Below are 57,671 nucleotides of genomic sequence, written 5' to 3' on the forward strand. Positions count from 1 at the left end.
CCCCTATCATTTTTGTGGTTATTAATGATAGGTTACATAATATGTTGGAGTTTTTCATTCGTAGATTTTTGGTAATTCAAAGCTAGCACAACGAGTTAACTTAATGTGAGTAAGATACCTTGAATTTATTAGAATGTTAATAAAATAATATTAATTTTTTATTATGTAATTGGAGAAAACCCGTAATAATAGCCGTAAAAACTTACTCCTAAACTTTATGAAATAATACAACTTGCTCTCAAACTTTATGAAATTCATTCTCAAACTTTATGAAAAAAACTAGCACAAATATTGAAGATTATTAAACTCATTCCCAAACTTTATGAAAACCCACAGTTTAATCAAGAACCCCGTAACAGATGGAAGAGAAATCTTCATTTGTTGCGGGATTTGCTTTTTTAAGTGTGGTTTGAAACGCCATTATAATAAACCTTTGATTTGGTTACCTTTGACAGTATAGGTAATGCACATAATAGGTTGACAAGATATAGAATTTATCAATTTAACATTCAAACAAAGCTCTAGTATAATTAATTAAGTTATTAAGAGCAGGAGGTTGGATTATGAAAAGCAATAATAGAATACTTATATTTTCAGCTTTAGGTATCGCTATTAATATAGTTCTTGGGACAGTATCAGGGATGTTAAGCATTCCGTTATTGTTTTTGGATACCATAGGAACAATATTTGTTGCAGTAGTATATGGACCTTTTTATGGTGTCTTAACAGGAGGACTTACAAATGTAGCCTTGGGAGTTATACAGAATCCAAAGAACATACCTTTTGCATTAGTAAATATTGCAGTTGGTATTGTAGTTGGGTTAATTGCAAGAAAGTGGAAGTTTGATTTGAAGACCGCAATTATTACAGGAGCAATACTGGCTATAGTATGTCCACTTATAGGAACACCTATATCAGTATATGTATATGGAGGACTTACTGGAGACTTTAACGATGTGTTCTTCACCTGGTTAGTGCAGACTGGACAAAAAGTTTTTACAGCTGCATTCATACCTAGGATAACAAGCAATATTGTAGATAAGATTATAAGCTGTGTAATAGTTTCATGGCTTGTTGCCAGAATTCCTAAAAGCTATATACAAAACTATACACAAGGAGCTAATTGATGGAGAGAAGCAAAAAGGTAATTTTTACATCTCATTGTATTTTAAATCAAAATACTGTGGTACCTCCTTTGGCAAGGGCAAAGGGACCTTATAGGGATATTATAGAGGTTATTCTTGACAATGGAATAGGTATACATCAACTACCATGTCCGGAATACAGATACTTAGGATTAAAAAGAAAGCCTATGACCAAGGAAGAGTATGATACTAAGGAATTCAGAAAGTTATGTAAAGATATATCAAAAGATACTATAGCTATTATGAAAGAGTATTTAGATAATGGCTATAATATAGTTGGTTTAGTAGGTATAAATAGCAGCCCAAACTGTAGCATAATAGGTGAAAAAGGAATACTTATGGAGGAATTATTAGCTTTATGCCAGGAGGCAAATGTTGAACTCAATATAATAGATGTACCTACAGATTATCATGATGGGGAAAAGGGCGAAGAGTTTATAAACAGGTTTAAAGAATTTATAAGCAATTTATAAAGGTTATTGAGAGAAGTTTTGATTATTATATTATAATATTGAAAATACATAAATCCCGCAGTAGATGGAAGAGAAATCTTCATTTGTTGCGGGATTTTGTTTTTTACGGGGAATGGTTAAGGTATATTATGTTAAGGATAAGTATTTAATTTTAAAGGGAATGAGAAGAGCATTGAATATAGTATGGATAATAAATATACTGATATTAACTCAATTCTATTGATAAATGGGCAAATCATCATACTCCTTCTAAAATTGATGGAATTGATTTTCAAATACTATGGGAAGCAGATTTATTAGAGAATCTAACCGTAATGGATAAACAAAAACAACAGCAGGAAATTAAAAAATGTATTGAAGAGAATTTTAAAACAGATACAGGAAGAAAAATTGCATATAAACGCTTTATATTATCTTAAAGTAGATTATTGATATGGGTGATTATAATGAAGCAAATCAAATACGATGATGCTATATTTTTCAATAAATATAGCAATATGAGCCGTTCAAAAAATGGTCTCGAAGGTGCAGGGGAATGGCATGAACTAAAAAATATGTTACCTGACTTTAGAGATAAGAACTGATATTCAGAATAAAATGAAGACTGAGGTGAGTGCTAAGATGGTAGAAAATATTTTGAATGAAATTAGTAGAGAATTGAAAAGCGTACCGGGCATTATAGGAATCGTTTTGGGTGGTTCAAGAGCAAGAGGGACTAATCATCCAAACTCCGATATTGATATAGGAATATATTATGATGGGTCAGAAGGAGTTGACATTGCTCAAATTAATGCAATTGCAACAAAGTTAGATGATGAACATAGAGAAGGTTTAGTTACAGCTTTAGGGGAATGGGGTCCTTGGGTTAACGGTGGAGGTTGGCTTGTAGTTCAAGGGTATCATGTGGATTTTATATTTCGTGACATAAAAAGAGTGTCACAGGTTATGGATGATTGTTTGGAAGGTAAAGTAACCACTCATTACCAAACTGGTCATCCCCATACCTATCTGAATGTAATGTATATGGGCGAAATTTCTGTCTGCAAAATACTAGTTGACCCTAAGGGTAAAATTTCAGAATTGAAATCTAAGACCATTCCATATCCTAGAACTTTAAAAGATGCAATAGTGCAATATTTTATGTTTGAAGCCTCCTTTTCATTAATGTTTGCTGAGGATAATGTTGATAAGGATGACATTTATTATGTATGTGGACATTGTTTCAGGAGTATTTCTTGTTTAAATCAAGTTTTATTCGCTTTGAATGAGGAATACTGCATTAATGAGAAAAAGGCTGTCAGAATGATTGATGGCTTTAGTATAAAGCCCAAGAATTACAAAAATAGAATAGATAAGATTATCACATTGATTTCTGCTGATAGAGATACTACAAGAGAAGGGATAAATATACTTAAAGAACTTGTTTCTGAAACGGAAGTGCTTCTAAGGAATACTCTAGTTTTAGAGACTAGTGACTAGTGTTTGTGGAGAATAAAATGGCGAAGTTTAGGTCAATCGGAGAAAAAATAAACTTCGCTATTTTTTATGCTTAAAACAGAAAGAGAAGATAAATAGTGCAACAACAGATGTATGAAAATTATGATGGGGTGAGATGGATAGTACTTGAGTTACTTAAAAATTTTTAAATTTTAATATTGACATTGGAAATGAATAGTGGCATTCTAATATTGAACAGCGTTAAATAATAGAACGATGTTAAATGAAATGAGGGATAATCAAATGACTATAGAAAAAAGAAGGCAAAGAGAAATTGAAGAAATGAGGGAGCTTATACTTTCAGCTGCATCTAGCATCATATCTGATGAAGGGATTGACAAATTATCAATAAGGAAAATAGCTAAAAAAATTGAGTACTCTCCATCTATTATTTATCATTATTTCAATGATAAGGAGGAAATATTGAACAATATAATGCAAAGAGGATACAAGAAGATAGTATCAGCTGTATCTTCTGTCGAGTTAAAAAACTCTTCACCAGAAGAAAGATTGGTAAAAATGACTAAAAACTATATAATGACAGCACTAAAAATGCCTGACAAATTTATGGCTGCTCAGTTAAGTAAGTCAGAAGAAGCTTTGAAGCATACTTCTTCGCTTTTTAAGGGGGCTGCAAAAGAAAAGCCAGCTTTATCTTCACTATTTCAATGCTTAAAAGACATATACAAAAATAAAGAAATAGATGATGATACTATAGAACTTACTGCTCAGGTGATTGCAGTATCAACCTTAGGTCTTATTATGAAGATAATTGTAGAAAAAGATATTGGTAAAGAACAAAGAAAAAGATTAATTGATTATTATTCAGAAGATATAGTGTTAAGGATAGTTAATGGCAGCAAAACTAGAGAGGGGAGAAAAGAAATTTAATAAAGTTATAGAAGCACAAAATACTATAGTGGATGCAGTCTCTGGAGCAACGGTGACAACAAAAGCTTATCTTAAAGCCATAGAGAGTGCATTGAATAATCAGCAGGGAGGAACCAAATTAATATTGCTATTTAGATAGGGGGAGGGATTTTGGATGAAGTATAAAAAATCAATTAGCATGCTTATAGGATGTATTGTGGTATTATCGGTATTTGCCTCGTTGGTAGGAATTTTTTCCAGTTCTGGTCCAGGAGTATATGAAATTGAATCATTTAGGGGTGAAACAATTAAAATTCATGGAAAAGGTTTATATAGCTATGATTCTGTATCTGTAGCAGCACAGGGTATAGCACAAGATATAGTAACAATTGTATTAGGGGTTCCTCTATTAGTTATATCACTATTTCTAGCATTAAGAGGCTCTTTAAAAGGTAGATTGCTACTTACGGGAACTTTAGGTTATTTCTTATACACATATATTTCTTATGTTTTTTTGTGGATGTACAATCCAATGTTTATTGTGTATGTGATACTTATGTCAGCAAGCTTCTTTTCATTTATATTATTAATGATGTCATTTGATATTAGTACTTTAGCTTCTGCTTTTAATGAAAAGCTGCCGGTAAGATTTCTGGGTGGATTCCAAATATTCTTTGCTATAGCATTATGTTTACTTTGGATGAAAAAGATAATTCCCACAATAACAAATGGGACTATACCCTTAGGTTTAGAACATTACACAACTCTTGTTATTCAAGGATTAGACTTGGGATTTATAGTACCTATAGCACTATTATCCGGAGTGATGATAATCAAAAGAAAACCTTTTGGATATCTTCTTTCTTCAATAATAATTATGAAAGGTTTTACTATGGGGGCTGCTCTGACAGCTATGATAATCAGCCAATACCTTGCTGGTGTTTCAATGAGTATTATTGAGATAATTATGTTTCCTATGCTTAGTTTGCTTATATGCTACTGCTTGATTTTACTGTTAAAGAATATTAACAGTAAGGATATGGGTACTGAGACAGGAAGGATAAATTTGTAAATGAGGTAGGAAGGTTTCATATTTACTCAAAAGATATTGACAGATAGCCAAGGCAGATATCTCATAGATGTGTTCTATGAGATTTTGTGTTATATACAAAGAAGGAATTTTTATAATCTATGTAGAATGTTAAAATATTACAATACGATTTTAGGGTGGATGAAAAAGTTGATCAGCATAGATACTAATATTCTATTTGATATCATAGCAAAAAATATAGATGTGGGGATAGCCATAATAGATAAGGATGGATATTTGATATATTATAACAAAGCAATGGGTGAAATAGAGGGATTTGACAGCGATGAGGTATTAAATAAGCATATATTTGACCTATTCCCATCGGTTGATATAAAAAATAGCTCTCTTTTCCGCTGTTTGGAAACAGGTAAGCCTATTTATAACGATTTGCAGAGTTATATTAATAAAAAAGGGAAAAAGATATTTTCAATAATAACAAATATACCTATTATAGAGAATGGCAAAATACAAGGCGTTGTAGAATTTGCTGAGAATATAAATAAAATTGATAAGCTATATAAATCTGTTAATAACTGGCTCAACTATCCTAAACTCAATAATTTGGACAGTAATATCAATATGATAAACTATTATAATTTTGATGATTTCAAAACCTGTGACAAGTCGCTTTTGAATCTAATAGAAAAAGTAAAAAGGATAGTTTCTTATGGGTCAAATGTATTGATATATGGTGAAACTGGCACAGGGAAGGAGATAATTGCACAGAGTATACATAATGCAAGCAATAGAAAGAATAAGCCCTTTATTGCGCAAAACTGTGCTGCAATTCCTGAAAACCTATTAGAGTCTATTCTTTTCGGAACTGAAAAGGGAAGCTTTACTGGAGCCATAACTAAAGAAGGACTTTTTGAACAGGCAAATGGGGGAACTTTGCTTTTAGATGAGTTGAATACTCTTCCTGCCTATCTCCAGGCAAAACTATTGAGAGTGCTTCAGGAGGGATATATAAGAAGAGTTGGAGGTAATGAGGTCAGAAAGGTTGATGTCAGAATCATCGCAACAGTCAATGAAGATCCTTTAGAACTTATTAAGTCTCAAAGACTCAGGCAGGACTTATTCTTTAGGTTAAGTACTTTATACATTAGAATACCACCTTTAAGAGAAAGGAAGGATGATATATTTTTCCTTACGAATTATTTTATCAATAAATATAGTTCTCAATTTAGTATACCCCCTAAAAAATTGTCAAAAGAGTTGCAGGACTTTTTTGAGTCTTATGAATGGAAAGGCAATGTTCGAGAGTTAATCAATGTTATAGAATATATAATGATGACAGTAGAAGGTGACGAGGAAATAAGAATAAAGCATCTTCCTGCATATTTATTGGACTATCTGAATAGACAAGATATATATGAAAAAGATACAAACCACGACTCTTATTCTGAATTAATAGATGAATATGAGAAAGGATTAATATTAGATGCACTAAATAAAAATAGATGGAATGTAACTAAAACTGCTAAAGACCTTAAAATAAAAAGGCAAACCCTTCAAAATAAAATTAAGAAGCTGAATATAGATAAGTAGTATTAATAAAACTGCCTACATTATATAAAAATTGCCTATATATGGGCAATTTTTATATTTTGTAATTTTGAACTTATGAGATAAAATCTGATTTTCTAGCTTGGCACGGTTATTGCGACATAGTTATTGCAATATATAATTACTAAAAATAGATAAGGGGGAATTTTAATGAAATATTTAGTATTAGGTAGTGGCCTCCAGGGAAGAGTTGTAGCGTATGATATATTGCAGTTTGAAAAGGGTTCTCAAGTTATACTGGCAGATAATGATGATAAGAATTTAGAGATTGCAGAAAATCTTATTAAAAACGATAATCTTACTGTAGAAAAATTTGATATTTATAATGAAGAAGAGACAGTTGCTTTAATGTCAAAAGCGGATGTAATCATTAATAGCTTACCTCATACATGGGAAATCACAGAAAGATTCTACAAAACATTGGCAAAGACAAGAGATAAAAAGGCTGTCTTAACAGATTACTGGTTATGGGAGAAGCATTATGAATTTGACGAAGCATTGAAAAAAGCAAATGCTTTAGTAGTTCCTGGACTAGGAATCGTACCTGGGTTTGGAAATATATGTGTAGGCCAATTAGCTCATGAATTTGATCAACTAGAAGAAACAGCTATCTATTGTGGCGGGCTTCCAACTAAAAGAGGTGTAGCACCCCTGGACTATATGGTATTGTTCAATGTTGAAGCATTATTAGATTTATATCTGACTCCTCCAACTGTTATACAGGATGGCAGATTAGAAGAGGAAGAAGCTCTTGCTAATTTTGAAACATTTTTGATTCCTGGTTATGGTGAGGTTGATGCTTTAAAAACAGATGGACTTTATAGCTTAAATAAAACCCTAGTGGAAAAGGGTGTTAAAAAGGCAGCAGAATACACATTGCGTTATCCAGGACATTATCAAACAATGCAGATATTTAATGATGCAGGATTTTTCGATAAAGAACCTATAAATGTAAACGGAGTAGAAGTAATTCCCAGGGATGTTTCAGAGGCTGTTCTCAATAAATTAATGGCAAAAATACCTGGAGTAAGAGATTTCACTTATTTATATGTAGTTGGAAAAGGTTTAAAAGATGGAAAATATGTTCAAAAAGCATATGAACTATTGGATTATAGCGATGAAAATATAGGAATTACTTCCATGGAAAGAACAACAGCCTACCCATCATCCATAGCAGCTATGATTATAGCTCATGATGATGGTGGAATGAGGGGAGTTATTGAACCAGAGAATATATTTGTTGGTAAACGCTTTGAAAAAATGGTTGCAGAGCTGGCTAAAAGAGGCGTAATAGTATACCAGAAATAGATGTTCCAGTACCTCTTTCTTCCCACAGCAAATCCAGTATAATTACTGGTTTGCTGTGGGTTTTACTTTCTGGTAGAGAGATAAGGTATAAGGATTAAGATTCTTAATATTATATGTTATTCTAAGTAGAGGACATAAAAATAGAATATGTGAAGTAAATGTCAACTTTATTTTGTGGTGATGAATTTGATATCTGGAATCAGCCATATAACTTTTATTGTTGAAGATTTAGAAAAAGCAACAACATTTTTTCAAGAGATATTCAGGGCTAAAGAAGTGTATTATAGTGGAGAAAAGAAATTTTCCATATCAAGAGAGAAGTTCTTTCTGATAAATGATTTCTGGATTGCGGTTATGGAAGGCAAACTGATTGAAAAGTGATATAGATATTCTGGTGGTAGTAGAAGATGCAATAACAGAGTTGCAAAAGAAGATGTTTATTGATGGTATTATGGCTTTAAATGATGATTTGCCAGCCAAAGGTTTAGAGTTAAGCATAGTTAGAAGTGAGTATTGCAAGAATTTTGTTACCCAACACCCTTTGATTTCCACTTTTCAAATATGCATCTCTCTTGGTATAAGAGTAACCCTGCTGAATATATAAGAAAAATGAATGGTACTGACCATGATTTAGCAGCACATTTCGTTATTACTAAGAAAAGAGGCATTGTATTATATGGAAAAGAAATTGATAATGTTTTTGGAGAGATACCATCTGAAGCATATCTAGATAGCATTAAGAGAAATATTATAGATTCAGAAAATGAAGTGATAGAGAATCCTATTTATACTATATTGAATCTATGCAGAGTCTTGGCATATGTACAGAATGGCCTGGTGCTTTCCAAGAAAGAAGGCGGCGAATGGGGGTTAAAAAATATTTATAGTAATTACCATAGATTAATAAAAGACGTGCTAATATGCTATGCATCAGACCAGAAAATGATTTTTAATGATTCTCTTACAGTGGAGTTTTGTAAATATATGAAAAACAAGATAGGATTATAATGAGTTGATACATATCATATGTGCCTGATGAAAGGGGAATTGAACCGTGTTTACGGATGTAGAAATCAAATTAAAGAAAAGAAATAAAGTGCTGTTTTCACGTGATAGCAAGTGCCTGCAAGATTTGATAGGATTAATCCAGTTACAAAATCACCGGACTCTTGTAATGTGGGCGCTGGATTGTGCAAAAGTGCCTTTAGAGCAATTTGAAGCAAAGTATCCTGATGAATCCAGGCCAAGAACCTGTTTAGAGCTTTGCGAGGATTGGGCAAGAGGTAAAATTAAAATGCCCATTGCAAAAAGAGCCATTTTAGATTCACATGCTGTGGCAAAAGAAATTAACGACAGCGAATATGGTGCTTTATGTCACGCAATCGGTCATGCTGGAGCTACAGTTCATGTAGAAACACATGCTTTAGGTTTACCTTTTTACGAATTGACAGCAATAGTATTGAAATACGGAAAAAATAGCTTTCAGAAGCCAATTAGCGAAAAGATAAATTATTACCTGAGTCGTCTGATGTATTGGCAAGAAAATACCGATAAACTCGGACTTGGTTGGGCAGACTTTTTAATGGATGATACTAGACCTAATAAGGAAAAATTATTGAGCGATAAACGAAAATTGATGAGTTCTAATAATAGTAGGAGGGAAGGAGATAAAAAATGAACAAAAAATATACAGAAGTAAACTCCAAGGTTATTGATAAATGGGTAGAAGAAGGCTGGGAGTGGGGACAACCTATAAGTCACGAGGTATTTGAAAAAGCAAGGAATAATGAATGGTATGTGGTATTAACACCAACTAAACCAGTGCCAAAGGATTGGTTTTGCGAAATGAAGGATGCTCAAGTATTAGGCTTGGCATCTGGCGGTGGTCAGCAGATGCCTATATTTGCAGCACTAGGTGCAAAGTGTACGGTATTGGATTATTCAGAAAAGCAATTGCTTAAAGAAAAAGAGGTTGCGGAAAGAGAAAACTATGAGATTAAACTGGTAAAGGCAGACATGACAAATCCTTTGCCTTTTGAAGATGAATCCTTCGACTTGATTTTTCATCCGGTTTCTAATTGCTATATCGAGGATGTTCTATCTGTTTGGAAAGAATGCTATAGGGTTTTGAAAAAAGGGGGGATTTTACTGGCAGGATTGGATAACGGCATTAACTATGTTTTTGATGATGAAGAGAAAATGCTAGTCCACAAACTGCCGTTTAATCCATTGAAAGATAAACAACTATACGAAGAATCAATGAAAAATGATTGGGGAATTCAGTTTTCACATACCATTGAAGAACAAATAGGAGGACAATTAAAAGCAGGCTTTGTCCTTACAGATATATATCAAGATACAAATGGTGAAGGCAGACTTCATGAATTCAATGTGCCAACTTTTTATGCCACAAGGGCAGTTAAAAAGTAAGATTACCAATGGCAAATTTATAAGTATTATTGTTTGTGTATTGAGGAGGCGTACATGAATAACAATAGAAACATTGATCGCTATAAAAGATTTTATGTAGATATGAATTTTGACAGGGCAGGATTGTTTGAAATATTAAAAGAGGAATATGCCTGTAGTACGGTTTTATATCCAGGCTGTTCTATACATATAACCCCTTCCTTTTATTTTCAGCATGTAGTGTATGTGGATATCAGTGAGACTGCAAAGAAGTTCTTTGATGATATTAACAATGTTTTAGATTATATAAACAGCAATAAAAAATATAAGCAGTCTGCCTATGTACAGTTTATTCATGGTGATTATACAAAGCCGCTTCCTGTAAGAGAGGGTAATTATGATCTGCTTATCGCATTATATGCTGGAGAAATCACTCAATCATGCAAGAAGTACGTTAAACCTGGTGGAATCATACTAACCAATAATCATCAAAAGGATGCAGAAAAGTTATTGGCAGATCCTTCAATAACTTTAGATAGTCTGATTTACAAAAAAGGAAAGAAGTATGTGATAGAGAAAGATATCAATGATGATTTTGAAGTTGTTCTTAAAAAATATTGTGGTAAGAAAAACGGTATGAAAAATACCAATAAAGGTCTGGAATATGTAGATAATCAATGCTATTTTGTGTTTAAGAAGAATAAGTAGGAATGAGAAATTATATAGGATTTGAAATAACAAGGGTTGTTGAGTCTGAACCTGAAGAAAATATGCTTAACACAGTACCTGCAAAGTTGGATGAATTGCGCTGGCTAATGATGCTGCTTTATGGGGCAAAAGGTGGTTACACCATATCTTGTATTCAATGGTAATTGTAAAGAAGCTTTAGATTTTTATCAAAAAGTGTTTGGATGTGAAGAGGCAAGGTTAATGCCATACGGCGAGTATGTTCCTGATGGGATTGAAACGCCCACCATCGGATTTAAGCAACTGGATTTTACATGCTGAAATGCAAATCTACGGGACAAAATTCTGGTTTGCTGATGAAGTTGGTGCTACGGAGAAGGGGAATATAGTCAGACTGACTGCCACAGTACCTACTTCTATAGAAGCACAGAAAATATTTGATAGATTGAAAGAAAACGCTGAGATTACACTTCCACCTACTGAAACATTTTATAGTACATTTCATGCCGCATTGACTGATAAATTTGGCGTTGGTTGGAATATAGTAGCAGAAGAAGTACCAAACCAGATAAAATAGAAACTTACATTGACATTGGATGTGGATTTAGATGTTTCTATAAACTATAGTGTAAAATAAAGGTATAGTTAGATAACTATATAAAATAATTATTACCGCCTTTTTGTTAATTGAAAGGAGGAAAATCATGAAAGTAGAAGTAGTAGAATACAATAGAGAATGGCCATCACTATTTGAAGAAGAAGCTCAAAAGATTAAAAATATCCTTGGAGACGAGTTAATTGAGATTCATCATATTGGAAGTACTTCGGTTGAAAACCTAAAAGCCAAACCAATTATTGATATTATGCCTGTTGTGAGAGATATTAATAAAGTTGACAATTACAATGAAGAATTTATTAAGCTGGGTTATGAGCCAAAAGGGGAATATGGCATAGCTAGAAGAAGATTTTTCAGAAAGGGATCTATAATAAGGACTCACCATGTCCATATATTCGATATAAGTAATACCTATGAGATTGAAAGGCATTTGGCAGTGCGGGATTATTTAAGAACACATCCGCAGGATGCATTTGAATATGGAGAGTTGAAGAGTAAATTAGCAGCTATGTATCCCTCAGATATTGAAGCTTATTGCGATGGTAAAGATGCCTTTGTTAAAGAGTTGGAAAGAAAAGCGTTAAAATGGTATTTGGGTGAAATGTAAGTGGGGGAATGGGCACGCTAAAGAAGTCTGGGAAAGACACGGTAAGCATGATACATATATGACCATGGATGAAATAAGGGCATTAGCAAAAAAACATATACCCACAGCAAAAATAAAGAGAAAGCTTTTTTGGAGATATTTATTAGTATGGCAAAAGTAATCTGTATACTTATTTAGCTTCATATAGGGGTGAGAATATTGGTTGAAGAAAGAAAGAAGATAAGGTTGCTTTTATACGGAAGTATGTTTTTGGCTATTATATTTGGAGTGTATGCTCAAGATATTGCTTATTTATTGTATTATAATTTATCTATACCTTTACTGGCGGGTTTGAGCATTGTAACTATATTTAGCATACTTTTCTTTTTGATTCCACCTATATTGATATCCAAGGTTAATAAACAAAATAAATTTGGAAAGAAAGAAATTAAAATATATTTAGGTGTTAATGCTTTAATAGGTATAGTTATATCTTTATTTTCATTAATTGTTTTGGCAGCATGGTGGGGTTAATATAAAGAATTATAACATTCCATGCAGCTCTGACTGATAAATTTGGTGTTGCTTGGAACATCGTAGCGGAAGAAGCACCAAATCATAAATAACAGCCGAATTCTTTTATCGTGAGAGCATAAGAAACAAGGGTTTTTGATAGAGTATGCTTTTATATAAATGATTTATATTAGGGGGAATAGTGATGGTCATTTATACTATTGGATTTACAAGAAAATCCGCTGAAGAGTTTTTCGGGTTACTAAAAAAGAATGATGTTAAGCATCTAATAGATATTAGATTAAATAACTCCAGTCAACTAGCAGGATTTACGAAAGGAAGCGATCTCAAATACTTTTTAAGGGAGTTGTTAGGTATTGGATATATACATGATACAAAGTTTAGCCCGACTAAAGAAATTATTGATAGCTACAAGAAGAAGTCAATTTCATGGAGTGAGTATGAAGAAAAATTTATACAGTTGCTTGATGAAAGAGACATTAGAAAACATGTAATCGAAAATCTTTATGATGTTTTGGACGGTTGCTGCCTTTTATGCAGTGAAGAAACAGCAGAGAAGTGTCACAGAAGATTAGTTGCTGAATATATACAGAGAGCATTTCCAGATAAAGAAATAAGGATTGTACATATATAATACAGAAATAGATATATGGAGAGACATAAAAAAATCAGCGAAGTAGTAGGAAGAATTCCTATAGCTTAGCTGTTTTTTTATGCAAAAATTTTTTGTACAAGTGTTAACATTTTTGTACATGCCTAAATATATTGTACTGAGGGATAAAGCAGGAGCTTTATTTTCTATAAAAAACATGCTTTGAAAGGAGGGATATTATGGCACCGAAAGACAATGCTATAGACAAGAATCTGCAGCCTTTATATGATAATGAATATGAAGAAGAAGAGCAGACTAATTTTCAAAAACAGATAAATAAGCAAATTAACTACAATCCTTTTGTTCAAAAATTAATTATAAAGCAGGGACAGGGACAAAAAGCAGAAAACGAAGCAGAGAGTGAAGCGGAGGCTAAGGCAATAGCAGAGGCTGAAGTTGAAAATGAATCTGAAGAAAAACCATACGGAAGGTCATATAGATAAAGCAATTAATGAATGAATAATATAGAAATTTTATATAATGAAAGGGGGGCCAATTAATGGTAGACATCAAAGACAATAAGTTTAATGTGGATTTGGCTAAGCATATTGAGAAGGATATAGATGTTGAAAAAGAGTTTGAGAAGGACAGCCAGTTCAGCAAACAGAAGCAATTCAATAAACAATACAACTATAACTGGTTTGACCAAAAAGTTATAGTAAAGCAGGCACAGGGACAAAGAGCAGATAATGACGCAGACAGTATCTCAGGTGCTGAAGCTACATCTGTAGCAGGCGCCGAAGGTAAAAGATAAAATCAGGTAAATATTTTCTCCTAACCTCACAAAGGAGATGAGTAATGCTATGAAGGATAATAATGAGACACTTCTACTTGAAGATAATGATATTGATAAGAAAAAAGTGAGTACTGGAACCAATAAGAAGCTACAGCATCAGCAAAGCTTACAAAGCAACAAACAGGATTTGGATCAGGCGGTAGAACTTGATGTAAAACCTTCACAGCTCAATCTCCAGAGAATAGACGTAACAATAAACAATAAAATTGAGAATTATTTGGGAAGAATTATTGGTTCCGTATTAAGGGAAACAGATGGAGAACAGGTGGCCAATGCGGTGATTCTACTATACTTTGGATCAAGAACAGAATTTCCTGTTTATAGAACTGCTTCTGATGAAAATGGGAATTTCGCTATAGATAATTTACCACCTGGGTTCTATACAATTGTTGCAACGTTTAATGATATGCAGTGCATGGCGCGCAATATAAAAGTCCTTCCAAGCGAAATTTGTGAGCAATCCTTATCATTAGTACAAAGAGTGAACTATGGTTTTAACCAGAATACTTGGTAGGTTACAGGCTTAAAAACATCTCCTTTCTTGTGATAATAGAAGCAGGAAAGGAGATGTTTGCTTATGCTAATGTATGATTATCAAAATAGAAGTCAGATAATTTAGTAAGTTAGAAAGCAAAACAACAGAGTGTGGACGAAATCCTGATAAATGAGAATATAGAGCTGGATGTTGTTCATAATATATTATTGGTACCATTAAGGTTTCATGCAAGGAATGAGATAAGTTGAAAAACAATATGGAAATACTTGACATAGGCTATTATAAATTATATAATTTGGATAACAGTTATTAATTGAAAATAATTAACATTTAAACATTTTGCATAGACTATGTTAAACTCATTGACATTGAATGGATGCGAACACAAGGGACTTTTTATTATTACTATAAAATAATAAATAGGAGGATGAAAATATGCCTAACTTTGCTAATCCGTTTCAAGGAAATGTAGATCGTAAGCTGACAAAAGAGGAATTGATTCAGGCGATACGTCTGAATATTGCAGGCGAACTTGAAGCTATCTATGTTTATGACGCCCATGTCCAAGCGACAGATAATGAAATAGCTAAAAAGGTTATTGCAGATATTCGTGATGAGGAAAAAGCTCATGTGGGAGAATTGATGGAACTCCTTAGAATTCTTGATCCTCAGGAAGCAGAATGGTTTGCTTCCGGTCAGGAGGAAGTCAGAGAAATGCTAGAAGATTTAGGGATCAATGTACCCAAGGAAGAAAAGAAGAATAATTCAAATTCTCCTACCGTTGGTAGTCTATTAGACAAGTAGAGATGTTTTGGATATTAATAAGGAGGTTAAATTATGAGTTATTTATCAAGAGAAGCTTCTACCTTTTCTGATAAGCTTTGGGAAGATATAGATGCGGCAGTTATTGAAGCGGCTCGCAGAGCTCTTGTTGGCAGAAGATTTTTGCATATATTCGGCCCCCTTGGAATTGGAGTCAACTACATAGCCATTGACGATGTGGATGAGGTTGATGAAGTATCAGAAAAAGGTATCATTACTACTAAGGGAAGAAAATATGTTGAAATACCTACCATATATGACGATTTCACGTTGCTTGCAAAAGATTTGGAGAATAGCGAAAAAATGGGTTTTCCTGTTGATCTTTCAAAAGCCATGGCTTCGGCGGAAGCCTGTGCATTAAAAGAAGATAGATTAATATTCTATGGTGATAGTGAGCTTGGGTATGAGGGATTGCTAACTGCAGAAGGTATCAATAAAGTTGCAAAAAAAGATTGGTCTGAAGGAGAAAATGCTTTTATAGATGTGGCTTCTGCCATTGAACTTTTGACGGAAAATGGCATTTACGGGCCCTATGCCCTTGTATTAAGCCTGGATCTTTACATGCAATTGCAGAGGTTGCAACCTGGAACCGGATTGTTGGAGATAGACAGGATTAGCAAGCTGGTGGACGGAAGAATATACAAATCACCTGTATTAGGAAAAGGCAAGGCTGTGCTTGTATCTCCTGAGTCAAGGAATATGGATCTTGTCATAGGGCAGGATATGGCAGCTGCTTATTTGGAGCAGAAAGATCTGAACCATGTTCTAAGGGTACTAGAAACTGTTTTGCTACGCATTAAACGAAGAAAAGCCATTGTGGTTTTTGAATAAGAACATGGAATGCCGTTGACATTAGAAATTGCATATAATATAATTTACTTGTAAATTTTGAAAGGAAGGTACTAAAGGAGCAATGAGAAACTAATCCATTCTTAGCTTGAATCATATACAAACATGGTGTTTTGCATTAAGCTGGAGTGGATAAGTGCGCCCTTTTTTAACTACTTTCTTTTCTATAGTGATGTTGTTTGTTTTTTATTGATAATATTCTATTGTCAATGATTATAGCATTTGAAAGTATGTATAGGGATAAAGTATATCCTCTCCAGCAATTATGGAGGGGATTTTTCTATGTTGATAGCGGAAATGAATGGAGTAAAAAAATATTATAATGACAGATTGATATTGAAGGTTGATGATTTCAAGATATATAGAAATGACAGGATAGGAATAATTGGTTTAAATGGTTGTGGGAAAACCACTTTCCTAAACATTCTAACAGGAAGAATAGAGCCTGATGAGGGCATGTCTCGGATATATGGAACCTATTCTTATATAGAGCAGTTGGAAAATGATAATATAGTGGCTGTTGAAAATATAGCTTCCAGCAAATTTGGGGTAAGCGGATTAAATAATCAAGGGTTAAGCGGGGGTGAAGTAACCCGGCTCAAGATAGCTAAGGCTTTGGGGAGAGACAATGCTCTTATCATCGGGGATGAACCCACAAGCAATCTTGACAGAGAAGGCATAGAGCTTCTTCAAAAGGAACTGGAGGCATTTGATGGTGCAATTTTGGTAGTTTCCCATGACAGAGATTTTTTGGATGCAGTATGCAATGCCATACTTGAAATAGAAAATGGAGAGGTATGTCTTTATAGGGGCAATTATACCAAATATAAAGAATTAAAGGAGAAAAAAAGGAAAAGAGCTGCCTTTGAGTATGAACAGTATGTTTCAGAGAAGAAAAGGTTGGAGGAAGCTTTGCTAGAAAAGAAAAGCAAAGTAAAATCCATGAGAAAAACTCCTAAGAGGATGGGAAACTCAGAGGCCAGGCTTCATAAAATGGGAGCCCAGATAGCAAAAGCAAAACTGGAAAGACAGGTTAATGCTATTAGAACCAGAATCGAAAAGCTTGAGGTTAAGGAAAAACCAAAGGAATTGCCGGATATAAATGTAGATATACAAAAGACCACACAGCTTCATTGCAAGGTGGTATTAAGCTCTGATAAGCTAAACAAGAGCTTTGGGGACAAAGTTATATTTGAAGAAGCCCAATTCAGGGTATTCAACAACAGTAAGACTGCAGTAGTAGGACCTAATGGGAGCGGAAAGACTACTCTTATTAAAATGATTATTGATGGAGACCCGGCAATATATAGAGCTATAGGAGTCAAAATAGGCTATTTCAGTCAAGACATAAGCACTTTAGATGGAAGAAAGACATTGCTGCAAAATGTTATGGAAAGCAGTGTTTATGACGAGACTTTTGTAAGAACCCTTCTGGCAAGGCTTTTATTTAAGAGAGAAGATGTCATGAAAAGAACATCTTTGTTAAGCGGCGGTGAGAAGGTAAAAGCTGCATTAGCTAAAATAATTACCAGTGACTTTAATGTTTTGGTTTTAGATGAACCCACTAATTATTTAGATATATATTCTATGGAAGCTGTAGAAGAGGCATTATTAGAGTATATAGGAACTGTGATTTTTATCTCCCATGATAGAAGATTTGTAAGTAATGTGGCGGATCATATAATATCCATAGAGAATCAAAAGACTATATGTTTTGATGGGACATATGAAGAGTATATGAAAAAGAAAGAAGAGTTATCAATCAAAGATGATAAATCTGAGAAAATAATGATTCTTAAGCATCGCATGGCAGAAATATTAAGCAAATTGAGCATGCCATCTAAAAATGATGATATCGAAGCCCTCGATAAGGAGTATCATGAAATTCTGGAGAAATTAAAGCAATGCAGATAACATCTAAAAATGCGAATAAAACATTGTAGAAATTAAAGGAAAATAGTAGAATTAATAATAAGATTATCAAAGCATAAGGATCATGATAAGTTCCAGAGCTCTAGAAATTCAAATTACTTACAGTAAGAAACGGGGGGTGAGAATCGTATGAACAAAATAAAGTTTTTTGAAAATGTAATAGAGACACTACCAGATCCAGTATTCGCCATTGATAGAGATGGGAAGATTATTCTGTGGAATAGTGCTATAGAGAAGCTCACAAAGGTAAATAAAGAAGATGTATTGGGAAAAGGCGATTATACCTACTCTCAAATATTCTACGGATATAAAAGACCTACCCTCATAGACTTGGTATTACATCCTGATGAGGAAATTGAAAAAAAGTATTATAAAGGTTTCAAAAGAAACGAAGATGGTTCTGTAGAAGGAGAGACATACAGTTCGAAATTGGATTATTACGACTGGGGAAAAGCAGTACCCATAGTCAATAATGAAGGAAAGATAGAAGCAGTAGTATCTATATCAAGAGATACAAGTGAGAGTATAAAGTTCCGAAAGCAACAAGATATCCTTTTAAACAGATATGAAACCCTTTTTATTAACAGCCCTGATGCTATAGCCTGTTTCGATAACAATCATACGGTTTTTGATGTTAATGAAAGTTTTCTCAAGGTTTTTGGCTATACAAGGGAGGAGTGTATAGGCAAGAACCTGGATGACCTGGTGGTTCCAAAGGAGCTAAAGAAGGAAGCAGTGGGGAAAACTAATGAACTGTTTGAAAAAGGTATAGTAGATGTAGAAGCTATCAGATATAAGAAAACGGGAGAACCTATTGTAGTAAATATAAGAGCAATACTTATGAAGATGAAAAATGAAATTCTTGGAGGCTATGGTATATATACAGATGTGACTGAAAAGGTTAAATACAAGGAAGAGTTGGAATCTACAAATATTGAGCTTGAAGCCACCATTGAGCAATTGATGTCCAATGAGGAGGAGCTAAGGTTTCAATATGATGAAATACAAAAGTATTCGGATAAGAATGAGGAGCTTAGACAGAAATATGAAATTGCTATAGAAGCTACTGATAGTTATATATGGGAGATAAATACGGACAAAGGAACAATAAATTTCTCAAAGAATTTTGTAGATCTTGTAGGGCTTGAGGCAGTACAAAAGGAAAGCATTTATGAGATTATTGATGAAGTAGTTCATGAAGAGGATAGAAGTATACTCATAGATGAAATTAACAAATATAATGCTAAGCTAAGTGGAGATATTGATATACAAATTCGAATTATAGACAAAGATCAGAGGATCCATTGGTATTTGGTAAGAGGTAAAGGAATAACGGATAGAGAAGGAAATGTTAATACTATTCATGGGGTATTGATTGAGATTACAGAATTAAAGCAACAGGAAGGTTACATTAAATATTTAGCGGATCATGATCCTTTGACCGGACTTTATAATAGAAGAAAGTTGACAGAAATTTTAACGAAGGAACTGAAGCATAATAAAAATGGAGCCATTTTTTTACTAGACATAGATGATTTCAAGAACATTAATGACATTTTGGGCCATGTCTATGGAGATGAGTTATTAAGGCGCATTGCCAATCTGATTATGGATTCTGTATCTGAAAACATAATTGCTTTTAGATTTGGCGGAGATGAATTCCTGATTCTTTTGAGAGAGGAAGAAAACCATAAGATAGTTGAGTATGCAGAAAAGCTGCTAAACATTTTTAAAGAAAGAGTGTTTATAGATGAAATAGAAAACAACATAACTGTAAGCCTGGGTATTGTGAAATATCCTCAAGATGGCAAGACCATTGATGACCTTCTTATAAAAGCAGATATAGCTATGTATAGTGTAAAAAGATCCGGTAAGAACAGATACTTGTTCTTTGATGAAAAGATGAAGGAAAAGTTTAATAAAAAGATAAAGATAGAAAACATGTTGAGAAGAGCTATTAAAAATGAAGATTTTCTATTGCTTTATCAACCTATAATAGAGACAAGCACGGGAGAAACATCCTCATTTGAAGCACTTCTTAGAATAAAAGGACATGATATATCTCCCCAGAGTTTTATACCTGTAGCAGAAGAAACAGGTCTAATATTGCCAATAGGGAAATGGGTAATAAAAGAAGCGGTAAAACAAATAAGCATATGGAAAGAGAAGGGTTATAAGCCTTTGCCAGTATCTATTAACTTATCGCCAAGACAATTTTATGATTTGAGTCTGATTGACTATATCAAGAAGACCCTTGAAGAATACCATGTAGAACCTAGCTTATTGGAATTAGAAATAACGGAGAATATTTTTGCAGAAAAAAGGCACGAAACCATAAATATACTGAATAGGTTGAAATCCCTTGGAGTCATCATTTCTTTGGATGATTTTGGGACAGGCTACTCCTCTTTGAACTATCTTACTTTTATGCCTATAGACAAAGTAAAGCTGGATAAAAGCCTTAAAGATAAATTCATTGAGCTAGAAAGCATAAAAATTATGGACTCCTTGATTGCTCTTGTACACGGATTGAACCTGAAAGTCGTAACAGAAGGGGTGGAGGAAATAGAAGAGTTTAAGAGGATGAAAAGAGCCGGAAGCGACTTTCTACAAGGATACTTATTTAGCAAACCTTTAGCAAAAGCAGATGTGGAGAAGATATTTTATAGAAACTACAAGGAATTGTTGAAAAAATAGTATGGATATGCACCTGAAAACACCTGTCAAAAGACAAGGTGTTTTTTTCATGCCTTTATCTAAGACATCAAGGACTATCCAAATATCTAATACTGTATAAGAAAAGGTGTTCATCGGCGAAAGATTGTTTGTTATATAATAAACACAATCAACAATGTAAAAAAATATGCAAGAAAGGGGATCATAAATGGAGTCAACTGGGAGAATCAATAAAGTTCAATTATTTGTTGCTTTAGGAATTATAGTTCTGATTGGAATCTTTGGCTTCTATTTAGGTCAGACCAACAGTAAATTGACACTTAATATCATTACCGGAGTAGCATTAGGGTATATACTTACAAGATCTAGATTTGGTTTTGCTGGTGGCATCAAAAGGATCTATATTACAGGTGAAGGAAGCCTTACAAAAGCACTTCTTATAATGTTCGCTATATCACTGATAGCAACTGCAGGAATTCATTGGGCTGCAGCAGCTAATGGTGCTGTACCATCTTATATGGCATCAGAAGGAGCTGCAGTTATACCCGGATCCAGTTCGGTAGGAGCGTTTAACATTTCAACAATTTTAGGTGGATTTATATTCGGTATAGGTATGATGATTGCCGGAGGATGTGCATCAGGAACCCTAAGCGATTTGGGTGAAGGAGCAATACGGGCAGCCATCGCTCTATTATTCTTCGTATTGGGGGCTGTTCCAGGCCATGCTCTAAGATATAGAATCGCTGAAACAGCAATAGGCAAAATAAAAGCCACCGTTTATTTACCCCATGTATTTGGTTATGTCGGTGCAGTGATAGTTTCCCTATTAATATTGTTAGCACTGTATGTAGTAACAAGGAAATATGAAGACTTCAGAAAGAAAGAAGGCTATTATCAAAAGAATGTTTATGAACCTGATGAACTACCATTGCCCGAGAATAAGGATTTTAAACTGTTCAGCTATAGAACATATCACAAGTTTTTTATAGAAAGATGGAGCTTTTTAAAAGGTGGAATATTACTATCAATAATGTTTGTTTTCATAATCAATACAACTGGTTCAAGCTGGGGAGTAACATCTGCATTTACAAAATGGGGAGTGGCATTGCTTCAAGGTATAGGAATGGAGTTTACATCACCGGAATTTGCCAGTATTGTGGAAAGCGTAAACAAAGGTCTTCTATACGATGGTGGAACCCTAAGAAACATTGGAATTATAGTGGGGGCAGCATTAGCTTTATTGCTGGCAGGTAAATTCAAGTTTGATTATGATTTCAATCTAAAAGATGTACTGATTTATATTTCCGGGGGATTCATGATGGGTTTTGGTGCAAGATTAGCCGGAGGATGCAATATAGGAGCGCTCTATTCCTCAATTTGCAATTTTTCACTATCCGGATGGATATTCCTCGTAGCCCTTTCTCTTGGAGGAATAGCAGGATTAAAGCTATTTGAAGGCAGGGTCAATATCATTCCTGCTAATAGATACCTTAGAGAAAAGAAGATAGAGGAAAACAAAGTTGTGGAGTTGAAAGCGCAATAATGTTTTGCATGTCTGATTTTGATGTAACAAATCTAATAAAAAAGGAGGACTCAATTATGAGCAAAAGAGTACTGATAGTTGGAGGAGTTGCAGGTGGAGCTTCTGCCGCTGCAAGAGTGAGAAGATTGGATGAATCTGCAGAAGTTATCATGTTTGAGAAAGGACCTCACGTATCCTTTTCAAACTGCTGTTTGCCGAATCACCTTAGCGGTATGATAGAAAACAGCGATGATTTGGTATTGATGTGTCCTGATGGATTCCAGAAGCAGTATAACATAGAAGCAAGAGTTAACAGTGAAGTTGTGAAAATAAACAGGGAAAAGAAAACAATTACTGTTAAGGATCTAGTGACAGGCAATGAATATGAAGAAGCCTATGATAAGCTGGTATTGTCTCCAGGAGCCAATCCTATAGTGCCGAGAATAGAAGGATATGATAAATCTCATGTGTTTACAGTTAGAAATGTGGTAGATATTGATAAGCTTAACAGATATATCAAGGATAATAATATAAAGGATATAGCGGTAATAGGCGGAGGGTTCATAGGAGTAGAAGTGGCAGAGAATCTTCAATTGGCAAATGCAGGCTATAATGTAACTTTGGTAGAAGCAGCGGATCAGATTATGGCGCCTTTCGACTATGATATGGTTCAGATATTGCACAAGGAAATGATGGATAAAGGAGTAAACCTCATTGTAGGAGACGGAATAGCAAAGGTTGCAGATGAACATATAGAATTGGCTTCTGGGAAAAAAGTACCAGCTCAGGCTGTAATCATGGCAATAGGTGTAAGACCTGAAACAACATTGGCAAAAGAAGCCGGCCTTGAAATAGGTGAAACAGGTGGAATAAAGGTAGATCATAACTATCTGACCAGTGATAAGGACATATATGCAGTTGGAGATGCCATAGAAGTATACAATAAATTGACTCACAGCAAATCAAGGCTGGCATTGGCGGGACCAGCTCAAAGACAGGCTAGAGCGGCTGCAGACCATATGTACGGTATACCCCACAGAAATACTGGAGTAATTGGTTCTTCATGCGTAAAAATATTTGATATGAATGCGGCTTCAACAGGATTAACCGAAAAGGCTTGTCAGAAAGCAGGTATACAGTACGACTTTGTATATATCATTCCTGGAGACAAAGTAGGATTAATGCCTGACAATAGCCCCTTCCATTTCAAATTGGTTTATGAAGTACCAACAGGCAAGATATTAGGAGCTCAAGCCATTGGAAAAGGCAACGCTACCAAGAGAATTGATGTAATCGCAGCCATGATAATGATGGGAGGTACCTTAGAAGATCTCAAGGAATTAGAATTATGCTATGCTCCTGCCTTCAGTACTGCTAAAGATCCGGTAAACCATGCAGCATTGGTAGCTCTCAATATATTAAACGGCAGATTCAGACAAGTGCCGGTTTATAAGGTTAGAGAGTTGGTGGAAAGCAATGCAGTAATTATTGATGTGAGAGAAAAAGATGAATACGAAGCGGGACATATTAAAAATGCAATCAACATTCCATTGAGCGAGTTGAGGCAAAGGACCTCAGAAATACCGAAGGATGTTCCCGTATACCTCCACTGCCGCTCAAGCCAGAGAAGCTACAACGCTATAATGGCATTGCAGCATATGGGCTTTGACAATCTATACAACATCTCAGGATCCTTCTTGGGCATCAGCTACTATGAATACTACAACGATCAAGTGACAGGGAGAGAGAGAATACTAACTGAATACAACTTCAATTAAAATAAATGCCGACAGAAACCTTGTAGGCCAAAAATGACTTACAGGGTTTTTGTTTAGACATAAGTGGAGAGGAGGACAGAATTGAAGAGAGTAAAAAAACTTACCATTGGTACATGGATTGTAATTTTTGGAGCTTGGTATTTGACTACTAAATTTGGAATAATTGAATCAGTTTTGGTACCATCACCATATGAGGTAGGAGCTGCATTTATAGAAATACTTGTAGATGGATACAATGGCATATCATTGATAGCCCACCTGGGAATCAGTTTCAAGAGATTGCTTATTGCTTCATTCTTTGCTGTAGTAACCGCAATACCTCTTGGATTGTTAAGCGGCTATTATGATAAGATCAGGGCAGTGGTGGATTCTGTGATTCAATTTTATCGTCCTCTCCCACCCCTCGCCTATTATACACTTCTCATATTATGGTTCGGTATTGATGATTTATCAAAAATAACACTGCTGTTTCTGGCAGCCTTTGCACCCATATATATAGCATGCATATCTGCTGTTACTAAGATAAATGAAGATTATATATTGAGTGCTGAGTCATTGGGAGCGGATCAAAGAAGTGTTTTCTTTCATGTAGTTTTGCCTGCCTGTATGCCTGAGATATTTACTGGGCTAAGAACTGCTGTGGGGGTGGCTTATACCACCTTAGTGGCTGCAGAGATGGTAGCTGCAACCTCAGGTGTAGGATGGATGGTGATAGATGCTTCCAAATACCTGAAAAGCGATGTAATGTTTGTAGGCATAATTATAATGGGAATAACAGGCATATTAATCGATGGCGGATTAAGATTTTTAGAGAAAAAATTAGTCTTCTGGAAGGGACGGGTTTAAATTGAGAAAGGAGAGACATTTATAATGATAAAGCTTAGGAACATTTTGACTCTCATTATTGTTTTAGCTCTTACTGTATTTTCGCTAAGTGGCTGTGTCAGCAAAGTGGATGCCTTCGCTCATGATAACGTATCACAGGAATCGCTGCCAAAAGAAATAAATATAGGGATTTTGAGAGTACCCAACGATGAAAACATTGCAATCAGACAGAGTATATTTGATAAGTATTTTACTGAGAGTGGGATCAAGTGCAACTTCATAGTTTTTGACTCTGGAGTAGATGCCAATAAGGCCTTTGCCTCAGAGAGTATTGATTTTGCAACCATGGGTAACACCAATGCCATAGTTGCTTTGTCAAGGGGCCTTGATGTAGAGCTGATTTGGATTCATGAAGTCCTTGGAGATATAGAAGCTCTGGCAGTTAAAAATGGTTCAAATATTAATAAAGTAGAGGATCTTGCAGGCAAGAAAATCGCTACACCCTTTGCTTCCACATCACACTACAGCTTGCTAAATGCTCTAAAAATAGCAGGCATTGAAGATAAGGTGCAGCTATTGGATATGCAGACGGCAGATATTGTTGCCGCATGGGAAAGAGGAGATATTGAAGCTGCTTATACCTGGCAGCCTTCCCTTGGAGAGTTATTGAAAACAGGTAAAACCATTATCACCAGTGAAGACATGGCAAACCAAGGCTATGTTACCGCCAACGTGGAATTGGTGAGAAAGGAATTTGCAAGGAAATATCCTGATATGGTTGCTACTTTCATTGCATGCCTGGCTGAAGGGGGAGAAATATACAGACAAAACCCTGAGGAAGGTGCCAAGATTGTAGCTGAAGAGCTTCAAATAGCACCTGAGGATGCTTTGGAGCAGATGAAAGGAGCAATATGGCTTTCGCCAGAAGAACAATTAAAGCAGGATTATTTGGGAACAAGTGATTCAGTAGGCAACTTTGCTACAATTATGAAGGATACTGCCGATTTTCTGGAAATGCAGAGATTTATAAATGAAGCACCTGCACAAGAAGCTTTTAATGAGTTTTTAAATTCTGAGTATATTGAAAAGGCAATAAATATATTGAATAAATAATCTAATTGAATATCCCTGGGGGTGTATAAAATGCTGATAGACATTAAGAATGTGAGTTATACCTATGAGACTAATACGAGACCCATCAAAGCATTGGATAATATTGATTTACAAATAAATAAGGGAGAATTTATATGTGTTTTGGGACCCTCAGGATGTGGTAAAAGCACATTGTTGAAGGTTATTGCCGGCTATATAAAGCCAACCACGGGAAGCTGTCTGATGCATGGAGAGACCATTACAGGTCCTGACTGGCATAGGGGTGTTGTATTCCAGTCACCTACTCTCTATCCATGGATGAGTGTCAGAAGAAATGTTGAATTCGGTCCCAGAATGAAAGGTCTTTCCCCAGAGGATGTGAAACGCATAGCAAATCGCTTTCTGGAGCAGGTTGAGCTTATAGACTATAGTGAAAAGGCAACCTTCGAGCTTTCAGGGGGAATGAAACAAAGGGTAGCATTAGCAAGAGCTCTTGCCAATGAACCGGAAGTTATACTGATGGATGAGCCTTTTGGAGCCTTAGATGCCCTCACCAGAGTTAATATGCAGAACTTTATTCGTAAAATATGGAAAAAAAACAATAGCACCATTTTTATGATCACCCACGATATAGACGAAGCCATGTCTCTGGGTACAAGAGTTGTGGTTATGTCAAAAAGTCCAGGAAAGATATTGAAAGAGTTTAATGTTGATTTCACCTATGCAGCTATAGAAAATAAACATGGTCGTGTAAGAATCGATGAAGAGTACATGAATATTAAAGAGCAAATACTGGATCTTATAAGCAAATAGATTAAAAATTGCTGCAAAACTACTGTTTTGCAGCAATTTCTTTATTACATAAGAAATCTTACCAGTAACTTGCTTCCAATAATAGCACCTACAAAAATAAATAATCCAAAGATCCATCCGGATAAGGATAGGGAAGCAATTCCTCCAAAGAATGAACCTATATTACATCCTGAAGCAAGTCTGGAGCCATATCCCATCAAAAGTCCGCCTACAGCGGCTGCAATCATTTGTCTATAGGATTTGGCTTTTCGAATTTTAAACTGAGAAGCCATAAGTGCAGAAAGTGATGCTCCCACTATAACACCAAGGTTTCTCACGGATTTTGGTTCTCTTAGGAAGCCTGCAGCCAATGCAACATCTCGACCCTCCGAGTTGAAATAAAACCATTTCGAAACATCTCCACCTAAGGTTTCATATATCCATGCACCCCAATTAGCCATACCGGAGGAGATTCTCCAAGGCTCCCCAGTTACCGCTAAGGTTACAATCTGAAAAAGAGATAATAAAATTGCTCCAGTAATATAGGGCCATGATTTTTTGAACCATTTAATATAATATTTATTATTCTCTAACCTCAATTCAATGCCCCCTATCATTCATTAGTAGTCCTGGCTTTTCTTTTCTTCCCATCTATCAGCTATAATATATAAAAAAGCTATAAACACCAATTGTATCGCTAAAGCACCAAACCAACCGAATACATCCGGTAAAAATATTGCTTTGGATTCTTTTATAAACTTGTCGTACCACCAGCCATAATCATGGGCGCCCCAAAGAGAACCAATAATAAAGAAAACCAGAGCTATCATCTGCATATGAAAACCTTCACCAGTTCTCATAAGGATACCTGAAGCACACCCACCTGCTATTACCATTCCGATACCGAACAATATTCCTCCTATTACTGTAGCTAAGCTTATTGGTTCTACCGATCCCTGACCAGGTAAGGGCATATTATTGACATATGCTCCGTATTTTATGGCTGTGAAACCGATAGAAGTTATGGCTAGTGCTATTAGCACTGCTTTTGTCAATGCTGTACCGCCTATGAGATAAGGATCTCTGATTGAAGCAGCAAAGCAGAACTTGGATCTTTGAAGTATGAAACCAAAAGCGATGCCAGTTATCCAATAGAAGCTAAGAGTTGGAGCTAAAGTCTCTAAAAGCATTCCAAAGACTATTATAAGTATTAGTAAAGATATGCCAACAGGTATTTGATTTTTCATCAAATATACCTCCCATATAAATGCTTTTTATGCAGTGATTAGTAATGGCTCAACCCGCATAGTAATATTATATCACAAAAATTTATGAAGTTATTGGAAGCACTTCAATCGAAATTTGTAAAAACTGCTGTTATTGGATTAACAATATTATATAATAATTTATAGAATTATTAATCAGCATGAGGAGATGGGTTGTAGATGAATATTGAGTATCTATATTATTTTTATAAAGTTGCTACAGCAGGAAGCATATCCAAGGTGGCAAAAAGTGCTCACATATCTCAATCTGCGCTGAGTCAGCAGATTTCAAAGCTGGAGGAGGTACTGGGCTGCAAGCTTTTAGACAGAAGCAACAAGGGTGTGGAGCTTACTGATAAAGGAATAATAGTTTTAAAATATGCTGATAACATAATAAGAACCTATGATGCCATGCTTGCCCAACTGGAGTCAAGCGATGAAGAGTCTAGGAACATAAGGATAGAGGCCTGCAGATCCATTGCCACTTATTCCTTACCATGTGTAATGTATAAGGTTAAAGATAAATTTCCTAAGTATAATTATGAGCTGAAACCCAATGAATCAGATTTAATAGAAGAAAATGTGATGAATAATATTTGCGATATAGGTGTTATATACAGCAAGCCAAAAAACCAGAGTCTTTCCTACTATAAAATTGGAATGGACAAGATTGTACTGGTTTCTCCGGGGAAATACAGAATATCGGAAGAAATAGATTTCAATGATTTGGTTAAATACCCTCTCATATTATTGAATGATAAAGCCCATGTCATAGACCCACTGACAAATAAAATGAGAGAAATGGGAATGAGATTTGAAAATCTCAGAATCATATATAACAGTGATTCCGTAGAATCGATAAAGACATCTATACTAAATGAATTCGGAATAGGATTTTTAACATACACATCCATAAAAAAAGAACTGTATTACAAACAGTTAAAACTAATAAATCTTAAGGATTTTTCGATAGACTACGACATGTATCTGATATATGACAAGAGGGTGAAAGAAAATAAGATCCTTAACGAATTTGTTGAGTACTTCAAGAAGATTGCACAGAAAAATTTATGCTAGGATTTTGTTATAAAAATCTCCCATACACCATTTATGACTTCCTCATATGTTATATTGTATTTCTTAAAATTGTTTATCACAGATTCCAAAACACAACTGTGATCCGTGACCACCTTTACAACTTCGCCAGGCTTTATGGATTTTAATTCTTTTTTGGTTTTTAAAATCGGTATTGGACAGATATCGCCTAAACAATCAATTGTTCTCATAAAATCACCTTAACTAGCCCAATATTAGAATATATAAATTATATCATAACTTATTTAGGCTATAAAGCCATAAACCAAGTAAAAGTCTATGAAAGTAGGACTGTTGCATAATTCTCAAAAATTGAGACTTGCAGGAGTCCTTATTATTTAGGTTTTTTAGTTATTTATATTGACTTTTATAATTAAGTATAATACTATTTAATTAAGCGAATAGTTAATTGAAAGAGGTATGTTATGGAGCGGATAGTACAGCTATTTAAGGCTCTTGGTGATGAAACCAGATTAAAAATTTTAATAATTCTCTCGAAGAGAAAAATATGCGCTAAAGGAATGGCAAAGCATTTGGGTATTTCTGAGGCAGCAGTTTCTCAGCATATAAAAGTTTTAAAGGAAGCTGATATCATTGTGGGAGTAAAAGCAGGATATTATGTTCATTATAACTTGCAAGAATCTGTTCTATCTGAGCTGATTGACTTCATTGAGCAAATGAAAAATGATCATTCAGCCATTAACTGCAGGTTAGGCATAGATATGCCCAATGAATGCAGAGCAACATGTAAAGCTAATAGAAATAGATGTTGTCATAATAATAAGTGAAAGGGGAAACAAGTATGAAAGTATGTATTCCTATTGAAGAAAACAAGGGATTGGACAGTGTAGCGCATAACCATTTTGGGTCAGCTCCATTTTTTCTTATCTATGACGTAGATAAAGAAGAGATGAAGGTCATTGAAAATGGAGATTTGAATCATTCTCATGGTATGTGCCAGCCTCTTAAAGCAATAGGAGGGGAAAGGGTTGACGCTATCTTGGTTGGAGGAATCGGTGCAGGAGCATTGACCAAGCTGAACAACCAGGGAATTAGGGTATACAAGGTAGCTAATGATACTGTATTAAATAATATTAAGATGCTTAAGGATAATAAGCTTGGTGAGTTCACTATAAATAACAGCTGCAATCACCATAATTGCAATCATTAAGCATATGAACAGAGCCTTTTGATATCTTGGTAGAATTTCAATTTAAAGCAAATGTATATACTATTGTGAAGAAATAGTATATACATTTTTTTTATAATGCATAGGAAAGTATAAATGCATTTCAAGAAAGGCTTCCTTGTTATTGAAATGCTTCCGATGGAAACCTTTCTTATAACCATAGTAAGCCTTTCTTTTTATTCCAGGTAGCTTGTAGAGATATTTGTCAACATTTTGCTACAGCTATTGACATCAAATATCAAAAAGTATTAATATATACCTATACCCGTATGGGTATAGGTATATATTAATTAAATAAAAGAATATTGGAGGTGGAAAAATGCGTGCATGTATGGATATACCTAAGCTTAAAGTAAGAATAAAAAAGATACAGGGACAGCTTAATGCTATATCTGAAATGATAGAAAAAGATGTTCCCTGTGAGGATATTTTAATCCAAATTGGTGCTGCTAAAGGTGCTTTACATAAGGTAGGGCAGATTGTGCTAGAAGGACATATACAGCACTGTGTGAAGGAAGGAATTGAGCATGGAGATGCGGACAAAACAATAGCTGACTTTACAAAGGCAGTTGAGCAATTCTCAAGAATGAGTTAAGGGGGAAAAACATGACTAGACTAAAACAGTGGCTTTCAGAAGACGAAAACCGCACTATTTTCTATATAGTTATTTCTGGTATATCTTTATTATTAAGCTTTTTTGAAATTGGTTTTAAGAATTTTCCTATAGATTTTGCCTGGGTAGCCATTATACTTTGTGGTTTACCAATCATTAAAGAAGCCGTAATTGGCTTGGTCACCGAGTTTGATATTAAAGCAGATGTGTTGGTAGCCATGGCTTTGGTTGCTTCGGTATTTATTGGTGAAATATTCGCAGCAGGTGAAGTTGCTTTTATCATGGCAATTGGAGCACTATTAGAAGAAAGAACAGTTCGCAAAGCTCGTGAGGGTATAGAGAAGCTGGTTTCTATTACTCCGCGGACAGCAAGAGTAGTAAGAGATGGGTTCGACACTATAATTCCTGCTGAAGAAGTGCAAGTTGGTGATATTCTACGAGTGCTTGCAGGAGAGATTATAGCAGTGGATGGTGTGATTACATCAGGACAAACCTCAATCAACGAATCTGTTATGACAGGGGAAAGCCTTCCGGTAGACAAGGGGGTTGGAGATGAGGTTTCCAGCGGTACCCTGAACCAGTTTGGTACTTTTGAGATGAAAGCTACTAAGGTTGGAGAAGATAGCTCGCTGCAGCGCATGATAAGACTTGTAGAACAGGCAGATGCAAATAAAGCATCTATTGTCAGCCTTACAGACAGATGGGCAACATGGATTGTAGTAATCGCATTAACATCAGCAATTATAACCTGGTTCTTTACAGGTGAAATCATAAGGGCTGTAACCATATTGGTTGTGTTCTGCCCCTGTGCTTTGGTGTTGGCAACTCCAACTGCCATTATGGCGGGAATAGGCAATGCTACCAAGTTCGGAATATTAGTGCGTACAGGTGATGCTCTTGAGAGGTTATCACATGTTAAACGTGTTGCTTTTGATAAAACTGGGACAATCACTTATGGAAAACCTGAAGTAATTGCAGTAAAAAGTTTTTCGTCCAATATCTCAGATGACAGTTTGCTGGCAATCACTGCTTCAGCAGAGCAGAATTCTGAACATCCTCTGGGTCGTGCAGTTTTAAACTACGCTAAAAGCAAGGTGAAATTGTACAAGCCTGAAAACTTCATACTTCTGCCAGGACGTGGTGTCAGTGCAACGGTTGACAACAGAGCTATTTTTGCAGGGAACGAGGAATTGTTTAAAGAAAAAGGGATTATAATTTCTAATGAGATTATAAGGTCTGCTCAGGAATATTTAGATGATGGTTGTACTGTTATATATGTTAGTATAGGGAATGAATCTGTTGGTTTTATAGCATTATCTGATACCCTTAGGCCTGATGCGAAAAGCATGGTTCAGCGCCTTCATTCACTAGGTGTTAAAACACTGCTGCTAACAGGTGATAATTCAAAAGCTGCAACTCATATGGCGCAGCTTGTGGGTATAAGCGATGTAAAATCAGAGCAATTGCCAGAGGATAAAATGAATGCTATTATCAACTGTCAGAATAACGATGAAACTGTTTGTATGGTCGGTGATGGTGTAAATGATGCTCCTGCATTGAAAACAGCTTATGTTGGTGTCGCAATGGGTGGTATAGGAAGTGATATTGCAGTTGAAGCAGCCGATGTGGCATTAGTAAGTGATGATATTCAGAGAATACCCTATCTGATGAAATTGGCACAGAAAACAATGAAAACCATAAAGCTAAATGTGGTTTTTTCTATGGGATTGAATTTTGCTGCTATTATCCTAGCCATTACTGGCGTATTAAATCCTGTTGTTGGTGCTTTGGTGCATAATGCAGGTTCAGTAGCAGTAATTATAAATTCAGCACTTTTGCTGAACCTTAAGGATGAATAAAATATTTATGGTTACAGGGCTGTTGAAAAACTCTAATTCTGCAACAGCCTTTTTTCATTAATATATCATTTGCTTTATTGGACAGGTCAGCGATATGTAAGTTTTACCAATAATATCAACTAGCACAACGAGTTTAATTAGTATAAACATAACTAAAGTAAAAATTGCAATAATACAGAGTGATTGTATATTTTATCAGATATCAAGGCGGTGTAGAAATGAATAGATATTATGTTGATCTGCATGTACATGTAGGGCGCTCGTCTAAGGGTAAAGAAGTGAAGAAAGCCACTGCAAATAATCTGACATTTGAGAATGTTGCTTATGAAGCCTACAGGAAAGGCATAGATGTGATAGGTGTGGTTGACTGTATATCTCCATATATACTGGAAGATATCAATGAACTGATAGATAAAGGAGAAATGGTGGAAAAGAACGGTGGAGGCATAGAGTATAGAGGCAGACAAACCTTACTATTGGGAGCGGAAATAGAAACTCATGAAAGGCGTGGCTGCAGCGCCCATTCACTGTGTTTCTTCCCTAGCCTCAAACATATAACAGATTTTTCAAATGAAATGAGAAAGCACATCAAAAACATCTGGGCATTTAGCCTGATGAGCCACTTAACAGGACAGGAACTGTTTGATATTGTTGAAGCCTTTGGTGGTGTTTATATGCCAGCCCATGCCTTTACACCTCACAAAAGCTTCTATGGCAACTGTTGTGAATCCCTCCATGAGATATTCGATGATAGATCCCTTGAAAAAATACTTTCAGTTGAGTTGGGCCTGAGTGCAGATTCAATGATGGCAAGTCAACTGAGCGAACTGGATGGGAAAAGCTTTACAAGCAATTCGGATGCTCATTCACTGCCTAAGATGGGGAGGGAGTATAACATATTTGAGATGGAAGATACCAGTTATGAAGAAGTGCTGAAAGCCCTTTGGGGTAGGGATGGCAGGAAGATTATTGCCAATTATGGATTGAACCCCAAATTAGGCAAATATCATAGATCTTATTGCGATACCTGTGGTAAGGTAATAGAAGGAGAACCTCCTGTACTGAAATGTCCTATGTCTGATAAACATAAAGTAGTGGTAGGAGTTAGGGATAGATTGGAGATTATCAAAGATAGAGATTATCCAGAAATGCAATCAAGACCTCCCTATAACTATCAGATACCCCTTGAATTTATCCCGAAAGTAGGTCCTAAAACCATTGACAAGCTGATTGATCATTTTGGCAGTGAAATGAAAGTACTGCATGATGCCAGCTATGGGGAGATTGCAGAAGTGGTGAAGGAAGATATGGCACGAAATATAGTTTTGGCAAGGGAAGGCAAACTGGGCATAGATGTCGGCGGCGGAGGAGTATACGGCAGGATAGAGGTGTAAACTATGATTGATGTAACATTACTGGGAAGCGGGGGAAGTATGCCTATGCCAAACAGATTTCTATCATCCCTCCTTATCAGTTATAAAGGAAGAAAGATACTCATAGATTGTGGAGAAGGAACTCAGGTAGCCATGAGAAGTATGAATACCGGCTTTAAAAACATCGATATGATCTGTATCACTCATCTACATGGAGATCATATATTTGGTTTGCCCGGGCTCATATCTACCATGAGAAACAGCGAAAGGACAGAAAAGATAAAAATAATAGGGCCGGAAGGGACTCGTGAGGTACTTAAGGGGCTCCTGAGTCCTATTACATATATGCCTTTTGATCTGGATATAATTGAAAGCCCACAGAAAACTTTAAGAATTGTAAAATCATCAATAGCATTGGAAGTTAAAGAGTATGAGGAACCTGAGAGTGCTGATATGCTCCTTTCAACTCTAATGCTGGAGCATTCATCACCCTGTTTAGGTTATTCTTTTTACTTGCCTAGGAACCCAAAATTCTCTGTGGAAAAGGCAGAATTAAATAAAGTACCTATGGAAATATGGGGAAGGCTTCAAAAAGGGGAAACTGTTGTGCATGACAATATGACTTATGAACCTCATATGGTTTTAGGGGAGAAGAGAAGGGGTATAAAAGTCAGTTTTATATCCGATACCAGGCCCATAGAAGCCATACCAGATTTCATAAAAGAAAGCGATTTGCTTATATGCGAGGGTACTTATGGATATGATGGAGATATTGAAAAAGCCCAGCGAAATAAGCATATGACCTTCAAAGAAGCTGCAATGCTTGCCAAAGAGGGGGAAGTAAGAGAACTATTATTGACCCATTTCAGCCCATCCATGGATAAGCCGGAGATTTACAGGCAAAATGCAGCAGACATATTTGCTGATGTGATAATCGGTTATGACGGATATACAAAGACAATATCCTTTCAGGACAGATAAAATTTTCTCCTTCTATTTACAGAGTGGCTTGGAGGAAGAAGTACTTTTCTTTATAACTTCTGCATGAGATAAATATATATGATTAAAACGACGAGTAGAATGATAATTTATAGTTCTACTCGTTTTTCATTTATTCAATAGTCCTGTTGACAAGCAGATTTTATGAGGGAGATTAATCTTAGTAGTTAAGAAAGAATTAGGTTGAATTAGGTTAATAGAAACCATCCTATTGCAACCTAATATAACTTAAAAACACCATATTTTTCATTGGAGTGTTTTTAAAATATTCCAATGCCGGACAATGTGGATTTTTTTCCTTGCCACACAAACATAAATAAATAAATGATTCATTTTTTAATTTTGGCACGGTATTTGCTTATTAATTAGGCTATTAATATTTATAAATAAGTTGGAGGGTGCCGCAGATGACAAAACTACTAGAATTCAAGGATTACAGCATGGGGTTTAAAGATGATAATGGAAATATATACAATTTGCTGGATAAAATCACATTTCATATAGAGGAAGGTAAAGCCTTGGGTGTGGTAGGAGAATCTGGATGCGGTAAAAGTATGACAAGTTTGTCCGTTATGAGATTACTGCCATCGAATATGGTTTTACAAGGTGGCCAGATTTTATATAAAGGTGAAGATTTGCTGAAGAAGTCTGAGTCTGATATGCAAAAAGTAAGGGGCAAAGACATATCAATGGTCTTTCAAGAACCTATGACATCTTTGAATCCTGTTTTAACAGTTGGATTCCAGATAGGTGAAGTGCTAAAGAAACATTTTCCTGATATGAGCAAAGAGCAAATAAGGAAAAAGGTAATCGAACAGTTGGATATGGTAGGCATACCAAGCCCTGAGAAAAGAGTTAACCAATATCCTCATGAGTTTTCGGGAGGCATGAGACAGAGAGTAATGATAGCCATGGCAGTAATATGCCAGCCCAATTTGTTGATTGCAGATGAACCTACAACTGCCCTCGATGTTACTATTCAGGCTCAGGTATTGGATTTAATGGTAAAACTAAAGGATAAGGGTTCTCTGATGCTTATAACCCACAACCTAGGAATTGTATCTGAGATATGTGATGAGGTTGTAGTAATGTATGCCGGAAGAGTAGTTGAAAAAGGCAGCATGGAAGAAATATTTGATAATCCGTGCCATCCATATACAAAGGGACTTATGGAAGCAATACCATCATTGACTAATAAAAAGGAGGAGTTGTACTCCATACCAGGCACGGTTCCCATAGCCAAGAACTTTGCTTCTGGCTGCAGATTTGCAGATAGATGCAGCCTATGTATGGGAGACTGCAAGGACAGTGTTCCTCCCATGAAAGAGATTAGCCCTAATCATTATGTACAATGCTGGTTGGACTTTGAAGGGAGGTAATGAATATGGGAGATAAAATATTAGAGGTTAAAGATTTAACTAAATACTTTGAAGTATCCAGTGGTTTATTTGGAAAAAAGAAGTATGTACATGCAGTAGAAAAGGTAAGCTTTGATTTATATAAATCCGAGACCCTTGGAATAGTAGGTGAATCAGGTTCAGGGAAATCCACATTGGGAAGAGTTCTTTTAAAGCTTATAAAGCAAACTTCAGGAAAAGTTTTATACAAGGGAAAGGACATAATGCAATTGAATTCCAAAGATTTTGGGAAAATAAGGAGAGAACTACAGATGGTTTTTCAGGATCCCTATGCTTCTCTCAACCCCAGAATTAAAATTGGTGATTCCATAGCAGAACCACTTACAGCTAACAACATTGCAGCAAACTATGATGAGGCAAAGAAAAAGGTTTATGAATTATTGGACTTGGTAGGTCTTCAACCTGAATTATATGAGCGTTACCCTTATGAATTTTCCGGTGGACAGCGTCAGCGTATCAGTATAGCTAGAGCTTTAGCATTAGAGCCTAAGATACTGGTTTGTGATGAGGCAGTGTCTGCCTTGGATGTTTCTGTACAAGCCCAGATACTTAATCTCTTCAATAGCTTAAAGAAGAAGCTGGATTTGACCTATTTATTCATCAGCCATGATTTATCCGTAGTAAAGCATATAAGCGACAGAATTCTGGTAATGTATTTGGGAGAAATCATGGAATTGGCAACGACAGAGCAAATATTCAGCAAAACATTCCATCCTTATACAGAGGCTTTGATATCTGCCATACCCGATCCGGCTGAAAGAGGGAAAAAGAAGAGAATTATACTTGAAGGTGATATAACCAGTCCCATTGATCCTCCGCCAGGCTGCCGATTTGCAAGCAGATGCTTTAAAACCATGGAGATATGCAAATGTCAGCACCCTGAAATGATTGAGGTGGAGCCGGGGCATTTTGTTCGATGTCATTTATATTCAGAGGGGAAGGAGGACTGCCAAAGTGCTTAAATACATGATAAGAAGAGGACTAAAAGGCCTCTTGACCATATTTGTATCCGTTACAATTACGTTTTTTATCATAAGGCTTATGCCTGCTGATCCTGTAAGTCTTCTGGTTGACCCAAAGATGGGACCAGAAGTTCAGGAAGCGATGATGAAGCAGTTCGGTTTGGACAAGCCGTTGATAGAACAATACTTCATTTTTATTAAGGAGGCTATGGTTGGAAATTTGGGAGTTTCCTTTAAAACCAGGCAGCCGGTAGCAGAGGTAATAATGGAGAAGCTGCCTTGGACGCTGTTACTATTGACTACTACAGTTGCATTTTCTTTATTGATAGGGATACCTTTAGGAATGTTGTCAGCAAAGAAAAAGAATCAGTTTTTCGATAAGTTGGTCAGTACCCTTGTAGTTATAGGAATTTCAATGTTTATACCATTTTTGTCCTTTGCATTACTGTATATATTTGCATACCTGCTTAGGCTGTTTCCTACTGGCGGAGCTTATACACCGCCACCGAAAGAAGGATTTGAATATTTTATGGATGTAGCCAGACATGTAGCGCTGCCGGCTCTAACTTTGGTTATAAGCAATGTGGGTACAATTATACTCTACACACGAAATGGTATGGTTGATGTCTTCAAAGAAGATTATATCAGAACGGCATTTTCAAAGGGTTGGAATGATAAATATGTAGTTCGCACTCATGCCCTTAAAAATGCGTTGATTCCTACCATAACAGTAACTGGTTTGATGATAGGCACCATGGTAGGAGGCGCCGTAATGACTGAGACTGTTTATGCATGGCCGGGTATAGGAAGGTTGGTTTATGACTCTGTAAGCGCTTTGGATTATCCTGTGCTTCAAGGAGCTTTCCTTGTGTTAGCTATAGCGGTAGTTGTCATGAGTATAATTACGGATTTAGCAGTGGCCTGGTTAGATCCTCGCATCAAATTAGGAGGTTAGGTAAATGGAGAGAAGAACATTTTTGCAAACATTTTTGAAAAATAAGCTGGCAGTGATAGGATTTATTGGAGTGCTTTTAATTGCATTGTCAGGACTTTTTGCTCCATTTATTGCTCCCTACCCCACAGGCTACGGATCAGAAATTTTGGAATCTCCTTCAGCAAAACACTGGTTTGGAACCGATGGACTAGGACTAGATGTATTTGCGGAAGTAATATGGGGAGCCAGAACTTCATTGTATGTTTCCTTAATGGCTGTAGTGGTAGCAGCGGTGATAGGCATTCCTGCAGGCTTGATATCCGGGTATAAGAAAGGCATTATAGGTTCAATTATTGATGCAATAATTGATATATTTCTTACCCTACCGGTTTTACCTCTTATGATAGTTATTGCGGCTATAGTGGGTTCTTCCATAAATAATGTAGCTATAGTTATTGGTTTGTTCTCATGGCCATCACTGGCGAGAGTAACGAGAAACTCCACAATGAAAATATCTGAGATGCAATTTATAGAAGCTGCGAGATGTTTAGGTATACCATCCAGAACAATTCTGTTCAAGCATATTTTATTGAATATTGCAGGACCTGTTTTGGTCAACTTGACTTTGGTTATGGCGACGGCTGTTTTATCTGAGTCAAGCTTGAGCTTCCTTGGCCTTGGTGACCCAACAACCTGGTCATGGGGAACTATTTTGAAAAAAGCTTGGGATGCAGGTGCAGTAATAGATACTCCAAACCCTTGGTGGTGGTGGTTTTTCACAAGCTTTTTCATAATGCTATATGTAATTTGTTTTAATTTATTCGGTAACGGCATAAACGATGCACTTAATCCGAAAGCAAGAGAATAAGGAGGAAAGATATATGCATGATTTGATAATCCGCAATGGCTATATTGTAAATGGTACCGGTGAGAAAGGCTTTATCGGAGATATAGCCGTAGATGGAGATAGGATAAGCAGAATCGATTTAATGATCCATGAAAAAGGTTTAAAGGAAATAGATGCAGCAGGTAAAGTGGTCATTCCCGGTTTCATAGATCCCCATGTTCATGAAGAATGGGTATGTATGATTGATGGTACCTATGAATTATTTTTACGACAGGGTGTCACCACAGTAGTAAATGGCAATTGCGGCCATTCTATAGTTCCCGGACCTGTTGATAATGTCATCGAGTATTACTATGGCAATGGTCTCATGAGCGATAAGCAGAGAGATGATTATAAGAAAAGATTTCCCGATTGGAATGATTATGCTGGATACAAAAAAGCAGTAGAGGAAAAGGGTACCAACATTAATTTTGTAACATTGTTAGGTCATGGTACCATTAGATGGTCTGTAATGGGCGGTGCTTTTGACAGGCCACCAACACCGGAGGAAGCAGAAAAAATAGAAAGCATAATTAGGCACAATATGGAACAGGGTGCCTGGGGCATATCCTTCGGACTGGATTATGTGCCAAGCAGGTATGCAGATATGGATGAGTTGGTTACTGTGGCTAATCTTATTAAGGAGTATGACGGAGTAGCAGCAGCCCATCTTAGGCAGTCCATAGGAGTTAAGGAAGCCACTGATGAATTTATAGAAGTAGGCAGACGATCCGGTGTAAAGATACAGGTTTCCCATCTTAAGGCTACATGCCCCGAAGCCTTTGAAGCTGTAGCCAAGGCTGCAGGTGAAGGTATTAGGATATTGACAGATACAATACCTCGAAGCACAGGTCATTGCACAAGCAAGGCTAGGCTTATCCAGTTTATTATGGCTGTATCAGATGAGCTATTTGCAGCAGGAACTGAAGGAGTAAAGAAGGCTCTTAAGACTAAAGAGGGAAGAGAAATAATTAAAAAGGATGCATACATTTTCGCCGGAGATAAATCGGATAAGTATGTGATTCTATCCCAGGATCCCCACCTGGAGGGAAGAACTGTAAAGGATATTGCTGAGGAAAGAGGCATAGATCCAGATGAATGCATGCTGGATTTGATAGCCGATGAAAATAATTATGTTTTCTGGCTGGGAGGCCCATCCAGGGCTGATTTCCCTGATGCGGGACATGCAGATTCCATTGTGTCAAATCCTTATGTATGTGTAGGTACTGATGAAATATTAGGCGATGTGGAAGACCCTTATGATTGGTATGAGCTTCAAAGAAGAGGCGGTTTTCCAATATTCATGCAGATGTATCTTTCCAAAGATGTTCCTGTAGAAGAAATTGTGAGAAGAAATACTTCCATGGTAGCCAGACACTTTGGTATTGCCAATAGGGGAGAGCTTAAAAATGGCTATTATGCAGATATATCAGTCATAGATCTTGAAAATTATAGATTCCCATCTCCAAAGGAGATTGATTATAGAAAACCTCTGACTGTGGCAGAAGGTGTTGATACAGTAATAGTTAACGGCAAAATTGCCATAGAAAATGGTCAACTTAAATCACCACATTCAGGGAGAGTATTAGATAGGGATACAAAATAGAGGGAGGAATAAACAAAATGAAAAAAAGTACAACAGTATTATTAACATCACTTTTATTAGTGCTTTCATTGTTAGTTACTGCATGTGGGGGAAATAATCAGCAAAACGTTGAACCACCTGCACAGAATGAGAGTAATGCTGCAGCAGAGCCTGCAGTAGGAGGAGAGCTAGTAATAGGTATAACTGGAGACCCATACAATTTAGCAACATGGTTATCTAATGACATGAATTCATCATTGGTGATGAATCTTGCATTACCACCTTTGATGGTTACAGATGATAGTGGAAACAAGGTTCCATATATACTAAAAAGCTGTGAAATAAGCGATGATGCAAAGGTATATACGGTAACATTACATGATGGACTTACATGGCATGATGGTAAAGAATTTACAGCTGATGATTTAGCTTTTACAGCAGAATATGTTGCTAAGCATAAACTGGGATACGGTGCTGATATGTATTCCAATGTTGAAAAAATGGAGATAGTAGACAAAACTACAATTAAATACTATTTAAAAAATCCACAGGTAAATTTTATGTCTCAGGTAGGTTTCTGGGTGGATGTAATGCCAAAACACATTTATGAAAATGTAGATGATCCAATGAACTTTGAATACAATGGTGTGGGCTATGGACCATACAAACTAGTTGATTATAGAAAAGGCGAATATTATTCCTTTGAAAGAGTAGAAAATTGGCCTTTAGCCAATGATGGAAAAGGTGCTTATATTGAAAATATCACATTTAGAGTTTTCCCAGATGCTAATGCTTTAGTATTGGCAATGAAGAATGGTGAAGTTCATGTTTCCGGCTCCGCACTGCCTGTAGCAGCACAAAAGCAGTTGGAAGCTTCGTCCAATGAATTCGGGATAAAGAAAGTAAATTCTTTAGGCTACGGATATTTCTCATTCAGCTATAAGAATGAATTGCTAAAAGATTTTAATGTTCGTAAAGCAATTGCAATGACAATAGACAGAGATGCTCTTGTTAATACTGCAATGCAAGGTGGAGCTATAAAAATGGAGACACCAATATCCCCTGTATATACAGATTTGGTAAAATCAAATATTACTTTCCCTGCCTTTGATGTAGAAGGAGCAAAAAGCCTTCTTGAGTCTTCAGGATATGTTGATAAGGATAATGATGGCGTAAGGGAGTCAGCTTCAGGCAAGAAGCTTGAATTTGAATTGATATACAGGACAACCACAGCTAATATTGATTCTATTGCCAATATATTCAAAGCAAACGCAGAGAAAGCTGGAATAAAGATAAATCTGAAGCCTGTCGATCCTGCAACATATACTGATAAGGTTACAAACCAGAGGAACTATGACATTAATGTTATAGATTGGGGTGTAATTGACGACCCTGATTCATCTCTGAGTACTGTATATGCTTCAAATGCACAGCTTAACTTTATGAATTACAAAAATGAAAAGATGGATGAACTTCTGGCAAAATCAATGCAAGAAGCAAATTATGAAGAGCGTATAAAGATCATGGATGAGTTCCAGAAAGAATTTGTAAATGAACTTCCTGCAATCAACACATGGGTCAGAGTTAATGCTTATGGATATTCTAAGAACTTTGAAGGATGGGATTTAACTCCTGGACTTTATGGTGTAGTGGATGCCAAGGATATAGTTAAGGTTTATCAAGTAAAGTAAAAGAGATGAAAGAAGGATATGAGCCATTCATAGGTTCATATCCTTCACTCCTAAATTATGGTTTCATTATAAAGAGGCATTACTGGAGGCAGTATTACTATGAAAAAAGGATACAAAGGATATAAGGCGTATCAATACTTAGAAAAAGATATAGACTATAAAGGTTTTGAACTGGCAAAGGAAGTTGATAGAGTTGAACCATATTTGATTCCATTAAATCCTGAGGATGAAAAAAGAGTAGAGAATATCATAAAAAATAACATTGTCATATCACTTCACGACCACCCCATTATAACACCAGCTAATATAAATGAGCTTATGGACTATGAGAGAGAAGGCAGAGAGTGTACCGCTTATGAAGGTTTAGCTCATTCATGTCTTGATGTGGTCTTCGACAATATGATGGACGGTACATGTATTATAGGATCTAAGGCTGGTTGGAAGTGGAATGATGTAATACATGATATGGGCATCAGATCCTGCGACATCGCTCATCAGGATTTTCTCATAAAGGGCAGCGATTTGGATGATATTTATAAAGCTAAGAGTGAAGAAAAGATTGCCTGGTTCATTTCTCTTGAAAGCGCCACAATGATTGAAAATGAACTAGATAGAATTGATATACTCTATGGTCTTGGTGCCAGAATGATGGGGATAACCTACAGTGAATCAAATTGTTTGGGTTCTGGTTTGAAGGAGAAAAATGACGGTGGCCTTACAGCCTTCGGACGTCAAGCTGTAGAACGTATGAATAAGGTAGGTATGGCTATCGATGTATCCCATTCAGGGGATAAGACAACCATGGATACAATAAAGGTCAGCAGTAAGCCTGTATTCATAACTCACATAGGCGCAAGAGCCTTATGGAATATGAAGAGACTGAAACCTGATGATGTATTTAAAGCCTGTGCAGATAAAGGTGGCGTAATAGGCATTGAGGCAGCACCCCATACAACCATTACGAAAAAGCATCCTAGACATGACATTGAATCCTATATGGAGCATTTTGAATATATAAAGGATCTGGTAGGCATAGATCATGTGGCCTTTGGTCCTGATGCATTATTTGGTGACCATGTTGGTTTGCATAATCTATTCAGCAGCAATATGTCCATTGCTGAAAATACAGCAGGACAAAGTTTCGATAAGGTAGATTATGTAAAAGGTCTGGAAAACCCGGCAGAAGCTTCGCACAACATTGTAAGATGGCTTGTGAAACATGGCTATTCCGATGAAGATATAGCTAAAGTGTTGGGTAAAAACATAATAAGGGTACTAAAAGAGATTTGGTATTAAAATTAGGAGGTAAAAATTATGGGTTTGAACAAGAAATATGACGGCTATGTAGCATATCAATATTTGGAAAAGGATAAGGATTATAAAGGCTTTAAGTATCCAAAAGGAGTAGGAAGGGTAGAAGAATATTATATACCTCTGAATGAAGAACAGGAAAAGCGTGTTCTGGATATTGCCGAGAAGTATATATTCATATCCTTGCATGAGCATCCAGTGTTATTCCCGGAAGATTTAAGCCAGTTGCCAGAGTATATCAGAGAAGGAAGGCAGCCTGCTGACTATGAAGCATTGTCAAAATCTTATCTTGATGTTGTTTTTGATAATATGATGGATGGAGTATGCACTATTTCATCAAAAAACGGATGGAAATGGAACGATGTACTTCATGATTTAGGAATGAGGCTGTGCGATTTAGCCCATCAAAGCATGGTGATCCGCTGTGAGAAGGTGGAAGATATGATAAGGGCACATAAAGAAGGGAAAATTGCTTTGGTTCCAGTTATAGAAGGTGCTGCAATGTTGGAAAATGAAGTTGATCGTGTTGATATACTATACGGTTTTGGTGTAAGGATGATGGGAATCACATATAGTGAATCCAATTCATTGGGTTCAGGATTAAAAGAAAAGAATGACGGTGGCCTTACAGCTTTAGGATACAAGGTTGTTGAAAGAATGAATAAGGTTGGCATGGCTATAGATTGTTCTCATGTAGGGGACAAGACTACTATGGATGTAATAAATGCAAGCACTAAACCAATTTTCCTGTCCCACTGCGGTGCAAGATCCCTCTGGAACAGCAGAAGATTAAAGCCCGATGATGTGATAAAAGCGTGTGCTGACAAAGGTGGAGTTATAGGTATAGAAGCTGCTCCACATACAACACTTACAATTAATAATACCCAACACTCCATCGAATCCTTTATGGAGCATTTTGAATATATAAAGGATATGGTTGGAATAGATCATGTTGCCTTCGGACCAGATACTTTATACGGAGATCATGTGGGACTTCACCGTACATTTGCTTCTAACCTTTCAATTAAGAGCGCTCATGAAGGTTCGGCAGAATTTGAAGAAGTTGAATATGTAAAAGGTTTGGAAAATCCTACAGAGGCATCTATAAATATAGTAAGATGGCTTGTTAAGCATAATTATTCAGACCAAGATATTGAAAAAGTTCTTGGTGGAAATACCATAAGAGCCTTAAAGGAAATCTGGGTATAATCGAGAATATGTTACATTGTGCTAGTTTGATTAGTAGTCGACTAGCACAATATATTATTTGATAATATTCGAAAAAATTATTGGATAGGAGGATTCTATGATTACTTTAGAGGAGAGAGCTATTCTTAATGAGATAAGCTTTAATGAGCCAAAGTTGCTTTTATACAAATTTAACAGTCTGATACGCCAGTCAGGCAGTGAAGATGAAAGGAAGGCTGCCTACTATATAGCCGAAAGACTGAACAACTATGGCATAGACAATGAGATTTTATGGCCGGAGATATATCTGAGCACTCCCATTAAAGCAGAATTGAAGATAATTGGATTAAATAAAGAAATCAAAGTTAAGACTCCTTCCTATTCAATGTCTACAGGTGACAAATGGGTAGATGGAGAATTGATTTACGCATCAAGCTATCGCCCTCCTTATGCCACTGATGAATTTGAATATAAGCTTAGATTTGAAAACGATCCTAAAGATAAAATCGTAATATGTGAGGGAATCCCTTCTCCTGATAAGGTAAACGATATTATAAGCAAAAAAGGTGTTGCAGCTATTTTTATTCAGCCTGGAGAAAACATACATGAAGGAATTTGTACATCTGTATGGGGCAGTCCCGGATATGAGGATTTGCCAAATATCAACAGGATACCTGTGGTATCTGTAAACAATCCAGATGGCAAAAGGCTTATTGAGAAATTGAAACATAGTAAGGTAAGGGTAGCATTAAGAACCGTTCTGGAAGATGGATGGAAAAAATGCCCCTTGGTTTTAGCCAAGATACTTGGATATAAAAATTCTGAAAAATTTCTGCTGCTCCACGGACATATGGATTCATGGCATAAGGGAATAGGAGATAATGCTCTGGGTAATGCTACCATGCTGGAAATAGCAAGAGTACTTAAGAATAATCAGGATAAATTGAAGAAAAGCGTATGGATTGCATGGTGGCCTGGACATTCTACCGGTAGATTTGCAGGCTCTACCTGGTTTGCTGATCATTTTGCCATGGAACTTCATAATAACTGCATAGCTCAGGTAAACTGCGAATCTACAGGATGTGTCAATGCAGAAACATACGATGGTATTATGTGGACAGAAGATATGGATGATTTTTGCAAAGACCTGGTCACCAGTGTTACAGGAATAAAACCAAAATGGAAAAGGCCTCAGCGTGCAGGGGATTATTCCTTTAACAATATAGGTGTTTCTTCATTTTTTATGTTAAGTTCTACTATGAGCAAGGAAAAAATGAAGGAGCTAGGTTATTATGAAGTCTATGGCTGCGGTGGCAATATAGAATGGCATACTGAAAATGATGATCTGAGAATTGTAGATGAAAATATTTTCTTAAGAGACACCAAGCTATATTTAGCAGGCATATACAGAGCGGTCAATGAACCTCAGCTTCCTATAAAAATTAACAAATTATTGAGCTCTATGAAAGTTTATCTAAATGAGTATCAAATTGCGGCAGGAGACAGTTTTGACTTAAGTGTAGTTTTTGATGAGATAGAAAATCTTGAGAAATCAGTTGATGAACTATATAAAAAAGCAGATGAATATAGAGATGATAATGAGAAAAGTGATAGGATTTGCAACACTATCCTTAGAATTATAAGAAAGCTCATACGTATCAATTACACAAGCAGGACAGAGTTCAAACATGATGCAGCAGTAATGCAGCCTCCTATACCAGATATAGCGCCCGTTATCATGATTAATAATATGGATGAAAATGATCAAAAGTTTTTGATTACTCAGTTAATAAGAGCAAGGAACAGAGTTATTCATATTTTGAGAGAGTGTCAGCAAATTATTATCGACATATTACAATAAAATTTGACAAAAACCGCAGAGACAAGTGTATAATAGAAGCTAAAAACAGTACATTGGAGTGTTCAAAATGGCTAAATACAGGATCGCAGTAGTAGCAGCAGACGAAAGAATAGGAAAAGGATTTAAAAACCAGTTGGAGAGCATATTTCATGATGAAATGGAAATTGTTACTCTTAACTTAGAGGATGACCAGGAGCTTTTTTTAGGATTTGACCTCATTATGGCTGCCAGCTCTGCCATACGTGATGAGGTTAAGAAAAAGGCTCCGTTGAATGCAAAGATAATTACTGTAATACGCAATATTAATACATTAGAACTCTATAAAGTTTTCAATATAGAAGCAGGAGCCAAGGCTCTTGTTGTAAGCAACTATTTTTATGCTGCAAAAGAAACTGTAGATTTGCTTAAAGAGATTGGCTTAAATCATATTGAATATATACCTTACAGTCCCGGAACAAAGTTGCATGATTGGGAGCTTGATTCCATAGACCTTGCTATAACCGCCGGGGCTTCTGATTATGTACCTAAAAAAATCAGCAGGATAATAGATTTAGGGTTAAAAGTTATTGATATATCAACTATTGTAGAGGTTATCTTATATCTAGGTCTGCCCTTGGAGAGGATAAACCTCTTTTCACTAAGGTATATGAAGGAATTCATTTCTCTAAACAGAAAAATTAGTGACCTTAAGTCTACACTGGTTGCAGTATTGGATGCTTCTTCTGATGGAATAATGGCCTTGGATTTAGACGGCAATGTAATATTTAAAAATAACAGAATCAAGGCATATTTAGGAACAGATAAGGAAATTAGTGAAGGAGACAACATTGCTAAATTTATTGACAATGTTAATATAATAAATTTCATAAAAAGCTTCGATGATAAAGACAGCGATGTATTTAATATAAACAGAAGAGATGTAATGATAAACAAAAACTACTTGAGCGATAACCAAAAGGTTACAGGTACAGTGGTAAGCTTTAATTATGTTTCCGAGATACAGAATAAGGAAAAAGAAATAAGAAAAAAGCTAGTAAACAAAGGAAATGTAGCAAAATACGATTTTTCCGATATAATAGGCTGTAGCAAAAGCATAAGAACAGTTACAGAGATGACCAGAAAAGTTGCAAAGACGGACCTTTCAGTGCTTATTCTTGGAGAAAACGGTACAGGAAAAGAGCTTTACGCTCAAGCCATACATAGAAATTCCTCTCGAAGGGACGGACCTTTTGTTGCAGTAAATTTCGCTGCTTTGCCTGAAGGTCTTGTAGAGAGCGAGTTGTTCGGTTATGAAGAAGGAGCATTTACCGGAGCAAAAAAAGGTGGTAAGCGAGGACTATTTGAATTAGCACATCTAGGTACTATATTCCTTGATGAAATAGGAGATGCTTCTCTGAGCCTCCAGGCAAGGCTGCTTCGAGTTATTCAGGAGAAGGAAGTATTAAGGGTAGGAGGTATGAGCCCCATACCTGTTGATGTCAGGGTTATTGCAGCTACTAATAGGAACCTGAAGGAAATGATCAGGTTTAATCAGTTTCGACAAGACCTTTATTATCGTTTGAATACTATAACTATAAAGGTTCCTCCATTAAGAGACAGAAAAGAAGATATAAAATATATTATAAATTATTATATGAGAAGCTTAAAAGTTGAGAAGAAATTCACAAAAGAAGCTATAGATAAGCTTATCAAATATGATTGGCCCGGCAATGTGAGAGAACTTGAAAATTTAATACATTATGTAGTTGAAATTGTAGATGATAATATCATCGATGTAGGCGATCTTCCCATAGACATTACTGAAGGCTCGGACATAACAGAGGAACATGATGAAGGTGTGGTAGGTATTATTAAAAGCCTGGAGAATATCTGCCCTATAGGAATATTTACAGCTGTATTAGAAGAATTGGAAGTAGCTGATGATTCATATGTGAGAGCCAGCAGGGCATACCTTTTAGATAAGCTTTTATCAAAAGGTGTAAATACCACCGACAGCACTTTAAGGAAGGTGTTAAAGGAACTGGACAGTTGGGGCTTCATAAATGTGGGAAGTACAAGACAGGGGACAAGGATAAACCAGAGAGGGAAAACTTTTTTAAGTCAGCTTAAGACAATAAATGGGGATATATATAACTTTATCTCTTTGTAGGTGTAACCTTTGTACAACTCCTTAATAGATTATTAGTGAGAAAGACATGTTTTCAAATAATAATCTATTAAGGAGGTTTATGTAAAATGTTATCATGTACGGATTTTGTCCGTCAATCGCTGGGGTTGCACCTTTTTTTCGCAAGAATAATGAAGGAGCATTCCTTCTTCCTCGAATTAGGGTTTACCCCGAGAGATGCTAATTTTACACAACGAGCAGATGCATTTAGAATGGAATTTGAAAAACTATTAAAAGAAGTCATCATACTATCTGACGGAGTTGTGGATCCACGTATTCTCCAATCGGGAGAGGTTATTACGCCATATACGCTTAATGCCGAATTGGTTACTGAGTTTTACACTGGAGTAGACTTACCAACGGATCTCACACGTGCAGAAGCAGGATTATCTGGAGGGGTATGTCCAGAAGTCAGTCCTGTATTGAAGAAAAAGGTATGTGAGCTTAATGAAAAAGCCATATGCCTGATTGCGGCATTGATAAGATTTAAAGAGGAGATTCTTTCCAATGTTTTGTCATGCAGAATGTTTACCTTAAACTATCCACTGCTGATTGAGCATATCATGCGAGAGGCAAGGCTTTATCTCTCGTTGGTTCAAAAACTTCAAAGAGGACAAATGATTGATGTAGATAGAGAAGCCTTTGAGCAGGAAGCATTTTGGAACAGAATAATGGCAGAACATGCAAAATTCATACGTGGTTTGCTTGATCCAACAGAGGAACAATTGATAAATATTGCAGATAATTTTGGAGATGAGTTTGACGAGCTCACATGCAAAGCAAAAAGAGCAATTGACCTGACTCTGCCTATTTGCCATGTTACTTGCGAAAGCCTTAAAGCTACATTAGCCATCCGTGACTTTAAGGCCCAAGCAACACAGGGGTTACTGGCATGCAGAATCAGATCAATTATTGTACCATTATTAGGAGACCATGTATTAAGAGAAGCTAATCATTTTCTCCGATTGCTGAAAATGGTTGCCGATTAATTACTATTTAAGATGTTAATCACTGTCATATCATATGATAAAGCATTAATGATATGGCAGTGATTATTTATGACGTAATATTATGCATCACTTAGTTTACATCAGGGTTTTAATGTTCCTGCAAGAAATAATTTTTACCAATCTTGTAATGATCATAGGCACTTAATATATTATATGCAAGCATCAGCATAAATAGTAGGTTATGCGTTTAAACAATAAGCTATATGGTATAATGAAGACATATCTGAGAATACCTATAGCTGCAGCCTCAGTTACTATTTACTGTTGTTTCACATCCAATATCATCAAAACTGTATTTAGCTTTCTTCCGGGAGCTGTAATCATCTTGCCTTTGGCATAAAGAGCAGACGAGGCTCCACCATCAAGGTTCATGGCTTTTACACAGCCCAGTTCCAGCATGACCTGAGCCAATTCGGTCATATTAAGATTACCTCCGGTTACCAACTTAAGCTTGTTATCCTTGGTAATACCAATAGCAGATCTTTGAGCTCTGTTTACAGTTATCTTGTCTTCCTTGAATCCTTGTGCTACCGCATCTGCTATAATCTTGCCATCCTTCACCAGGTATGGGCCTGCTGAAATCATATGTTCCACCTTTTGTATATCTATTGCTGCTGCTTCAGTGTTCTGTGTTATTGCTTCTGCTAAAGCAGCAGTGTTATCTGCAACAGCCTTCTTTATTATATTATCTGTATCCAAAACCAAAGTATCTTTATGGAAAAAGTCTACCGTTTTGCCTACAGCGAATCTTTGATTTATATAATCATCATTGGCTGCATCCTTGCCATAGTATATTACAAATCCATCCTTAGGTATGGAAATGTTTGTGGTTTTCAAGTCTATTTTGGAAACCCTTTTATTTGAAACAGTAATTGCTTTCCCCTCCGGCACAGAAAGGGAGCTTCCTCTTTCTGGAGTATATAGATAAACTCCCGTAGAATCTATGGGTTTAGAGTTTATATACCAGACATTGAAGAGATTAAAGTCCATACCGTTCTTTGCATTATCCCAATAGTTTTTTGTTTCTTTATCAACACATCCGTATAAAAGGGTCTGTTTGGCCGATGGTGCAGGGGCAGCTGCCTTTTCTTCTGACTTTTCTTTGCTATCCTCCAAAGCAGGCAAAGCTTTATAACTTAGCTCCACGGTTCTTCCAATTCTGAATCTGTCGTTTATGTACTTGTCATCAGCGGCATTTGCTGCATAATAAATTATATATCCATTTGATGGTATTATAGTTTCCTTTGGGTTTTTTGTTACCTTTGTAATCTTGTTTTCTATAACCTCTATGGCAGTTCCGGTTTCTAACCAGATACTTGTCCCTCTTGCAGGGGTATAGATATATACTCCAGTGCTGTCTTTGGAAAGGTTATTTATATACCAGACCTTGAAAAGATTAAAATCCATGGCTTGTCTTACATTATTCCACTCATTTTGTCTTTTTCCATCCAGGTATCCGTCTATTTCTACTTTAAAATAATCCATATCCACCTTATTTTTATCCTGAATAAAAAGCGAAGCATTCTTGCCCTCTAGATATATAAATTCCTTGTTTTTTATTATCGAACCATAGGGTTCCAGTGAGCTGTATGCATCGAAGAAATTAGCGTTTATAGCTGCTATAGGCTTCTTCCGATTTATCATTGACATAAAGTCCTCGGATCCACTCACCTTATCATTTGCTGTAACTACCTCCAGTACCATATCAGGACTGTTTAAGTCTATAGTTACCACATTTACTGTTTTGTTTGAATCAGCTACCTTAATTGTATGAGTGCCAACTCCTACATTTTCAGGAGCAGAATATACAATAGTTAGAGTGTTGAATATAATTGAAATTGCCAATATCAAAGTGAATATCTTTTTCATAATATCCTCCTATGCTGTCCTAAATCTTTGATTTTAATTATACCATAGAATAGAAAGAAAACAGCACTTTGTCTAAAAAAGAAGAAAATTGTAAAGAAAGCCTCAGACTTGAGTTATTGTGCTGCTAAGTGTATAATATTGCCAATATAATTGAGGATAGCATAAGAGGAGGTGGAGCATATGATCAAAGTCGTATCCAAACATTATGTTAAAGAAGGTAAGGTTGAAGAATTCGTAGAGAATGCGAAAAGAATGGTTGAGGCTACAAGAAAAGAAGATGGTTGCATAAGCTATGGATTGTTTCAGGATGAGAATGATCCTAAAATACTCACTTTTATAGAAGAATGGGAAGATATATCTGCATTGGAAAAGCATAAGACTACAGAACATGTTAAAAGTATAGTTCCTATTTTAAAGAATCTTGACAAGAGACCCGGTGACCTCAATATATATAAACAATTAGTATGATAATAGGGGTCAGGCTTGAAAAAGAATAATTCATGCCTGACCCCTATTATCATATTGAAGAATCTAGTATTATATATTAAACTATAAAATAGTTTAATCATTAAATTATTTAGAAGGTGAACAAATGGAGATAAGCTATGATATGAAAGAGCTGGATAAGATATCCTATGAATTGCACAAGAAGCTTTTTGCTAAAATCACTGAGGGCATTGATATTCCTGTCACAAATACTCAGATATATATGCTGTTTTATATAAGAACTCAAGATGAGTGTGTGGTAAGTGATATTGCCAACTATTTGGGAGTTACCTTGGGGGCTGTTACAAGCCTGGTTGACAGACTCTATGATTTTGGCCTGGTAAATAGGTTCAGAAGCGAAATCGACAGACGACAGGTAATAATAAAATTGAGTGAGAAAGGAGAAGGACTGCTTAGGAAAATAGACATAAAGAGAAGAGAGATATTTGACTATTATACAAAAGATATAGATAAAGAAGAAATTATATATCTGAGTAAAATAATGGAAAAGATAGTTATTAAGATACTGAATTCATAGGGGCAAGGAAGATTATAAGCATATATGCAAATGGATTAGGAGGACACATATAATGAAAAGAAGTTTATTACTTATTGTACTAATAGTATTAAGCATGAGCCTAAGCATGGGATGCAGTTCACAACAAGCTATGGAAACTGCTGATGTGACTTGGGAGCAGCCTACAACAGTAGAAGTTGCCAAGGTTGAGGCAGGACAGATTGAAAATTTTGTCAGCTATAGTTCCAGAGTAAAGCCGGCACAGGAAATAATGGTACTGCCCAAAGTGCCAGGAAAGGTCCTCAAAATAAACTTTGATCTTGGTGATAGAGTTAAAAAGGGGCAAATATTGTTTGAATTGGATAAGACAGATGCACTGCTACAGCTGAATCAAGCAGCTGCAGCAGTAGATATGGCAGAAATCAATCTAAAAAAAATGTCCGGTACTACCTATGAGCAGCAGATGCTTCAGCTTAAATCTGCAGTGGCTTCTGCGGAAATAAACTATAACGATGCGAAAACAAATTTAGAGACTATAAAAACTTTATATGAAGTAGGGGCAGAATCAAAGTTTAATTACGATCGAGCAAAATCCCAGCTTGAACTTGCAAAGCAGCAGTATGAGACTGCTAAAGCTAATTTGGAATTGACAGAACAAAAGAGCTTTGCTGAAAACATTGAAACAGCTCAAGCACAGTTAAATCAGGCCAAGGCTTCCTATGACATTGCAAAAAATGCTGTGGATAATATGAGTGTCAAATCCCCCATAAGCGGAGTTGTCTCTGCAAAGAATGTAAAGGTTGGGGAGTTTGTAAGCAACACAACTCCTTCATTCATAATCATAGACGATTCCAGCTACATTATTGAAGTAGATGTAAATGAGGATGTTATAGGAAAAGTGAAGATAGGAGATAAAGTGAAGGTCTCTATAGGCTCCATAGCAGAGGAAGCATTATCGGGGACTGTAGTAGCAGCGGCCCCTTCAGCTGATGCGATGAAGCAGACATACTTGGTAAAAATAACTCTGGATAACCCGCCAAGCACCATAAAAGGAGGCATGTTTGCTCAAGTGCAACTGATTCTGGATAGAGCAGAAAACTGCATTTTGGTTCCTTTATCTTCCGTTGTAGAGGAAGAAGGCAGAAAATATGTATTTGTTATCAATGGTGATAAAGCTATAAAAACAGAAGTTGATACCGGTATATTTAATGATAATGAGATCCAAATAATACATGGCCTTAACGAGGGTGAAACAGTTGTTGTAAAGGGTCAGAATTTCTTGAAAGATGGATCAACAGTAGTTATTTCAGATAATTAAGAGGTGTAAAAATGAGAATACATGAAATATCCGTAAAAAGACCGGTAGCCATACTGATGTGTGTCTTGATTGTACTATTGTTGGGTGGAGTGTCCCTCTCCAAGATACCTGTTGACTTGATGCCTAATATAAGCTTACCCATTGCCATTGTTTCAACAAGTTACTCAGGTGTTGCCCCACAAGAGATTGAGACTATTGTTACAAAAAACATAGAAAACGCAATTGCTACCGTAAACAATGTAAAATCCATTCAATCAATTTCCAGCGAAGGGAATTCCATAGTCATTGCCGAGTTCAATTCCGGTACGGATATGGATTTTGCCACTTTGAATATGAGAGAGAAGATTGACATGATCAAAGGGTATCTACCTGATGATGTAGGTGACCCTTTGGTTATGAAACTAGATCCCAATATGCTGCCAATAGTGACAATAAGCGTAACCAATGGTTCAGATGATATAGCACTGAAACATTTTACAGAGGAAAATATCAAACCAAGATTAGAAAGACTGGCAGGAGTAGCTTCAGTGAACGTTGCAGGAGGGAGAACCCAAGAGATACAAGTTAATGTGGATCCCCAAAGAGCTGCAGGTTATGGTGTATCCCTAAACCAGATCATAACTATACTGCAAACTGAAAACTTGAACCTTCCAGGCGGTACAGTGGAATACGCAGATAAGAAACTTTTGGTTAGAAGTACAGGAGAATTTGAAAGCGTTGAGCAGATTAAAAATATACCGCTTACCATGTCCAATGGAACAACCATATATATTCGCGATATAGCAGAAGTTGTGGACACCAATAAGCCAATTGATTCATACAGCAGGACAAACGGCAGAAACAGTATGAGCATTAGTGTCCAGAAGCAGACAAATGCCAACACTGTTAATGTAACAAGGGCAGTAAAGGGAGAATTAGAGAAGATTGCAAAGGAATACCCTGATTTGAGTATCGATATAGTGTTTGATCAAGGTGAATATATAGAGATGTCAGTCAACAATGTGGCAAACAATGCGATAGTAGGTGGAGTACTGGCAGTACTTATTTTGTTCGTTTTCCTTAAGAATATAAGAACCACATTGATTATTGCTACAGCTATACCAATATCCATAATCGCTACTTTTGTACTGGTGTATTTTGCCGGAATATCATTGAATATAGTTTCCCTGGGAGGTCTGGCTCTTGGTGTAGGTATGCTTGTTGATAATGCTATAGTGGTTTTGGAAAACATATACAGACATCGAAATGAAGGTCTCAGCAGGGTTGAAGCTGCATTGTCAGGTGCGCAGGAGGTAGGAAATGCCATTTTGGCTTCTACATTTACAACTATAGTGGTATTTCTGCCCATAGCGTTTACAGAAGGAGTTGCAGCTCAGATATTTAAGGAGATGGCTCTGACCATAACCTTCTCATTGCTGGCTTCTTTAATAGTAGCTTTATCCTTTATACCGATGCTAAGTTCAAAGTTCTTAAAGATGGTTAAACCCCATGAAGTTTCAAGAAACAGTTTACTCAACAAAATATTTGATAAATGGGACGATGCAATCAACGGAATAGATAAGCTTTATCAGAAGATATTGGTATGGGTGCTGAAGCATAAAGTAAAGACAATAGCTATAGTTCTTTCAGTATTTATATTCAGCTTATTTCTTATACCCTTTATTGGCTCAGAATTTATGCCTGCAATGGATCAGGGTATGTTCAGTGTAGATATTGAAATGCCCAAGGGGAGTTTGGTAGAAAACACCAATGATGTAGCAATAAAGCTGGAAAATTTGCTTTCTGAGATTCCCGAACTGGATACCATGCATGTAAGTGTTGGTGGTTCAGGTGTCATATCCATAGGAGGCGGTTCCAGCGGTGATTCGGCTTCTATTAGCGTAACTTTGAAGCCTTTAGCTGAAAGAGAAAGAAGCACATCAGAGATTGTGGAAGAGGTGCGGAACTCAGTTAAAAATATTGCTGGCGCCGATATAAAGGTAACCGACCTATCTGCAAGTTTTGGAGGGATGAGTAGCGGCAGCTCAGTATCCATCCAGATAAGCGGGCCAGATTTGGAAATATTAGAGGAAATATCCAAGGATATTGTAAAAATTGTCTCAGCAACAGAAGGAACCAGGCAGGTTGAATCCAGTATCTCAGAAGGAAGACCTGAAGCTCAGGTATATATAAATCGAGATAAGGCATCAGCTTACGGATTGTCTACTACCCAGGTTGCTTCTGTCATCAGAACAGCTGTAGAGGGTAGAGTGGCAACAACTTATAAAGTCAATGGGACAGAAATAGATATAAAGGTACAATATCCAGAAAATACACGAAATACTCTGGAACAGTTAAAATCAATATCAGTACTATCTCCTTTGGGCATGCAGATACCTTTGTTGGATATAGCCGAAATAAAGATTGAGCAAGGTCCAACCAGCATAAGCAGAGCAGATCAGGAGCGTTATGTAACAGTAACAGCGGATGTCTTTGGAAGAAGCTCAGGTGATGTAAATGAAGAGCTGAAAGAGAAGATAAGCAGCTATAGATTGATTGATGGCTACTCCATTAAGTTTACAGGTGAAAATGAGCAAATGGTGGAAGCCTTCCAAGACCTTACTTTAGCTTTGATATTGGCAATAATTTTGGTCTATATGGTTATGGCAATACAGTTTGAATCATTGGTGCATCCGCTAACTATTATGTTTTCAGTGCCTGTTGCATATTCCGGCTCAATATTCGGCCTTGCAATCACCAATAAACCACTCAGTGTTCCTGGATTTATAGGTGTGATCATGTTGGCTGGTATAGTTGTAAACAACGCCATAGTATTGGTGGATTATATAAATACCTTAAGAGGACGAGGTATGGATAGGGATGCTGCAATCATCAAGGCGGGACCTACAAGGTTGAGACCAATTCTTATGACTACTTTGACCACTATATTGGCCATGATACCATTAGCTCTAGGGGTTGGCGAAGGAGCAGAGGCAATGGCCCCCATGGCTATAGTGGTAACATTCGGACTGACAACTTCCACTTTATTGACATTGCTGATAGTGCCAGTGGTATACTGC

Annotated in this window: 56 protein-coding genes and 3 pseudogenes (1 of these 59 running past the window's edge); 56 read left to right on the forward strand and 3 right to left on the reverse strand. The window is 36.3% G+C overall.

Annotation, left to right across the window (positions count from 1 at the left end):
- The first annotated feature begins 563 nt into the window (after positions 1 to 563).
- From ACESM9_RS00605 to ACESM9_RS00770, 34 genes and pseudogenes are all read left to right on the forward strand, one after another.
- On the forward strand, positions 564 to 1,127 hold the full coding sequence (locus ACESM9_RS00605) for a CD3073 family putative ECF transporter S component (protein ID WP_372994230.1): 564 nt from the start codon (positions 564 to 566) through the stop codon (positions 1,125 to 1,127).
- Entirely contained in the window at positions 1,127 to 1,618 is a 492-nt protein-coding gene (locus tag ACESM9_RS00610) for a CD3072 family TudS-related putative desulfidase (protein ID WP_372994232.1), read from the forward strand. Before ACESM9_RS00605 ends, ACESM9_RS00610 begins: the two co-directional genes overlap by 1 nt.
- A 233-nt stretch (positions 1,619 to 1,851) precedes the next feature.
- Positions 1,852 to 2,037, forward strand: a pseudogene (locus ACESM9_RS00615) (phosphohydrolase); the annotation flags it as partial.
- A gap of 27 nt (positions 2,038 to 2,064) precedes the next feature.
- Positions 2,065 to 2,196, forward strand: a pseudogene (locus ACESM9_RS00620) (SAM-dependent methyltransferase); the annotation flags it as partial.
- A gap of 43 nt (positions 2,197 to 2,239) precedes the next feature.
- Positions 2,240 to 3,097 carry a nucleotidyltransferase domain-containing protein gene (locus ACESM9_RS00625; RefSeq protein ID WP_372994234.1) on the forward strand — a complete coding sequence of 286 codons (858 nt, stop codon included), beginning with the start codon at positions 2,240 to 2,242 and terminating at the stop codon, positions 3,095 to 3,097.
- 261 nt (positions 3,098 to 3,358) lie between these two features.
- Positions 3,359 to 4,006, forward strand: a complete 648-nt coding sequence (locus ACESM9_RS00630) for a TetR/AcrR family transcriptional regulator (RefSeq protein ID WP_372994236.1) — start codon at positions 3,359 to 3,361, stop codon at positions 4,004 to 4,006.
- Positions 3,969 to 4,145, forward strand: coding sequence for an FMN-binding protein (locus ACESM9_RS00635; RefSeq protein WP_372994238.1), 177 nt, complete (start codon positions 3,969 to 3,971; stop codon positions 4,143 to 4,145). The genes ACESM9_RS00630 and ACESM9_RS00635 overlap by 38 nt, the downstream gene beginning before the upstream one ends.
- 15 nt (positions 4,146 to 4,160) lie before the next feature.
- Positions 4,161 to 5,057, forward strand: coding sequence for a hypothetical protein (locus tag ACESM9_RS00640; RefSeq protein WP_372994240.1), 897 nt, complete (start codon positions 4,161 to 4,163; stop codon positions 5,055 to 5,057).
- Positions 5,058 to 5,216: 159 nt separating this feature from the next.
- Complete coding sequence (locus ACESM9_RS00645) at positions 5,217 to 6,626, forward strand: sigma-54 interaction domain-containing protein (RefSeq protein WP_372994242.1); 1,410 nt, start codon at positions 5,217 to 5,219, stop codon at positions 6,624 to 6,626.
- 168 nt (positions 6,627 to 6,794) lie between these two features.
- Positions 6,795 to 7,952 carry a saccharopine dehydrogenase family protein gene (locus tag ACESM9_RS00650; protein ID WP_372994244.1) on the forward strand — a complete coding sequence of 386 codons (1,158 nt, stop codon included), beginning with the start codon at positions 6,795 to 6,797 and terminating at the stop codon, positions 7,950 to 7,952.
- Between the two features lie 180 nt (positions 7,953 to 8,132).
- Positions 8,133 to 8,333 carry a VOC family protein gene (locus tag ACESM9_RS00655; RefSeq protein ID WP_372994374.1) on the forward strand — a complete coding sequence of 67 codons (201 nt, stop codon included), beginning with the start codon at positions 8,133 to 8,135 and terminating at the stop codon, positions 8,331 to 8,333.
- A complete protein-coding gene (locus tag ACESM9_RS00660; protein ID WP_372994246.1) occupies positions 8,323 to 8,556 on the forward strand; it encodes a hypothetical protein in 234 nt (77 codons plus the stop codon). Before ACESM9_RS00655 ends, ACESM9_RS00660 begins: the two co-directional genes overlap by 11 nt.
- A 5-nt stretch (positions 8,557 to 8,561) precedes the next feature.
- Positions 8,562 to 8,960: a DUF4111 domain-containing protein gene (locus ACESM9_RS00665; protein ID WP_372994248.1), complete on the forward strand. Its 399-nt coding sequence runs from the start codon at positions 8,562 to 8,564 to the stop codon at positions 8,958 to 8,960.
- A gap of 46 nt (positions 8,961 to 9,006) precedes the next feature.
- A complete protein-coding gene (locus ACESM9_RS00670; RefSeq protein ID WP_372994250.1) occupies positions 9,007 to 9,630 on the forward strand; it encodes a putative immunity protein in 624 nt (207 codons plus the stop codon).
- Positions 9,627 to 10,382 carry a class I SAM-dependent methyltransferase gene (locus tag ACESM9_RS00675; RefSeq protein ID WP_372994252.1) on the forward strand — a complete coding sequence of 252 codons (756 nt, stop codon included), beginning with the start codon at positions 9,627 to 9,629 and terminating at the stop codon, positions 10,380 to 10,382. The genes ACESM9_RS00670 and ACESM9_RS00675 overlap by 4 nt, the downstream gene beginning before the upstream one ends.
- Before the next feature lie 54 nt (positions 10,383 to 10,436).
- On the forward strand, positions 10,437 to 11,069 hold the full coding sequence (locus tag ACESM9_RS00680; protein ID WP_372994254.1) for a class I SAM-dependent methyltransferase: 633 nt from the start codon (positions 10,437 to 10,439) through the stop codon (positions 11,067 to 11,069).
- A 2-nt stretch (positions 11,070 to 11,071) separates the two neighbouring features.
- Positions 11,072 to 11,233, forward strand: coding sequence for a hypothetical protein (locus tag ACESM9_RS00685; RefSeq protein WP_372994256.1), 162 nt, complete (start codon positions 11,072 to 11,074; stop codon positions 11,231 to 11,233).
- Between the two features lie 74 nt (positions 11,234 to 11,307).
- Positions 11,308 to 11,625 (forward strand): VOC family protein, encoded by a 318-nt coding sequence (locus tag ACESM9_RS00690; protein ID WP_372994258.1) that lies wholly within the window; start codon positions 11,308 to 11,310, stop codon positions 11,623 to 11,625.
- 127 nt (positions 11,626 to 11,752) lie between these two features.
- Positions 11,753 to 12,271 (forward strand): GrpB family protein, encoded by a 519-nt coding sequence (locus tag ACESM9_RS00695; RefSeq protein WP_372994260.1) that lies wholly within the window; start codon positions 11,753 to 11,755, stop codon positions 12,269 to 12,271.
- The gene (locus ACESM9_RS00700) at positions 12,261 to 12,431 is read left to right on the forward strand and encodes a hypothetical protein (protein ID WP_372994262.1); all 171 of its coding nucleotides are present in this window, start codon (positions 12,261 to 12,263) and stop codon (positions 12,429 to 12,431) included. The genes ACESM9_RS00695 and ACESM9_RS00700 overlap by 11 nt, the downstream gene beginning before the upstream one ends.
- A gap of 38 nt (positions 12,432 to 12,469) precedes the next feature.
- The gene (locus ACESM9_RS00705; protein WP_372994264.1) at positions 12,470 to 12,784 is read left to right on the forward strand and encodes a hypothetical protein; all 315 of its coding nucleotides are present in this window, start codon (positions 12,470 to 12,472) and stop codon (positions 12,782 to 12,784) included.
- A gap of 184 nt (positions 12,785 to 12,968) precedes the next feature.
- Entirely contained in the window at positions 12,969 to 13,418 is a 450-nt protein-coding gene (locus tag ACESM9_RS00710; RefSeq protein WP_372994266.1) for a DUF488 family protein, read from the forward strand.
- A gap of 197 nt (positions 13,419 to 13,615) precedes the next feature.
- Positions 13,616 to 13,879 carry a hypothetical protein gene (locus tag ACESM9_RS00715; RefSeq protein WP_372994268.1) on the forward strand — a complete coding sequence of 88 codons (264 nt, stop codon included), beginning with the start codon at positions 13,616 to 13,618 and terminating at the stop codon, positions 13,877 to 13,879.
- Between the two features lie 56 nt (positions 13,880 to 13,935).
- On the forward strand, positions 13,936 to 14,190 hold the full coding sequence (locus ACESM9_RS00720) for a hypothetical protein (protein WP_372994270.1): 255 nt from the start codon (positions 13,936 to 13,938) through the stop codon (positions 14,188 to 14,190).
- Positions 14,191 to 14,239: 49 nt separating this feature from the next.
- Positions 14,240 to 14,746: a carboxypeptidase-like regulatory domain-containing protein gene (locus ACESM9_RS00725; RefSeq protein WP_372994272.1), complete on the forward strand. Its 507-nt coding sequence runs from the start codon at positions 14,240 to 14,242 to the stop codon at positions 14,744 to 14,746.
- 417 nt (positions 14,747 to 15,163) lie between these two features.
- Complete coding sequence (locus tag ACESM9_RS00730; RefSeq protein WP_372994274.1) at positions 15,164 to 15,532, forward strand: demethoxyubiquinone hydroxylase family protein; 369 nt, start codon at positions 15,164 to 15,166, stop codon at positions 15,530 to 15,532.
- A 33-nt stretch (positions 15,533 to 15,565) separates the two neighbouring features.
- On the forward strand, positions 15,566 to 16,381 hold the full coding sequence (locus ACESM9_RS00735; RefSeq protein WP_372994276.1) for a family 1 encapsulin nanocompartment shell protein: 816 nt from the start codon (positions 15,566 to 15,568) through the stop codon (positions 16,379 to 16,381).
- Positions 16,382 to 16,681: 300 nt separating this feature from the next.
- Positions 16,682 to 18,313 (forward strand): ribosomal protection-like ABC-F family protein, encoded by a 1,632-nt coding sequence (gene abc-f, locus ACESM9_RS00740; protein WP_372994278.1) that lies wholly within the window; start codon positions 16,682 to 16,684, stop codon positions 18,311 to 18,313.
- 147 nt (positions 18,314 to 18,460) lie between these two features.
- On the forward strand, positions 18,461 to 21,028 hold the full coding sequence (locus tag ACESM9_RS00745) for an EAL domain-containing protein (RefSeq protein WP_372994281.1): 2,568 nt from the start codon (positions 18,461 to 18,463) through the stop codon (positions 21,026 to 21,028).
- Between the two features lie 205 nt (positions 21,029 to 21,233).
- Positions 21,234 to 22,550: a YeeE/YedE family protein gene (locus ACESM9_RS00750; RefSeq protein ID WP_372994376.1), complete on the forward strand. Its 1,317-nt coding sequence runs from the start codon at positions 21,234 to 21,236 to the stop codon at positions 22,548 to 22,550.
- Between the two features lie 56 nt (positions 22,551 to 22,606).
- Positions 22,607 to 24,307: an FAD-dependent oxidoreductase gene (locus ACESM9_RS00755; RefSeq protein WP_372994283.1), complete on the forward strand. Its 1,701-nt coding sequence runs from the start codon at positions 22,607 to 22,609 to the stop codon at positions 24,305 to 24,307.
- A gap of 81 nt (positions 24,308 to 24,388) precedes the next feature.
- Positions 24,389 to 25,153, forward strand: coding sequence for an ABC transporter permease (locus tag ACESM9_RS00760; RefSeq protein ID WP_372994285.1), 765 nt, complete (start codon positions 24,389 to 24,391; stop codon positions 25,151 to 25,153).
- A 24-nt stretch (positions 25,154 to 25,177) separates the two neighbouring features.
- Positions 25,178 to 26,245 (forward strand): ABC transporter substrate-binding protein, encoded by a 1,068-nt coding sequence (locus ACESM9_RS00765; protein WP_372994287.1) that lies wholly within the window; start codon positions 25,178 to 25,180, stop codon positions 26,243 to 26,245.
- Between the two features lie 30 nt (positions 26,246 to 26,275).
- The gene (locus ACESM9_RS00770; protein ID WP_372994289.1) at positions 26,276 to 27,037 is read left to right on the forward strand and encodes an ABC transporter ATP-binding protein; all 762 of its coding nucleotides are present in this window, start codon (positions 26,276 to 26,278) and stop codon (positions 27,035 to 27,037) included.
- A 44-nt stretch (positions 27,038 to 27,081) separates the two neighbouring features.
- Here the strand turns inward: ACESM9_RS00770 and ACESM9_RS00775 are convergent.
- Positions 27,082 to 28,263, reverse strand: a pseudogene (locus ACESM9_RS00775) (YeeE/YedE family protein).
- Positions 28,264 to 28,461: 198 nt separating this feature from the next.
- Here ACESM9_RS00775 and ACESM9_RS00780 point away from each other — a divergent pair.
- Positions 28,462 to 29,358, forward strand: a complete 897-nt coding sequence (locus ACESM9_RS00780; protein ID WP_372994291.1) for a LysR family transcriptional regulator — start codon at positions 28,462 to 28,464, stop codon at positions 29,356 to 29,358.
- On the opposite strand, the gene ACESM9_RS00785 is transcribed toward ACESM9_RS00780, so the two are convergent.
- Positions 29,355 to 29,567, reverse strand: a complete 213-nt coding sequence (locus tag ACESM9_RS00785; RefSeq protein WP_372994293.1) for a sulfurtransferase TusA family protein — start codon at positions 29,565 to 29,567, stop codon at positions 29,355 to 29,357. The two genes, ACESM9_RS00780 and ACESM9_RS00785, sit on opposite strands and share 4 nt — an antisense overlap.
- 234 nt (positions 29,568 to 29,801) lie before the next feature.
- Here ACESM9_RS00785 and ACESM9_RS00790 point away from each other — a divergent pair, with 234 nt between their 5' ends.
- The 17 genes from ACESM9_RS00790 to ACESM9_RS00870 all read left to right on the forward strand — a co-directional run bounded on the left by ACESM9_RS00790 (position 29,802) and on the right by ACESM9_RS00870 (position 50,401).
- Entirely contained in the window at positions 29,802 to 30,164 is a 363-nt protein-coding gene (locus ACESM9_RS00790; protein ID WP_372994295.1) for an ArsR/SmtB family transcription factor, read from the forward strand.
- A 14-nt stretch (positions 30,165 to 30,178) separates the two neighbouring features.
- On the forward strand, positions 30,179 to 30,547 hold the full coding sequence (locus ACESM9_RS00795) for a NifB/NifX family molybdenum-iron cluster-binding protein (protein ID WP_372994297.1): 369 nt from the start codon (positions 30,179 to 30,181) through the stop codon (positions 30,545 to 30,547).
- Positions 30,548 to 30,884: 337 nt separating this feature from the next.
- Complete coding sequence (locus ACESM9_RS00800; RefSeq protein ID WP_372994299.1) at positions 30,885 to 31,160, forward strand: metal-sensing transcriptional repressor; 276 nt, start codon at positions 30,885 to 30,887, stop codon at positions 31,158 to 31,160.
- An 11-nt stretch (positions 31,161 to 31,171) separates the two neighbouring features.
- A complete protein-coding gene (locus tag ACESM9_RS00805; RefSeq protein ID WP_372994301.1) occupies positions 31,172 to 33,037 on the forward strand; it encodes a heavy metal translocating P-type ATPase in 1,866 nt (621 codons plus the stop codon).
- A 218-nt stretch (positions 33,038 to 33,255) separates the two neighbouring features.
- Positions 33,256 to 34,431: an endonuclease Q family protein gene (locus ACESM9_RS00810; protein WP_372994303.1), complete on the forward strand. Its 1,176-nt coding sequence runs from the start codon at positions 33,256 to 33,258 to the stop codon at positions 34,429 to 34,431.
- A 3-nt stretch (positions 34,432 to 34,434) separates the two neighbouring features.
- Entirely contained in the window at positions 34,435 to 35,391 is a 957-nt protein-coding gene (locus tag ACESM9_RS00815) for a ribonuclease Z (protein ID WP_372994305.1), read from the forward strand.
- 425 nt (positions 35,392 to 35,816) lie between these two features.
- Positions 35,817 to 36,788, forward strand: coding sequence for an ABC transporter ATP-binding protein (locus ACESM9_RS00820; RefSeq protein WP_372994307.1), 972 nt, complete (start codon positions 35,817 to 35,819; stop codon positions 36,786 to 36,788).
- A 5-nt stretch (positions 36,789 to 36,793) separates the two neighbouring features.
- Entirely contained in the window at positions 36,794 to 37,789 is a 996-nt protein-coding gene (locus tag ACESM9_RS00825) for an ABC transporter ATP-binding protein (protein ID WP_372994309.1), read from the forward strand.
- Positions 37,782 to 38,744, forward strand: a complete 963-nt coding sequence (locus ACESM9_RS00830; RefSeq protein ID WP_372994311.1) for an ABC transporter permease — start codon at positions 37,782 to 37,784, stop codon at positions 38,742 to 38,744. Before ACESM9_RS00825 ends, ACESM9_RS00830 begins: the two co-directional genes overlap by 8 nt.
- 4 nt (positions 38,745 to 38,748) lie before the next feature.
- Positions 38,749 to 39,591, forward strand: coding sequence for an ABC transporter permease (locus tag ACESM9_RS00835; RefSeq protein WP_372994313.1), 843 nt, complete (start codon positions 38,749 to 38,751; stop codon positions 39,589 to 39,591).
- Between the two features lie 13 nt (positions 39,592 to 39,604).
- Positions 39,605 to 41,215: an N-acyl-D-amino-acid deacylase family protein gene (locus ACESM9_RS00840; RefSeq protein ID WP_372994315.1), complete on the forward strand. Its 1,611-nt coding sequence runs from the start codon at positions 39,605 to 39,607 to the stop codon at positions 41,213 to 41,215.
- 17 nt (positions 41,216 to 41,232) lie between these two features.
- Positions 41,233 to 42,885 (forward strand): ABC transporter substrate-binding protein, encoded by a 1,653-nt coding sequence (locus ACESM9_RS00845; RefSeq protein WP_372994317.1) that lies wholly within the window; start codon positions 41,233 to 41,235, stop codon positions 42,883 to 42,885.
- Positions 42,886 to 42,984: 99 nt separating this feature from the next.
- The gene (locus tag ACESM9_RS00850; RefSeq protein ID WP_372994319.1) at positions 42,985 to 44,181 is read left to right on the forward strand and encodes a dipeptidase; all 1,197 of its coding nucleotides are present in this window, start codon (positions 42,985 to 42,987) and stop codon (positions 44,179 to 44,181) included.
- An 18-nt stretch (positions 44,182 to 44,199) separates the two neighbouring features.
- A complete protein-coding gene (locus ACESM9_RS00855; protein ID WP_372994321.1) occupies positions 44,200 to 45,405 on the forward strand; it encodes a dipeptidase in 1,206 nt (401 codons plus the stop codon).
- Between the two features lie 97 nt (positions 45,406 to 45,502).
- Positions 45,503 to 47,245 carry a M28 family peptidase gene (locus ACESM9_RS00860; RefSeq protein ID WP_372994323.1) on the forward strand — a complete coding sequence of 581 codons (1,743 nt, stop codon included), beginning with the start codon at positions 45,503 to 45,505 and terminating at the stop codon, positions 47,243 to 47,245.
- Positions 47,246 to 47,312: 67 nt separating this feature from the next.
- Entirely contained in the window at positions 47,313 to 49,394 is a 2,082-nt protein-coding gene (locus tag ACESM9_RS00865; protein WP_372994325.1) for a sigma-54 interaction domain-containing protein, read from the forward strand.
- An 86-nt stretch (positions 49,395 to 49,480) separates the two neighbouring features.
- Positions 49,481 to 50,401, forward strand: coding sequence for a DUF2935 domain-containing protein (locus tag ACESM9_RS00870; protein WP_372994327.1), 921 nt, complete (start codon positions 49,481 to 49,483; stop codon positions 50,399 to 50,401).
- A 279-nt stretch (positions 50,402 to 50,680) separates the two neighbouring features.
- Here the strand turns inward: ACESM9_RS00870 and ACESM9_RS00875 are convergent, their stop codons facing one another.
- The gene (locus tag ACESM9_RS00875; RefSeq protein WP_372994329.1) at positions 50,681 to 52,291 is read right to left on the reverse strand and encodes a phosphodiester glycosidase family protein; all 1,611 of its coding nucleotides are present in this window, start codon (positions 52,289 to 52,291) and stop codon (positions 50,681 to 50,683) included.
- A gap of 180 nt (positions 52,292 to 52,471) precedes the next feature.
- On the opposite strand from ACESM9_RS00875, the gene ACESM9_RS00880 reads away from it, so the two are divergent.
- From ACESM9_RS00880 to ACESM9_RS00895, 4 genes are all read left to right on the forward strand, one after another.
- Positions 52,472 to 52,759 carry a putative quinol monooxygenase gene (locus ACESM9_RS00880; RefSeq protein ID WP_372994331.1) on the forward strand — a complete coding sequence of 96 codons (288 nt, stop codon included), beginning with the start codon at positions 52,472 to 52,474 and terminating at the stop codon, positions 52,757 to 52,759.
- A 124-nt stretch (positions 52,760 to 52,883) separates the two neighbouring features.
- On the forward strand, positions 52,884 to 53,315 hold the full coding sequence (locus tag ACESM9_RS00885) for a MarR family winged helix-turn-helix transcriptional regulator (RefSeq protein WP_372994332.1): 432 nt from the start codon (positions 52,884 to 52,886) through the stop codon (positions 53,313 to 53,315).
- Positions 53,316 to 53,367: 52 nt separating this feature from the next.
- Positions 53,368 to 54,612 (forward strand): efflux RND transporter periplasmic adaptor subunit, encoded by a 1,245-nt coding sequence (locus tag ACESM9_RS00890; protein WP_372994334.1) that lies wholly within the window; start codon positions 53,368 to 53,370, stop codon positions 54,610 to 54,612.
- A gap of 11 nt (positions 54,613 to 54,623) precedes the next feature.
- Positions 54,624 to 57,671, forward strand: partial view of an efflux RND transporter permease subunit gene (locus tag ACESM9_RS00895; RefSeq protein WP_372994336.1) — the 5' portion only. Its footprint extends 75 nt past the window's final position; 3,048 of the gene's 3,123 nt are visible here — the first part of the coding sequence; it begins with the start codon at positions 54,624 to 54,626; its stop codon lies beyond the right edge, outside the window.

Source organism: Lutispora sp., assembly GCF_041687175.1.
Taxonomy (GTDB): domain Bacteria; phylum Bacillota; class Clostridia; order Lutisporales; family Lutisporaceae; genus Lutispora.

What these genes read in the sequence shown, in the direction of transcription:
- ACESM9_RS00605 (WP_372994230.1), top strand. Translation starts at nt 564, where the DNA reads ATGAAAAGCAATAATAGAATACTTATATTTTCAGCTTTAGGTATCGCT.
- ACESM9_RS00610 (WP_372994232.1), top strand. Translation starts at nt 1,127, where the DNA reads ATGGAGAGAAGCAAAAAGGTAATTTTTACATCTCATTGTATTTTAAAT.
- ACESM9_RS00625 (WP_372994234.1), top strand. Translation starts at nt 2,240, where the DNA reads ATGGTAGAAAATATTTTGAATGAAATTAGTAGAGAATTGAAAAGCGTA.
- ACESM9_RS00630 (WP_372994236.1), top strand. Translation starts at nt 3,359, where the DNA reads ATGACTATAGAAAAAAGAAGGCAAAGAGAAATTGAAGAAATGAGGGAG.
- ACESM9_RS00635 (WP_372994238.1), top strand. Translation starts at nt 3,969, where the DNA reads ATGGCAGCAAAACTAGAGAGGGGAGAAAAGAAATTTAATAAAGTTATA.
- ACESM9_RS00640 (WP_372994240.1), top strand. Translation starts at nt 4,161, where the DNA reads ATGAAGTATAAAAAATCAATTAGCATGCTTATAGGATGTATTGTGGTA.
- ACESM9_RS00645 (WP_372994242.1), top strand. Translation starts at nt 5,217, where the DNA reads ATGAAAAAGTTGATCAGCATAGATACTAATATTCTATTTGATATCATA.
- ACESM9_RS00650 (WP_372994244.1), top strand. Translation starts at nt 6,795, where the DNA reads ATGAAATATTTAGTATTAGGTAGTGGCCTCCAGGGAAGAGTTGTAGCG.
- ACESM9_RS00655 (WP_372994374.1), top strand. Translation starts at nt 8,133, where the DNA reads ATGAATTTGATATCTGGAATCAGCCATATAACTTTTATTGTTGAAGAT.
- ACESM9_RS00665 (WP_372994248.1), top strand. Translation starts at nt 8,562, where the DNA reads ATGAATGGTACTGACCATGATTTAGCAGCACATTTCGTTATTACTAAG.
- ACESM9_RS00675 (WP_372994252.1), top strand. Translation starts at nt 9,627, where the DNA reads ATGAACAAAAAATATACAGAAGTAAACTCCAAGGTTATTGATAAATGG.
- ACESM9_RS00680 (WP_372994254.1), top strand. Translation starts at nt 10,437, where the DNA reads ATGAATAACAATAGAAACATTGATCGCTATAAAAGATTTTATGTAGAT.
- ACESM9_RS00685 (WP_372994256.1), top strand. Translation starts at nt 11,072, where the DNA reads ATGAGAAATTATATAGGATTTGAAATAACAAGGGTTGTTGAGTCTGAA.
- ACESM9_RS00690 (WP_372994258.1), top strand. Translation starts at nt 11,308, where the DNA reads ATGTTCCTGATGGGATTGAAACGCCCACCATCGGATTTAAGCAACTGG.
- ACESM9_RS00695 (WP_372994260.1), top strand. Translation starts at nt 11,753, where the DNA reads ATGAAAGTAGAAGTAGTAGAATACAATAGAGAATGGCCATCACTATTT.
- ACESM9_RS00710 (WP_372994266.1), top strand. Translation starts at nt 12,969, where the DNA reads ATGGTCATTTATACTATTGGATTTACAAGAAAATCCGCTGAAGAGTTT.
- ACESM9_RS00715 (WP_372994268.1), top strand. Translation starts at nt 13,616, where the DNA reads ATGGCACCGAAAGACAATGCTATAGACAAGAATCTGCAGCCTTTATAT.
- ACESM9_RS00720 (WP_372994270.1), top strand. Translation starts at nt 13,936, where the DNA reads ATGGTAGACATCAAAGACAATAAGTTTAATGTGGATTTGGCTAAGCAT.
- ACESM9_RS00725 (WP_372994272.1), top strand. Translation starts at nt 14,240, where the DNA reads ATGAAGGATAATAATGAGACACTTCTACTTGAAGATAATGATATTGAT.
- ACESM9_RS00730 (WP_372994274.1), top strand. Translation starts at nt 15,164, where the DNA reads ATGCCTAACTTTGCTAATCCGTTTCAAGGAAATGTAGATCGTAAGCTG.
- ACESM9_RS00735 (WP_372994276.1), top strand. Translation starts at nt 15,566, where the DNA reads ATGAGTTATTTATCAAGAGAAGCTTCTACCTTTTCTGATAAGCTTTGG.
- abc-f (WP_372994278.1), top strand. Translation starts at nt 16,682, where the DNA reads ATGTTGATAGCGGAAATGAATGGAGTAAAAAAATATTATAATGACAGA.
- ACESM9_RS00745 (WP_372994281.1), top strand. Translation starts at nt 18,461, where the DNA reads ATGAACAAAATAAAGTTTTTTGAAAATGTAATAGAGACACTACCAGAT.
- ACESM9_RS00755 (WP_372994283.1), top strand. Translation starts at nt 22,607, where the DNA reads ATGAGCAAAAGAGTACTGATAGTTGGAGGAGTTGCAGGTGGAGCTTCT.
- ACESM9_RS00765 (WP_372994287.1), top strand. Translation starts at nt 25,178, where the DNA reads ATGATAAAGCTTAGGAACATTTTGACTCTCATTATTGTTTTAGCTCTT.
- ACESM9_RS00770 (WP_372994289.1), top strand. Translation starts at nt 26,276, where the DNA reads ATGCTGATAGACATTAAGAATGTGAGTTATACCTATGAGACTAATACG.
- ACESM9_RS00780 (WP_372994291.1), top strand. Translation starts at nt 28,462, where the DNA reads ATGAATATTGAGTATCTATATTATTTTTATAAAGTTGCTACAGCAGGA.
- ACESM9_RS00785 (WP_372994293.1), bottom strand. Translation starts at nt 29,567, where the DNA reads ATGAGAACAATTGATTGTTTAGGCGATATCTGTCCAATACCGATTTTA.
- ACESM9_RS00790 (WP_372994295.1), top strand. Translation starts at nt 29,802, where the DNA reads ATGGAGCGGATAGTACAGCTATTTAAGGCTCTTGGTGATGAAACCAGA.
- ACESM9_RS00795 (WP_372994297.1), top strand. Translation starts at nt 30,179, where the DNA reads ATGAAAGTATGTATTCCTATTGAAGAAAACAAGGGATTGGACAGTGTA.
- ACESM9_RS00800 (WP_372994299.1), top strand. Translation starts at nt 30,885, where the DNA reads ATGCGTGCATGTATGGATATACCTAAGCTTAAAGTAAGAATAAAAAAG.
- ACESM9_RS00805 (WP_372994301.1), top strand. Translation starts at nt 31,172, where the DNA reads ATGACTAGACTAAAACAGTGGCTTTCAGAAGACGAAAACCGCACTATT.
- ACESM9_RS00810 (WP_372994303.1), top strand. Translation starts at nt 33,256, where the DNA reads ATGAATAGATATTATGTTGATCTGCATGTACATGTAGGGCGCTCGTCT.
- ACESM9_RS00815 (WP_372994305.1), top strand. Translation starts at nt 34,435, where the DNA reads ATGATTGATGTAACATTACTGGGAAGCGGGGGAAGTATGCCTATGCCA.
- ACESM9_RS00820 (WP_372994307.1), top strand. Translation starts at nt 35,817, where the DNA reads ATGACAAAACTACTAGAATTCAAGGATTACAGCATGGGGTTTAAAGAT.
- ACESM9_RS00825 (WP_372994309.1), top strand. Translation starts at nt 36,794, where the DNA reads ATGGGAGATAAAATATTAGAGGTTAAAGATTTAACTAAATACTTTGAA.
- ACESM9_RS00835 (WP_372994313.1), top strand. Translation starts at nt 38,749, where the DNA reads ATGGAGAGAAGAACATTTTTGCAAACATTTTTGAAAAATAAGCTGGCA.
- ACESM9_RS00840 (WP_372994315.1), top strand. Translation starts at nt 39,605, where the DNA reads ATGCATGATTTGATAATCCGCAATGGCTATATTGTAAATGGTACCGGT.
- ACESM9_RS00845 (WP_372994317.1), top strand. Translation starts at nt 41,233, where the DNA reads ATGAAAAAAAGTACAACAGTATTATTAACATCACTTTTATTAGTGCTT.
- ACESM9_RS00850 (WP_372994319.1), top strand. Translation starts at nt 42,985, where the DNA reads ATGAAAAAAGGATACAAAGGATATAAGGCGTATCAATACTTAGAAAAA.
- ACESM9_RS00855 (WP_372994321.1), top strand. Translation starts at nt 44,200, where the DNA reads ATGGGTTTGAACAAGAAATATGACGGCTATGTAGCATATCAATATTTG.
- ACESM9_RS00860 (WP_372994323.1), top strand. Translation starts at nt 45,503, where the DNA reads ATGATTACTTTAGAGGAGAGAGCTATTCTTAATGAGATAAGCTTTAAT.
- ACESM9_RS00865 (WP_372994325.1), top strand. Translation starts at nt 47,313, where the DNA reads ATGGCTAAATACAGGATCGCAGTAGTAGCAGCAGACGAAAGAATAGGA.
- ACESM9_RS00870 (WP_372994327.1), top strand. Translation starts at nt 49,481, where the DNA reads ATGTTATCATGTACGGATTTTGTCCGTCAATCGCTGGGGTTGCACCTT.
- ACESM9_RS00875 (WP_372994329.1), bottom strand. Translation starts at nt 52,291, where the DNA reads ATGAAAAAGATATTCACTTTGATATTGGCAATTTCAATTATATTCAAC.
- ACESM9_RS00880 (WP_372994331.1), top strand. Translation starts at nt 52,472, where the DNA reads ATGATCAAAGTCGTATCCAAACATTATGTTAAAGAAGGTAAGGTTGAA.
- ACESM9_RS00885 (WP_372994332.1), top strand. Translation starts at nt 52,884, where the DNA reads ATGGAGATAAGCTATGATATGAAAGAGCTGGATAAGATATCCTATGAA.
- ACESM9_RS00890 (WP_372994334.1), top strand. Translation starts at nt 53,368, where the DNA reads ATGAAAAGAAGTTTATTACTTATTGTACTAATAGTATTAAGCATGAGC.